The 55514-nt window shown below is 73.9% G+C and carries 54 protein-coding genes and 1 pseudogene (2 of these 55 cut by a window edge); 26 read left to right on the forward strand and 29 right to left on the reverse strand.

Annotated elements, in window-relative coordinates; translation table 11 throughout:
• A protein-coding gene (locus Ae717Ps2_RS26640) for an amino acid ABC transporter ATP-binding protein (protein ID WP_043282125.1) crosses the window boundary here: on the forward strand, nt 1-563 show its 3' portion. 190 nt of this gene lie to the left of the window's left edge; the window shows 563 of its 753 coding nt (coding positions 191-753); the start codon falls outside the window, past its left edge; its stop codon occupies nt 561-563.
• Here the strand turns inward: Ae717Ps2_RS26640 and Ae717Ps2_RS26645 are convergent.
• The 4 genes from Ae717Ps2_RS26645 to Ae717Ps2_RS26660 are packed head-to-tail and all read right to left on the reverse strand — an operon-like array spanning nt 560 to nt 5142.
• On the reverse strand, nt 560-1141 hold the full coding sequence (locus tag Ae717Ps2_RS26645) for a peroxidase-related enzyme (protein WP_075334019.1): 582 nt from the start codon (nt 1139-1141) through the stop codon (nt 560-562). The two genes, Ae717Ps2_RS26640 and Ae717Ps2_RS26645, sit on opposite strands and share 4 nt — an antisense overlap.
• A 10-nt stretch (nt 1142-1151) precedes the next feature.
• Complete coding sequence (locus tag Ae717Ps2_RS26650; protein ID WP_075309347.1) at nt 1152-1817, reverse strand: response regulator transcription factor; 666 nt, start codon at nt 1815-1817, stop codon at nt 1152-1154.
• Nucleotides 1814-3127 carry a sensor histidine kinase gene (locus Ae717Ps2_RS26655; RefSeq protein ID WP_075309345.1) on the reverse strand — a complete coding sequence of 438 codons (1314 nt, stop codon included), beginning with the start codon at nt 3125-3127 and terminating at the stop codon, nt 1814-1816. Before Ae717Ps2_RS26655 ends, Ae717Ps2_RS26650 begins: the two co-directional genes overlap by 4 nt.
• 35 nt (nt 3128-3162) lie before the next feature.
• Nucleotides 3163-5142: a serine hydrolase domain-containing protein gene (locus Ae717Ps2_RS26660; protein ID WP_075334020.1), complete on the reverse strand. Its 1980-nt coding sequence runs from the start codon at nt 5140-5142 to the stop codon at nt 3163-3165.
• A 122-nt stretch (nt 5143-5264) separates the two neighbouring features.
• Here Ae717Ps2_RS26660 and Ae717Ps2_RS26665 point away from each other — a divergent pair, with 122 nt between their 5' ends.
• Nucleotides 5265-5603, forward strand: coding sequence for a hypothetical protein (locus tag Ae717Ps2_RS26665; RefSeq protein WP_075309341.1), 339 nt, complete (start codon nt 5265-5267; stop codon nt 5601-5603).
• A 3-nt stretch (nt 5604-5606) separates the two neighbouring features.
• Here Ae717Ps2_RS26665 and Ae717Ps2_RS26670 read toward each other — a convergent pair whose 3' ends face one another.
• The gene (locus Ae717Ps2_RS26670) at nt 5607-7700 is read right to left on the reverse strand and encodes a hypothetical protein (protein WP_075309340.1); all 2094 of its coding nucleotides are present in this window, start codon (nt 7698-7700) and stop codon (nt 5607-5609) included.
• A gap of 455 nt (nt 7701-8155) precedes the next feature.
• Here Ae717Ps2_RS26670 and Ae717Ps2_RS26675 point away from each other — a divergent pair, with 455 nt between their 5' ends.
• On the forward strand, nt 8156-8998 hold the full coding sequence (locus tag Ae717Ps2_RS26675) for an IS5 family transposase (protein ID WP_075329730.1): 843 nt from the start codon (nt 8156-8158) through the stop codon (nt 8996-8998).
• A 32-nt stretch (nt 8999-9030) separates the two neighbouring features.
• Here Ae717Ps2_RS26675 and Ae717Ps2_RS26680 read toward each other — a convergent pair whose 3' ends face one another.
• The 5 genes from Ae717Ps2_RS26680 to Ae717Ps2_RS26700 form a co-directional block, all read right to left on the reverse strand.
• The gene (locus Ae717Ps2_RS26680) at nt 9031-9210 is read right to left on the reverse strand and encodes a YbdD/YjiX family protein (RefSeq protein ID WP_060714194.1); all 180 of its coding nucleotides are present in this window, start codon (nt 9208-9210) and stop codon (nt 9031-9033) included.
• Complete coding sequence (locus Ae717Ps2_RS26685; RefSeq protein ID WP_083695407.1) at nt 9207-11390, reverse strand: carbon starvation CstA family protein; 2184 nt, start codon at nt 11388-11390, stop codon at nt 9207-9209. Before Ae717Ps2_RS26685 ends, Ae717Ps2_RS26680 begins: the two co-directional genes overlap by 4 nt.
• A 245-nt stretch (nt 11391-11635) precedes the next feature.
• Nucleotides 11636-13456 (reverse strand): phosphoenolpyruvate carboxykinase (GTP), encoded by a 1821-nt coding sequence (locus Ae717Ps2_RS26690; protein WP_075334021.1) that lies wholly within the window; start codon nt 13454-13456, stop codon nt 11636-11638.
• Nucleotides 13457-13796: 340 nt separating this feature from the next.
• Nucleotides 13797-14189, reverse strand: a complete 393-nt coding sequence (locus Ae717Ps2_RS26695; protein WP_075312614.1) for a hypothetical protein — start codon at nt 14187-14189, stop codon at nt 13797-13799.
• A 217-nt stretch (nt 14190-14406) separates the two neighbouring features.
• Complete coding sequence (locus Ae717Ps2_RS26700; RefSeq protein ID WP_075309338.1) at nt 14407-16026, reverse strand: MFS transporter; 1620 nt, start codon at nt 16024-16026, stop codon at nt 14407-14409.
• Nucleotides 16027-16174: 148 nt separating this feature from the next.
• On the opposite strand from Ae717Ps2_RS26700, the gene Ae717Ps2_RS26705 reads away from it, so the two are divergent.
• Both Ae717Ps2_RS26705 and Ae717Ps2_RS26710 read left to right on the forward strand, forming a co-directional pair.
• Nucleotides 16175-16768 carry a TetR/AcrR family transcriptional regulator gene (locus tag Ae717Ps2_RS26705; RefSeq protein ID WP_020622343.1) on the forward strand — a complete coding sequence of 198 codons (594 nt, stop codon included), beginning with the start codon at nt 16175-16177 and terminating at the stop codon, nt 16766-16768.
• Between the two features lie 79 nt (nt 16769-16847).
• On the forward strand, nt 16848-17300 hold the full coding sequence (locus Ae717Ps2_RS26710; RefSeq protein WP_075309337.1) for a hypothetical protein: 453 nt from the start codon (nt 16848-16850) through the stop codon (nt 17298-17300).
• 17 nt (nt 17301-17317) lie between these two features.
• Here the strand turns inward: Ae717Ps2_RS26710 and Ae717Ps2_RS26715 are convergent, their stop codons facing one another.
• Nucleotides 17318-17668 (reverse strand): DUF6802 family protein, encoded by a 351-nt coding sequence (locus Ae717Ps2_RS26715; protein ID WP_075334022.1) that lies wholly within the window; start codon nt 17666-17668, stop codon nt 17318-17320.
• Nucleotides 17658-18359, reverse strand: coding sequence for a hypothetical protein (locus Ae717Ps2_RS36420; RefSeq protein WP_075309335.1), 702 nt, complete (start codon nt 18357-18359; stop codon nt 17658-17660). Before Ae717Ps2_RS36420 ends, Ae717Ps2_RS26715 begins: the two co-directional genes overlap by 11 nt.
• Before the next feature lie 252 nt (nt 18360-18611).
• On the opposite strand from Ae717Ps2_RS36420, the gene Ae717Ps2_RS26725 reads away from it, so the two are divergent.
• Genes Ae717Ps2_RS26725 through Ae717Ps2_RS26740 form a run of 4 tightly spaced genes read left to right on the forward strand, consistent with a single transcriptional unit; the run spans nt 18612 to nt 23133 of the window.
• Entirely contained in the window at nt 18612-19577 is a 966-nt protein-coding gene (locus Ae717Ps2_RS26725) for a glycosyltransferase family 2 protein (RefSeq protein WP_226361483.1), read from the forward strand.
• A gap of 56 nt (nt 19578-19633) precedes the next feature.
• Nucleotides 19634-20632 (forward strand): glycosyltransferase family 2 protein, encoded by a 999-nt coding sequence (locus Ae717Ps2_RS26730; RefSeq protein ID WP_020622862.1) that lies wholly within the window; start codon nt 19634-19636, stop codon nt 20630-20632.
• A complete protein-coding gene (trmB, locus tag Ae717Ps2_RS26735) occupies nt 20625-21437 on the forward strand; it encodes a tRNA (guanosine(46)-N7)-methyltransferase TrmB (protein WP_075309334.1) in 813 nt (270 codons plus the stop codon). Before Ae717Ps2_RS26730 ends, trmB begins: the two co-directional genes overlap by 8 nt.
• Before the next feature lie 16 nt (nt 21438-21453).
• Nucleotides 21454-23133 carry a nitric oxide synthase oxygenase gene (locus Ae717Ps2_RS26740; protein ID WP_369804858.1) on the forward strand — a complete coding sequence of 560 codons (1680 nt, stop codon included), beginning with the start codon at nt 21454-21456 and terminating at the stop codon, nt 23131-23133.
• Between the two features lie 10 nt (nt 23134-23143).
• Here Ae717Ps2_RS26740 and paaI read toward each other — a convergent pair whose 3' ends face one another.
• Nucleotides 23144-23602, reverse strand: coding sequence for a hydroxyphenylacetyl-CoA thioesterase PaaI (paaI, locus tag Ae717Ps2_RS26745; RefSeq protein ID WP_020622865.1), 459 nt, complete (start codon nt 23600-23602; stop codon nt 23144-23146).
• 67 nt (nt 23603-23669) lie between these two features.
• Between paaI and Ae717Ps2_RS26750 the strand changes: the two genes are divergently transcribed.
• Nucleotides 23670-24314, forward strand: a complete 645-nt coding sequence (locus tag Ae717Ps2_RS26750) for an NYN domain-containing protein (RefSeq protein ID WP_075334023.1) — start codon at nt 23670-23672, stop codon at nt 24312-24314.
• Nucleotides 24315-24328: 14 nt separating this feature from the next.
• A complete protein-coding gene (locus Ae717Ps2_RS26755; RefSeq protein ID WP_075309333.1) occupies nt 24329-25654 on the forward strand; it encodes an amidohydrolase family protein in 1326 nt (441 codons plus the stop codon).
• Nucleotides 25655-25669: 15 nt separating this feature from the next.
• On the opposite strand, the gene Ae717Ps2_RS26760 is transcribed toward Ae717Ps2_RS26755, so the two are convergent.
• Together Ae717Ps2_RS26760 and Ae717Ps2_RS26765 are read right to left on the reverse strand one after the other, a co-directional pair.
• A complete protein-coding gene (locus Ae717Ps2_RS26760) occupies nt 25670-26905 on the reverse strand; it encodes a D-arabinono-1,4-lactone oxidase (protein ID WP_075334024.1) in 1236 nt (411 codons plus the stop codon).
• A gap of 669 nt (nt 26906-27574) precedes the next feature.
• The gene (locus Ae717Ps2_RS26765; RefSeq protein WP_075309331.1) at nt 27575-28051 is read right to left on the reverse strand and encodes a hypothetical protein; all 477 of its coding nucleotides are present in this window, start codon (nt 28049-28051) and stop codon (nt 27575-27577) included.
• Nucleotides 28052-28595: 544 nt separating this feature from the next.
• Here Ae717Ps2_RS26765 and Ae717Ps2_RS26770 point away from each other — a divergent pair.
• Together Ae717Ps2_RS26770 and Ae717Ps2_RS26775 are read left to right on the forward strand one after the other, a co-directional pair.
• A complete protein-coding gene (locus Ae717Ps2_RS26770; RefSeq protein ID WP_175581818.1) occupies nt 28596-29972 on the forward strand; it encodes an AI-2E family transporter in 1377 nt (458 codons plus the stop codon).
• A 45-nt stretch (nt 29973-30017) separates the two neighbouring features.
• Nucleotides 30018-31637, forward strand: a complete 1620-nt coding sequence (locus Ae717Ps2_RS26775; RefSeq protein WP_075309329.1) for an SDR family oxidoreductase — start codon at nt 30018-30020, stop codon at nt 31635-31637.
• Between the two features lie 131 nt (nt 31638-31768).
• Here Ae717Ps2_RS26775 and Ae717Ps2_RS26780 read toward each other — a convergent pair whose 3' ends face one another.
• The gene (locus Ae717Ps2_RS26780) at nt 31769-32131 is read right to left on the reverse strand and encodes a BlaI/MecI/CopY family transcriptional regulator (protein WP_020625059.1); all 363 of its coding nucleotides are present in this window, start codon (nt 32129-32131) and stop codon (nt 31769-31771) included.
• A gap of 384 nt (nt 32132-32515) precedes the next feature.
• Between Ae717Ps2_RS26780 and Ae717Ps2_RS37470 the strand changes: the two genes are divergently transcribed.
• Complete coding sequence (locus Ae717Ps2_RS37470) at nt 32516-33034, forward strand: dTDP-4-dehydrorhamnose 3,5-epimerase family protein (protein ID WP_075309327.1); 519 nt, start codon at nt 32516-32518, stop codon at nt 33032-33034.
• Nucleotides 33035-33205: 171 nt separating this feature from the next.
• Nucleotides 33206-33544, forward strand: coding sequence for a DUF3040 domain-containing protein (locus Ae717Ps2_RS26790; RefSeq protein WP_075309325.1), 339 nt, complete (start codon nt 33206-33208; stop codon nt 33542-33544).
• A 76-nt stretch (nt 33545-33620) separates the two neighbouring features.
• On the opposite strand, the gene dnaB is transcribed toward Ae717Ps2_RS26790, so the two are convergent.
• From dnaB to rpsF, 5 genes are all read right to left on the reverse strand, one after another.
• Nucleotides 33621-35030 (reverse strand): replicative DNA helicase, encoded by a 1410-nt coding sequence (dnaB, locus tag Ae717Ps2_RS26795; RefSeq protein WP_020623473.1) that lies wholly within the window; start codon nt 35028-35030, stop codon nt 33621-33623.
• A gap of 642 nt (nt 35031-35672) precedes the next feature.
• Nucleotides 35673-36119 (reverse strand): 50S ribosomal protein L9, encoded by a 447-nt coding sequence (rplI, locus tag Ae717Ps2_RS26800; RefSeq protein WP_020623472.1) that lies wholly within the window; start codon nt 36117-36119, stop codon nt 35673-35675.
• Nucleotides 36120-36133: 14 nt separating this feature from the next.
• Nucleotides 36134-36370, reverse strand: coding sequence for a 30S ribosomal protein S18 (rpsR, locus tag Ae717Ps2_RS26805; protein ID WP_020623471.1), 237 nt, complete (start codon nt 36368-36370; stop codon nt 36134-36136).
• Nucleotides 36371-36424: 54 nt separating this feature from the next.
• Complete coding sequence (locus Ae717Ps2_RS26810; RefSeq protein WP_020623470.1) at nt 36425-36964, reverse strand: single-stranded DNA-binding protein; 540 nt, start codon at nt 36962-36964, stop codon at nt 36425-36427.
• An 11-nt stretch (nt 36965-36975) separates the two neighbouring features.
• On the reverse strand, nt 36976-37290 hold the full coding sequence (gene rpsF / locus Ae717Ps2_RS26815; protein ID WP_075334025.1) for a 30S ribosomal protein S6: 315 nt from the start codon (nt 37288-37290) through the stop codon (nt 36976-36978).
• Between the two features lie 306 nt (nt 37291-37596).
• On the opposite strand from rpsF, the gene Ae717Ps2_RS26820 reads away from it, so the two are divergent.
• The gene (locus Ae717Ps2_RS26820) at nt 37597-38364 is read left to right on the forward strand and encodes a deoxyribonuclease IV (protein WP_075309323.1); all 768 of its coding nucleotides are present in this window, start codon (nt 37597-37599) and stop codon (nt 38362-38364) included.
• A gap of 47 nt (nt 38365-38411) precedes the next feature.
• Here the strand turns inward: Ae717Ps2_RS26820 and Ae717Ps2_RS26825 are convergent, their stop codons facing one another.
• The 5 genes and pseudogenes from Ae717Ps2_RS26825 to Ae717Ps2_RS26840 all read right to left on the reverse strand — a co-directional run bounded on the left by Ae717Ps2_RS26825 (nt 38412) and on the right by Ae717Ps2_RS26840 (nt 43589).
• Nucleotides 38412-38735 carry a hypothetical protein gene (locus Ae717Ps2_RS26825; protein WP_369804859.1) on the reverse strand — a complete coding sequence of 108 codons (324 nt, stop codon included), beginning with the start codon at nt 38733-38735 and terminating at the stop codon, nt 38412-38414.
• Nucleotides 38736-39342: 607 nt separating this feature from the next.
• A pseudogene (locus Ae717Ps2_RS35485) lies at nt 39343-40347 on the reverse strand (glycosyltransferase family 87 protein); the annotation flags it as partial.
• A gap of 131 nt (nt 40348-40478) precedes the next feature.
• A complete protein-coding gene (locus Ae717Ps2_RS26835) occupies nt 40479-42932 on the reverse strand; it encodes a transglycosylase domain-containing protein (RefSeq protein WP_084786219.1) in 2454 nt (817 codons plus the stop codon).
• Between the two features lie 116 nt (nt 42933-43048).
• On the reverse strand, nt 43049-43201 hold the full coding sequence (locus Ae717Ps2_RS37475; protein ID WP_158071549.1) for a hypothetical protein: 153 nt from the start codon (nt 43199-43201) through the stop codon (nt 43049-43051).
• Nucleotides 43194-43589: a DUF5318 family protein gene (locus tag Ae717Ps2_RS26840; RefSeq protein ID WP_075312604.1), complete on the reverse strand. Its 396-nt coding sequence runs from the start codon at nt 43587-43589 to the stop codon at nt 43194-43196. Before Ae717Ps2_RS26840 ends, Ae717Ps2_RS37475 begins: the two co-directional genes overlap by 8 nt.
• 194 nt (nt 43590-43783) lie before the next feature.
• On the opposite strand from Ae717Ps2_RS26840, the gene Ae717Ps2_RS26845 reads away from it, so the two are divergent.
• From Ae717Ps2_RS26845 to Ae717Ps2_RS26860, 4 genes are all read left to right on the forward strand, one after another.
• Entirely contained in the window at nt 43784-44428 is a 645-nt protein-coding gene (locus Ae717Ps2_RS26845; RefSeq protein WP_060714214.1) for a PadR family transcriptional regulator, read from the forward strand.
• Between the two features lies 1 nt (nt 44429).
• Nucleotides 44430-45509, forward strand: coding sequence for an inositol-3-phosphate synthase (locus Ae717Ps2_RS26850; RefSeq protein WP_043276188.1), 1080 nt, complete (start codon nt 44430-44432; stop codon nt 45507-45509).
• A 366-nt stretch (nt 45510-45875) separates the two neighbouring features.
• Entirely contained in the window at nt 45876-46478 is a 603-nt protein-coding gene (locus Ae717Ps2_RS40550; RefSeq protein WP_020621922.1) for a C40 family peptidase, read from the forward strand.
• 134 nt (nt 46479-46612) lie between these two features.
• Nucleotides 46613-47353, forward strand: coding sequence for an SDR family oxidoreductase (locus Ae717Ps2_RS26860; protein ID WP_075309319.1), 741 nt, complete (start codon nt 46613-46615; stop codon nt 47351-47353).
• Here Ae717Ps2_RS26860 and Ae717Ps2_RS26865 read toward each other — a convergent pair.
• Entirely contained in the window at nt 47331-48236 is a 906-nt protein-coding gene (locus tag Ae717Ps2_RS26865; protein WP_075334389.1) for a LysR family transcriptional regulator, read from the reverse strand. The two genes, Ae717Ps2_RS26860 and Ae717Ps2_RS26865, sit on opposite strands and share 23 nt — an antisense overlap.
• Before the next feature lie 81 nt (nt 48237-48317).
• Between Ae717Ps2_RS26865 and Ae717Ps2_RS39910 the strand changes: the two genes are divergently transcribed.
• The 5 genes from Ae717Ps2_RS39910 (at nt 48318) to Ae717Ps2_RS26885 (ending at nt 51175) form a co-directional block, all read left to right on the forward strand.
• Nucleotides 48318-48452: a hypothetical protein gene (locus tag Ae717Ps2_RS39910; protein ID WP_255407963.1), complete on the forward strand. Its 135-nt coding sequence runs from the start codon at nt 48318-48320 to the stop codon at nt 48450-48452.
• Nucleotides 48449-49471: a DMT family transporter gene (locus tag Ae717Ps2_RS26870; RefSeq protein WP_083695419.1), complete on the forward strand. Its 1023-nt coding sequence runs from the start codon at nt 48449-48451 to the stop codon at nt 49469-49471. The genes Ae717Ps2_RS39910 and Ae717Ps2_RS26870 overlap by 4 nt, the downstream gene beginning before the upstream one ends.
• Entirely contained in the window at nt 49410-49892 is a 483-nt protein-coding gene (locus tag Ae717Ps2_RS26875) for a DUF1707 domain-containing protein (RefSeq protein WP_075309317.1), read from the forward strand. The genes Ae717Ps2_RS26870 and Ae717Ps2_RS26875 overlap by 62 nt, the downstream gene beginning before the upstream one ends.
• A 75-nt stretch (nt 49893-49967) precedes the next feature.
• On the forward strand, nt 49968-50723 hold the full coding sequence (locus Ae717Ps2_RS26880) for a UPF0158 family protein (RefSeq protein ID WP_020621928.1): 756 nt from the start codon (nt 49968-49970) through the stop codon (nt 50721-50723).
• Nucleotides 50720-51175: a HEPN domain-containing protein gene (locus Ae717Ps2_RS26885; protein ID WP_075309313.1), complete on the forward strand. Its 456-nt coding sequence runs from the start codon at nt 50720-50722 to the stop codon at nt 51173-51175. Before Ae717Ps2_RS26880 ends, Ae717Ps2_RS26885 begins: the two co-directional genes overlap by 4 nt.
• Nucleotides 51176-51206: 31 nt before the next feature.
• Here the strand turns inward: Ae717Ps2_RS26885 and Ae717Ps2_RS26890 are convergent, their stop codons facing one another.
• Together Ae717Ps2_RS26890 and leuS are read right to left on the reverse strand one after the other, a co-directional pair.
• Nucleotides 51207-51971 (reverse strand): hypothetical protein, encoded by a 765-nt coding sequence (locus Ae717Ps2_RS26890; RefSeq protein ID WP_075309311.1) that lies wholly within the window; start codon nt 51969-51971, stop codon nt 51207-51209.
• A gap of 47 nt (nt 51972-52018) precedes the next feature.
• Nucleotides 52019-54877: a leucine--tRNA ligase gene (leuS, locus tag Ae717Ps2_RS26895; RefSeq protein ID WP_075334026.1), complete on the reverse strand. Its 2859-nt coding sequence runs from the start codon at nt 54875-54877 to the stop codon at nt 52019-52021.
• A gap of 207 nt (nt 54878-55084) precedes the next feature.
• Here leuS and Ae717Ps2_RS36435 point away from each other — a divergent pair, with 207 nt between their 5' ends.
• A protein-coding gene (locus tag Ae717Ps2_RS36435; protein WP_020621930.1) for an SdpI family protein crosses the window boundary here: on the forward strand, nt 55085-55514 show its 5' portion. 56 nt of this gene lie beyond the right edge of the window; 430 of the gene's 486 nt are visible here — the first part of the coding sequence; the start codon lies at nt 55085-55087; the stop codon falls past the right edge of the window.

The raw sequence follows: 55514 nt of genomic DNA on the forward strand, positions 1-55514 counted from the left end.
TGATGGGGCTGCGCGAGGAGAACGGGAAGCTCTACCGGCTCCGCGACTCCGCGCTCGGCCGCCAGCGCCGCGAGGTCGGCATGGTGTTCCAGCGGTTCAACCTGTTCCCGCACCGCACCGCGGCGGAGAACGTGATGGAGGCGCCGGTCGTCGTGCGCCGCGAGTCCCGGGCGGCCGCGCGCGAGCGGGCGGTCGAGCTGCTCACCCGGGTCGGGCTCGGCGACCGCGCCGACGCCTACCCCGCGCAGCTGTCCGGCGGGCAGCAACAGCGGGTGGCGATCGCCAGGGCGCTGGCGATGCGGCCGAAGCTGATGCTGTTCGACGAGCCGACCTCGGCACTGGACCCGGAGCTGGTCGGTGAGGTGCTCGACGTGATGCGCGAGCTGGCCCGGGAGGGCATGACGATGGTCGTCGTGACCCACGAGATGGGCTTCGCCCGCGAGGTCGGCGACGCGCTGGTCTTCATGGACGACGGCCGGATCGTCGAGTCCGGTGACCCGCGCGCGGTGCTGTCGGACCCGAAGGAGGAGCGCACCCGCGCGTTCCTGTCGAAGGTGCTCTAACCGCGGGGGATGCGTCCCATCAGGAAGAACTCCGGGTTGGGGCGCAGCGCGGTCAGGTGCGCGAGCCGGTTCGACATCGCGAACAGGGCGGTGATCGCGCCGACGTCCCAGATCTCGTCGGAGGTCAGGCCGGCGGCGCGGGCGTCGTCGAGATCGGCCTCGGTCAGCGACTCCGAGCTCCGTGCGACCAGCAGGGCCAGGTCGACGATCGCGCGCTCGCGCTCCGACAGCTCGACCGCGTAGGGGTTGGTCGCGACGCGGTCGGCGATCTCCGGGTCCTTGTACCGGATCCGGAGGATCGCCCCGTGCGCGACGACGCAGTAGGTGCAGTTGTTGGCCCCCGAGGTGGCGACGACGACCAGCTCGCGTTCGGCCTTGGACAGTCCGTCGTCGGAGTCCATCAACGCGTCGTGGTAGTCCAGGAACGCCCGCAGCTCCCGCGGGCGCCGGCCCAGAGCGCGGAACACGTTGGGGACGAACCCGGAGCGCTCGGCGATCGCGCCGATCCGCTCCGCCAGGTCCGGCGGGAGCCCGTCGAGGTCGACGTGCCCGAACCTGCTCACCTCGTGCTGTGCCATGTCCCGGACGCTAGTCGGGATCGGGCGCCGCGACCCCCGTCCGATAGGCCCACACGACGGTCTGCAGCCGGTCCCGGGTGCCGATCTTCGCCATCGCCCGGCCCAGGTGCGACTTCACCGTCGACGTCTCGACGACCAGCTCCTCGGCGATCTCGGCGTTGGAGAGCCCGCGGGCCAGCATCCGCACGATCTCGGTCTCCCGCGGCGTCAGCGGGGCGACCCCGCCGTCGGGCGCGGTGTCCGGGGCGGGGCGGCGCCGCGCGAACTCGGCGATCACCCGGCGGGTGACGGCCCGGTCGATCAGCCCGTCGCCGCGGGCGAGACGGCGGACGGAGTCGACGAGGTCGTCGGGGTGGGTGTCCTTGAGGACGAACCCGCTCGCGCCCGCCTCCAGCGCGCCGAACACGTAGTCGTCGAGGTCGAAGGTGGTGACGACGAGGACCGCGGGGACCGGGTCGTCGAGGCCGGTGATCTCCCGGGTCGCGACGAGCCCGTTCCCGCCGGGCATCCGGACGTCCATGCAGACCACGTCGGGCCGGTGCGCGCGCGCCAGCGCGACCGCCTCCGGCCCGCTCGCCGCCTCGCCGACGACCTCGACGTCGCCGGCCAGCTCCAGGAACATCCGGAACCCGGCCCGGACGACGGCCTGGTCGTCGGCCAGCAGCACCCTGATCACGCGCGTCCTCCTCCGGTCTCCGGGCCGGGGTCGTGCGGGACGACCAGGCGGACCTGCCAGCCGCCGTCGTCGGTCCGGACCGCGGAGAACGTCCCGCCGACCAGCTGCGCGCGCTCGCGCATCCCGGCCAGCCCGAACCCGCGGGTGCCCGGGGCGTCGGCGGAGGGCGCCGGGGTGCCGCGCGCCGGCCCGTTCACGACCTCGACCGCGACCCGGTCGTCGGCGTGGGTCACCGTCACCCGGACCGGGGCGCCGGGGGCGTGCTCACGGGCGTTTGCCAGCGCCTCCTGCACCACCCGGTAGCAGGTGACGTCGGCGACCGGGGACGGCTCGCCCGGGTCCCCGCGCCGGACCAGCTCCACCGGACCGCCCAGCTCACGGGCCTGCTCCACGAGCCCGTCGAGCTCGGCGAGGCCGGGCACCGGGGTGTCGGCCTCGGCACCGCCCGCCCCCGGCTCCCGCAGCGCCCCGACGACCAGACGCAGGTCGTGCAGGGTGCGGCGACCCTGCTCCCGCAGCCGGGACGCCGTCCGCCGCGCCTCGTCCGGGTCCCGGTCCACCAGCCGCTCGACCACCGCGGCCTGCACCACCATCGCCGACAGGTGGTGCGCGGCGACGTCGTGCAGCTCGCGTGCCATCCGGGCCCGCTCCCGGGCGACGGCGGCGTCCGCCCGTTCCCGGTACGCCGCGACGACACCGGCGGTGTGCACCCGGTCCAGCTCGGCGTAGCGCCGCCGGGTCCGCAGGTACACACCGAGCAGCAGCGGGCCGCCGTAGACCAGGACCGCCGACAGCACCTGCGAGGCGGCCAGTCCGCCCGCGCCGAGCAGCGCGTCGCCGGACGGGCGTACCGCGATCCCGGTGAGCACCACGGCCGTCTCGACGACCGCCGCTGCGCCGACCAGGGCCCCGGCCCGGCGCGCCGGGAGCCGCGACCCGCAGGTGCCGGCCGCGATCGCCGTCGCCGGGCCGCGCAGCGCAGCACCCACCGGCATCAGGACGACGTTCACCAGCCCCAGCCCGACCGTCAGCGCCAGACAGAGCGCGGGGGCGGTGCGGCGCAGCGTCAGCAGCAGGTTCTGCACGGTCACCACCCCGAGTGCCAGCGCCACCGTGCCCGGCGCGAGACCCAGCTCCGCGGCCGGGCCCGGTGCCAGCACCACCGGGGTGACCACCGCGAGCGTCCCGGCCGCGACGAGCACCGCCAGCGCGGCGTCGCGGCGTCGCGGTCCGGCCAGGCCGAGCGCGGTGAGCCGGGCGTCGAGCCGTTCCGCGACCGTGCGGGGTGGCGGTTCGGGGTGCGGGTGCATGGGGTCTCCGGCCTCGGGTGGGGTGATCGTAGGGCTCAGTAGGTGAGGCTCGGCAGCAGCAGGCCCGCCACGACCGCCACCACCGCGATGCCGGCCAGGGCGAGCAGCAGCACCACCCGGCCGGTCACCGACCATGCGCCGGCCCTGGCGCGCAGTGCGGTGACCACCCCGGCCGCCGCGACGGGCACGCCCAGCACCCCGATCCACTGGAGCACCTGGAGCCCGCGCAGCACAGGGAGCGGCACCTCGCCCAGCGACGCGATCGTGAGCACCGAGACCACCCAGCCCGTGAGCGCGACGAGCGCCGCGAGCGCCGCGGCCCGGGTGAGACCGTGGGCGACCCGGTCGGCCCGCGGCCGGGTCGCGACGACCACGCCGTACCGGCGGCGCCACAGGGCCCCCGCCGGCCGGGCGACGAGCGCACCGAGGAGCACCGCGACCGAGCCGGCCAGCACCGTGCCGAGCAGCGTCGCGTCACGCAGCGGGCCGACCGGCAGCTCGGTGAACGCCGCATCGTGGCCCAGCGCGGTGACCCGGCCGTCGGCGTCAGTGCGCACGGTCAGCAGCCGCTGCCCGCCCACCTCCCGCCACAGCCCGGGCCGGACCTCGGCGTAGGCGGCGGGGCGGACGTCGTTCGGGGCGGGCGAGACCAGCAGCGTGCCGTCCGGCCGAGCCGCCACGCGCATCTGGGCCAGCAGGTTCATCGCCCCCATGAAGGTGCTCTCCGACCGCCGGGCCGACTCGTAGGTCCCCGCGATCGCGGCGGCCCTGGCCGGGGTGCCCGCGTCCGGAGCCGGTGCCGGGCCCGCCGGACCGGGGAGGTAGCGGTCGGTGAACCCCTCGGTCACCGCCCGCCGCAGATCCAGGGTGTCCGCGCCGCCGCGACCGCTGCTGTTCGTCGTGACGAACACGCCGATCCGCTCGGCCGGGTACAGCTGCAGGTGCGAGTGGAACCACTGGGTGTCGCCGCCGTGGCCGAGGACGAGGTGGCCGTTGCGGCTCTCGTCGAACAGCCCGAGTGCCATCCGCGGGCCGTCGGCGAGCGCGCCGAGGGTGTCCGGGCCCAGCGCCGGGCGCTGCATGAGTGCCCACGCGGCGGGGGAGAGCAGCGGGGTCGAACCGGGTGCGCCGAGCAGGGCCGAGGCGAACCGGCCCATGTCGGCGGCCGACGCGCTCAGCGACCCCGCCGGGGCCGGGCTGACGAACTCGAACGGCATCGGCGGGGCGTCGACGCTGGTGTGGCCGTCCGACATCGTCGCGGCGGCGGCCGCGGGCAGCGGCTGGTCGAAGGTCGCGGTCGTCATCCCGGCGCGGTCGAGCACCTCGCGCTGCACGTACCGTTCGAAGGGCTCGCCGGTGACCCGCTCGACGACGTGCCCGGCCAGGCCGTAGCCGTAGTTGGAGTACGACGGCACGGTGCCGGGGGTGCTGACCTGCTCGGGCGGGTCGGTGGCGAGGAACTCCCGCAGCGACGGGCCACCCGGCCCGGTGCGGATGAGCCCGCGGATCTGCTCCTCGAAGCCCGCGGTGTGGCTCAGTAGGTTCCGCAGGGTCACCGGGCCGCGGGGCATCGGCACGTCGATGTCGAGATGGCGGCGGACGTCGGCGTCGAGGTCGACGAGGCCGCGGTCGGCGAGCTGCAGCACGGCGACCGCGGTGGCCACCTTCGACACCGACCCGACCCGGAACAGCGTCCGGCCGGGATCGACCGGCGTGCCCGGTCCGGCCGAGCCGTAGCCGCGGGCGGCGAGCACATGCCCGTCCCGTACGACGGTGACCGCGGCCCCGGCGATCCCGCTCCGGTCGAGCGCGGCGGGGACGAGGCCGTCCAGCCAGGCGCCGACGTCGGCGGCGGTGAGCGGGGCGGTCGGGACGGCCGTCCGCGGAGCCGGGTCGGGGGCCGGTGCGGCCGGGGCCGCACAGCCACCGACCAGGGCCGCGACCAGGAGGACGAGCAGGGCGACGGTGGCGGCGCTGCGGCGGGGCGGGCCGCCGGTCCGGCGTGCGGTGATCATGTCGTCGAGCCTCGCCGGAACGGGCCCCCGGCACATCGGGCGCAGGTCGGCACTGCGGCCTACGACCTCCGACGGAGACGGCTCTTCCGCACCCGCGGCCCGATCCGGGACCATGTCGCGCCATGGGAGTCCCGGAGCAGGTCCGCACGCAGCTCGCGACCTGGTGCACCGAGCAGGTACCCGACGGCGAGAGCGACCGGCGCCGGATCGCCTACACCACCGCCGGCAACACCGTCACGATCCTCGACCGGCGGCCGCCCGCGTTCCCGGAGCTGGGTGCGGCATGGTCGTCGACGGCACTGGCGCAGCTGCGGGTCGACGACCCCGGGCCGGGCAGCTGGACGCTGTACCGCGTCGCCGACCCCGGCTCGGGGCAGCGCTGGCAGCCGGCGGGGCCGCCGGACACCGACCCGTTCGTGCTGCTCGCGCGGGTCGCCGAGACGCTCCGCGCGAGCAGCTGACGCTCAGTCGTCCCGGCCGCCCGTGACCGCCGGGCGCGGGCCCGGTGCCATGGCCGACGGCGTCGACGGGCGGGACGGCTCGTCGTCGTGCGGGGTCGTGTCCGACCCGCGCGGGGCCGGGCGCGGCGCGGGCACCGACGGGTCGACGGTCTCGTGGGCGCCTGCCTGTCCGGCCTGCACCGGGACGGTGACCGGGACCTCCGGTGCCTCCGCGGCCGTCCGGGCGGCGGGGACCGACGGCAGCGGCGGCACGACCGGGGCCCCGGGGCCCGGCCGCGCGGCGGCGGTGCGGTCCCCGGTGCCGCGCAGGAACCGCGCCGAGGCCTGGTTCAGCACCTCGAGCAGGGTCGTCCCGGACGAGGCGGCCCGCGGCTCGTCCCCGACGACGGCGAGCATCCGCGGCGCCGCCGCGGTCAGCAGCAGCCCGTCGGCCTGCATCGCGCCCGCACCCAGCACGACCACCAGGTCGGCGGTGTCCGCCGGGGGCAGCGCGCCGAGGACGTCGTCGAGGGGCTCGCAGACGACCAGGCCGAAGCCGGGGACGCCACGGCCGGCGTCGGCCGCCCAGGTCTCGGCGAGCTGCGGGTGGGTCCGGGCGAGCTCGCCGAGCAGCCGGTCCAGCTCGTCGCGGTCGGCGACCTCGCGCCGGGCACGGTCGAGCTCTTCGAGCGCGTCGGCGTAGGCCTGCGGGTCGTGTGCCCGCAGCGCGTCCACGACGGCGTCGTGCTCCGGCGCCCGTGCCCCGTAGGGCACCCGGTCGGCGCAGGTGGCGGCCAGGCGTTCCAGCTCGTCGGCGGCCTCGGCGGGGTCGCCGTGCTCGTCGTAGTCGACGATCGCGCGGGCGACCCGCTCGGCGGCGGCCAGGTCCGGCACCGAGACCGGGGAGTCCTGCTGCAGGAACAGCACGTCGTGGCGCAGCGCGCCGACCGACCGGGCGGTCGCCGCCACCCGGTCCAGGGTGTCGGTGAGCGCGGGCAGCTCGGAGGGGTCCCGCGGGATCGGCAGGCCCAGCACCGCGCACAGCCGCGCGATCTCGTCGTCGCGGCGCGCCAGGTCGAGGTGCCGGACGATCGCGACCACGTGGTCGTAGGTCTGCGGGGCCTCCCCGCCGACACGGAAGCGGCGCAGGTGCGGCTCGGCGTCCTTCTGCTCCTGCGGGCGGAAGTAGGACCGGGTCCGGCCGCCGGAGTCGAGGAAGTCCAGGTAGCGGCGGACGACGTCGGCGCCGCCCTGGGGCAGCGGCTCCACGATCTCGACCGTGGGACCGGCGGCGTGCCGGGCGCGGTCGTCGCGCTGGCGGGCCGCGTGCCCCTGCAGCGCCTCGAACTCGGCGCGCAGTCCCTGGTGGACCAGCCGACCGACGACCTCGCGCAGCCGGTCGGCGTCCGGGGCCGCGGCGATGGCCTCCAGCGAGCCCAGGACGCACCGGGAGACCTGGGTGACGGCCCCGCGCCGGGCGGCGTCGAGGTCGCGCAGCAGACCGGGAACGATCCGGGCCTCGCCGGTCTCGGCGCCGGCCACGACCCGTGCGGCCCGCTCGCAGCAGCCCGCTACGTCGGCCGGGTCGGGCATGCCGTCGGAGTCGGGGAGGCGCTGGCCGCGCCGGGCGGTGCGGTCCGCGCCGACCCGGGCCAGCAGGCGGCGCAGCCGCTGCAGCTCGCGGACCGGCAGCTCCGGGAACGAGGTGGCGACCCGGCCCTCCACGCTCACCGGCAGCGAGTCGTGCACCGCGGCGACCCGCTCGGCGGACGCACCGGTCAGCAGGACGCGCATGCCGTAGCCGGTCAGCTCGGCCAGCGCCCTGGCGAGCTCGCCGGGGCTGCTGTCGGAGAGCACGACGAGCGGCTCCTCGGCCACCACGCCGAGCAGTGTCGACGGGTGGGCGGGGTCCTCCTCGGAGCGCGGCGGGGCCGCGGCCCCCAGCGCGGTCGACAGGGTCCGCAGACCGGCCGGCACCCGGCCGGCGCGCAGTTCGGCGGTGATCCGCGCCGCCGCCGCCCGCGGTGCCCCTCCGCCGCGGCCGGCCGACGCCAGCCCTTCGACGAACGCGACGAGCGCGTCGATGTCCGTGTCCTCGGACACCCGGACGTCCAGCATCTCGTCTCACACCTCCGCCGTACCCGTGTCGTCGCCCCGGGGACGACGTTCACGGTGTGTATCGCCGTGGACGGCCCGGTGTTCCGCCTCCGCCGTGATCGTCCGGCCGGGACCGGCCGGCCGCCGTCACGAGGAGCGACGGAGCCGTGTCCCGTTCGGGGTACACGGCGGGTGCGGGATCGCCGTTCGGACGTCCCCGATTTCCCGCGAAAGGCTACCGGTCAGGGCTCTACGCTGGGCCGATCTCGTCGAGACCGGGCAACGTCGCCCCTTTCGGCGTCCTTCGCTGTCCACACTGAGCGACCGAGGCAGTTCAAACACTGCCCCATCGGAGTGAATTTAGAGGTCGCGCGGATTGATCACAGCTGGGTCGCGGCCGGGTGTCGATGGTGAGGGGCGGGCACGGGCCTGTCGATCATGAAGTTGTTGACTCTTCGTGATCGTCTGGAGGCCGCGTGCCCGCCCTGCCATCATGGTTGACCGAGCCGTTGTGGGACCAGTTCGCCGCGCTGCTGCCGCCCCGGGTCGAGTTCGATCCCACTCATCCGTGGGGCTGTCACCGCCGCCGGATCGCGGATCGGGTCGTGTTCGACAAGCTCCTGCAGGTGCTGCGGTTCGGCTGCCCGTATCAGGGCGTCTCCGACAGCACCTGCTCGGCGACCACCATCCGCGATCGCCGTGACGAGTGGATCCGGCTCGGGGTCTTCGCCCAGCTACGCCGGATCGCCCTGGACGCCTACGACCGCATCGTCGGCCTGTTGCTTGACGACGTTGCCGTCGACGGCGCCATCACCAAGGCCCCCGGCGGCGGTGAGGTCGCCGGACCGTCACCGGTTGACCGGCGTAAACAGGGCATGAAGCGATCGGTGCTCGTCGAGGGCCATGGCATCCCACTGGGCCGGGTCCTGGCCGGGGCACACCGCCACGACTCCCCGCTACTGGGCCCCACTCTCGACCACCTCGACGCTCTCGGCCCGCTGCCCGACGACATCACCGTGCACCTCGACGCCGGCTATGACTCCGGTAAGACCCGCGACACACTCACCGAACGGGGCCTGCACAGCGAGATCGCGCGCAAGGGCGAGAAAGCACCGATCCAGGCCACCCAACGCTGGCACATCGAGCGCACCAACGCCTGGCACAACAGCTTCAACCGGCTGCAGCGCTGCTACGAACGCCGCGAAACCGTCGTCGACGCGTTCTTCGACCTCGCCGACACCATCATCACACTCCGTAGCCTGATCCGGCAGGCCTGGACCACGCACCGCTGGGACAGCCGACCACACCGCCGCCCATGATCATCCATCAATCCGCGCGACCTCTTACCCGATCAGCAACAGCGGGCGGAGGGAACACGGTCCTGGCGGTCGGTCCGCTCCCGCCAGAACTCGCGCTCGCCCAGCACCGGCGCACCGGGGTGGTGGGCCGCCCGATGGGCCAGGTACCGCTCGTAGTCGCGCTCCCCGGCGAGCTCGCGCACGAACGTCCAGAACGCCCGGAGCCGGCTCATCCGGAGTCCCCGGCCCTGGCGAGCGCGCGTTCGGAGCGGGTGGGGATCAGCCCGGCAGGGGCCTGGATCCGGGACTCGACGTACGGGTCCTCGGAGCCGCCGGGCAGCGGGCGTCCGCGCAGCGCGGCGACCCACACCCGGACCGAGTCGGCCAGGACGATCACGATGAGCAGCGCGAACAGGGCGGTGAGCACGGTGTCGACGGTCGTGTTCACCACCACCTTCTGCATGGCCTCGACGGTCCTGGCGGTGCCCAGGCTCGTCTTCCCGGCGTCGAGCGCGGCCTGGTACTGGTCGCGCTGGGCCCAGAACCCGAGCTTGGGGTTGTCGGAGAAGATCTTCTGGTAGCTCGCGGTCAGGGTGACGACGGCGTCGAACACCAGCGGGACCAGCGTGATCGGTGCGTAGCGGGCACGGCCGGAGCGGATCAGCAGCGTGGTGCAGACGGCCAGTGCGACGGCGGCGAGCAGCTGGTTGGCGATGCCGAACAGCGGGAAGAGCTGGTAGATGCCGCCCAGCGGGTCGTTGACGCCGGCGTAGAGCAGGTAGCCCCAGGCCCCGACGATGACGGCGCTGCAGATCCAGGCGCCCGGCCGCCAGCTGGTGTCGCGGAAGCGCGGCACCACGTTGCCGATCGTGTCCTGCAGGATGAAACGTCCGACGCGGGTGCCTGCGTCCACCGTGGTGAGGATGAACAGCGCCTCGAACATGATCGCGAAGTGGTACCAGAAGGCGCGCATCGCGTCGCCGCCGAGCACCTGGGAGAACACCGTCGACAGCCCGACGGCCAGGGTCGGCGCCCCGCCGGAGCGGCCGACCAGTGTGTGCTCCTCCACGGCCTGCGCGGCCGCGGTGAGGTCGGCCGGGGAGATGGTGAACCCGATCTGCGCCACCGCGGCGGAGGCGGTCTCGACGGTCGGCCCGAGCACCGTCGCGGGCATGTTCATCGCGAAGTAGAGGCCGGGGTCGAGGATGCAGGCCGCGGCCAGCGCCATGATCGCGACGAAGGACTCGGTGAGCATCGCGCCGTAGCCGATGACCCGGATCTGGGACTCCTTCTGGATCAGCTTCGGCGTCGTGCCCGAGGCCACCAGGGCGTGGAACCCGGACAGGGCACCACAGGCGATGGTGATGAAGACGAACGGGAACAGCGAGCCCGCCGCGACCGGGCCCTGCCCGTCGGAGGCGAACCGGGTCAGCGCGTCCATCTGCAGCGACGGCCAGGCCAGCAGGATCGAGGCGGCGAGCAGCACGACCACGCCGACCTTCATGAACGACGACAGGTAGTCGCGCGGCGCGAGCAGCATCCAGACCGGCAGCACCGAGGCGGCGAAGCCGTAGACCACCAGCGCGAGGGTCAGCTGGTTCGCGGTCAGGTGGAAGACCTCGCCCCAGGACGAGTTCTGCACCCAGCCGCCGCCGACGATGGCCAGCAGCATCAGCGCGACGCCGAGCACCGAGACCTCGATGATCTTCCCCGGGCGCAGGTAGCGCAGGTAGAAGCCCATGAACAGGGCGATCGGGATCGTCATCGCGAGCGAGAACGTGCCCCACGGCGAGTCGGCCAGGGCCTGGACGACGACCAGCGCCAGCACCGCCAGCAGGATCACCATGATGGCGAGGACGGCGACGATGGCCGCCGTCCCGCCGACCGGCCCGATCTCCTCGCGGGCCATCTGGCCGAGGCTGCGCCCGCTGCGGCGGGTGGAGAAGAACAGCGTGACCATGTCCTGGACCGCGCCCGCGAACACGACCCCGACGATGATCCAGATCGTGCCGGGCAGGTAGCCCATCTGTGCCGCGAGCACCGGGCCGACCAGCGGGCCCGCGCCGGCGATGGCCGCGAAGTGGTGACCGAACAGCACCCGCCGGTCGGTGGGCTGGAAGTCCTGCCCGTCGTCGAGTCGTTCGGCCGGTGTGGCGCGGGTGTCGTCCACGCGCAACGCGCGGTGGGCGATGAAGCGGGAGTAGAAGCGGTAGGCGATCGCGTAGGACGCGACGGCGGCGAACACCAGCCAGGCCGCGGAGATCTCCTCGCCGCGGGCGAACGCGACGATCGACCAGGCGATCGCGCCCACCACCGCCACCGCGACCCAGATCGCGATCTGCCTCGGGTCGCGACGACGGGTCGTGCCCGTCCCCCCGGTCCCCGGTTCTCCCGGTCGCTCCGTCGTGACCATGCCGTCCCCCGCTCGTGCACCGTGCGCGACCGACGCCGTCGTGGGGCCGGCCCGATCGGGAACGTTACGTCGGGCAACGTTGCCTGTCACCGGTCCGGGGACACCGTTACCGAGTCTCGACCGGCCGCGTCCTCCCCGATCCGGGGACACCCACCTCACGTACCCGCGCAGGGACAGCACGGAGCCCCCGCACACGACGGTGTGCGGGGGCTCCGTGGGTCTCGCGCGGCCGGGGCCGCGGTGGGTCAGGCGCCGAGGCGCTGCTTCAGGGCCTCGAACTCGTCGCGGATCGAGGTCGGGAGGTTGTCGTCGCCGATCTTGGCGAACCACTCCTCGATCAGCGGGATCTCGGCCTTCCACTCCTCGACGTCGACCGCCAGGGCCTCCTCGACGTCGGCGCGCTCGGCGTCGACACCCTCGATGTCGATCTGGTCCACGGTGGGCACGAAGCCGATGGGGGTGTCGACGGCGGCCGCCGTGCCCTCCATGCGCTGGATGCACCACTTGAGGACGCGGCTGTTCTCACCGAAGCCGGGCCACAGGAAGCGACCGTCCTCGCCGCGGCGGAACCAGTTGACGTAGAAGATCTTCGGGAGCTTCTCGGCGTCGGCGCTCTTGCCGAGGTTCACCCAGTGCGCGAAGTAGTCGCCGACGTTGTAGCCGAGGAACGGCAGCATCGCCATCGGGTCGCGGCGGACCTGGCCGAGGCCGCCGGCCGCGGCCGCGGTCTTCTCCGAGGACATGGTGGCGCCCATGAAGGTGCCGTGCTGCCAGCTGCGGGCCTCGGTGACCAGCGGGATCGTGGTCTTGCGGCGGCCGCCGAACAGGATGGCCGAGATCGGCACGCCGTTCGGGTCCTGCCACTCCGGCGCGACGACCGGGCACTGTGCGATCGGCACGGTGTAGCGCGAGTTCGGGTGCGCGGCGTCGGTGCCGGACTCGGGGGTCCAGTCGTTGCCCTTCCAGTCGGTGAGGTGCTGGGGGTCGCCCTCCAGGCCCTCCCACCAGACGTCGCCGTCGTCGGTCAGCGCGACGTTGGTGAAGAGCGCGTTGCCCTCCTCGATGGTGCGCATCGCGTTGGGGTTGGTCTTCCAGTTGGTGCCCGGCGCGACACCGAAGAAGCCGAACTCCGGGTTGATGGCGTAGAGCCGGCCGTCCTCACCGAAGCGCATCCAGGCGATGTCGTCACCGACGGTCTCGGCGCGCCAGCCGGGGATGGTCGGCTGCAGCATCGCCAGGTTGGTCTTGCCGCAGGCGCTCGGGAAGGCCGCCGCGACGTAGTAGGCCTTCTCCTCCGGGCTGATGAGCTTGAGGATCAGCATGTGCTCGGCGAGCCAGCCCTCGTCGTGGGCCATCGCCGAGGCGATGCGCAGCGCGTAGCACTTCTTGCCGAGCAGGGCGTTGCCGCCGTAGCCGGAGCCGTAGCTCCAGATCTCCCAGGTCTCGGGGAAGTGGCTGATGTACTTGGTCTCGTTGCACGGCCACGGCACGTCGGCCTGTCCATCGGCGAGCGGGGCGCCGATCGAGTGCAGCGCCTTGACCCACCGGTCACCCGCGACGTCGAGCAGCGGGACGACCTGCGCACCCATCCGGGTCATGATCTTCATGGAGATCACGACGTACTCGGAGTCGGTGATCTCGATGCCGATCTTCGGGTCGTCCGAGTCGGTCGGCCCCATGCAGAACGGGACGACGTACATCGTCCGGCCCTTCATCGAGCCGCGGTACAGCTCGGTCATGGTCCGCTTCATCTCGGCCGGGTCGGCCCAGTTGTTGGTCGGGCCCGCGCCGCGCTCGGTCTCGGTACAGATGAAGGTCCGCTCCTCGACCCGCGCGACGTCGTCGGGGTCGGAGGCGGCGTAGAAGGAGTTGGGTTTCTTCTCCAGGCGCGTGAGGGTCCCCGCCTCGACCAGCTGGTCGGTGAGCCGGGTCCACTCCTCGTCCGAACCGTCGCACCACACGACGCGATCCGGGGTGGCCAGCTCGGCGATCTCCTGGACCCAGGCCGCGACGCCCTGGTTGGTGGTCGGTGCCTTGTCGGTGCCCGGAACGGTCGCTGCAGTCATGTCGTCCTGTTCTCCTCGCCGGCCCCGGCCCGCCACCGGGGGAACTACGACGAGCCCGCGACCGGAGTCGGTGACGGGCCCAGACGGGAAAAGGTGGTTTCCGAGGCTACCTGCGAAATAGTGCGCCACCCACGGGTGGAGTTGAGAGGTCAGGCACAGCACCGATCATGTAAATCGATCCAGTACGCGCTGGACGACGGCGATGTCCGCCCAGGTGACAGCCATGTCACACGAACGCAACCTGTTCCCGGTGACAGATTCGCCGACGGTCCGTGACATCGGCACGCACATTCTCGGAGAAACGTCGCCGAAATTCACCCGCAGACCGGAAGCGACCGCTTCAACGCGTTCTCGGAACGCACTTAGGGCTTTCGAGAACGGAAGGGGTCAGCGCACGGTTGCGACGGAGCGCGAGCTCCGGGACCATGATCGGCAGCCGGTGGGCGGTCACCTGCCAGTACCGGGCGCCGGGGTCACCGGCCCGCCAGGCGTCGGCGAGCCGCACGACGGCGTCCGGGTCGATCACCCGGCGCGGCCGGGGCCGCATCCCGCAGCGCTCGCGGACGCCGGCGTCGAGCGCGCGCCAGGCGTCCTCGGCGGTGGTGTGGATCGAGACCTCCGGACGACCCGCGACGGCACCCCCGGCATCCGGGTCCCCGGGGTCGGGTTCCACGACGTCGCCGGGGTGTTCCCCGAGCACCAGGGTGTAGGCGCTGACCACCTCGTACGGCACGGCTGTCTCCCGTGTGGAGTCGGCACCGACGACCGGCACCGATCGTCGGTGCCGGTCGTCGCGGACGAGCCGTAGTGAACCAGCCGGTGCACACCGGATCCGCCGAACGAGCGTCCGACGGGGCCGCGCGTCGCCGGAACCACCCGTCCGGGCGGCCGGACGGTCACCCGTGACCGTCACGGGTGGTCACTCGTCGCTCACACCCCGCGACGAGCGGTCAGTGGCGGGCGCCCGCGGGCTCGGCGTCGGCGTCCACCGCGGAGGCACCGGCCGCCAGGACGTCCCGGTGCGCGCGGCGCAGGCCGAGCCCGGCCGTCACCAGCACCACGGCGACGACGACCGCCGCCGTCCCGGACGCGACGTCCACCCCGTGCACGAACGCCTCCCGTGCGGAGGCCAGCAGGGCCGCGGCGGCGTCGGCGGGCATCGTCGTGGCGACGTCCGCCGCCCCGCCGAGGGTCTCCCCGGCCGAGGACGGAGTCCCGTCGGGGAGCACGACGCCCGCCCGGTACACCGCGGACAGCACCCCGCCGATCAGTGCGGTGCCGAGCACCGCACCGACCTCGTAGGCGGTCTCGGAGACCGCGGCCGCGGCACCGGCCTTCTCCGGCGGGGCGGCCGCCAGGATCGCGTCGTTGGTGACGGTCTCGGACAGCCCGATCCCCGCGCCGATCAGCACCGCGGCCGACATCAGCAGCACGACGGCCGAGTCCACCTGCAGGAACAGGCAGGCCACGTAGCCGGTCAGGACGAGCGCGAGCCCGGTCGCGACGAGCTGGTGCAGCGCGAACCGGCGGGCCAGCCGCGCGGCGGCGAGCCCGGCCACGACCGTCACCACGAAGCCCGGCAGCAGGAGCAGGCCCGCCTGCAGCGGCGAGTACCCGACGACCAGCTGGAGGTACTGGGCGGAGAAGAACAGCAGCCCGGTGAGGCCGAACATGGTGGTGGCGTTGGCCAGCGCGCTGTGCCGCAGCACCGGGCGGGCGAACAGCTCCAGGTCGATCAGCGGGTCCAGGCCGCGCCGCACGCGCCGCCGGTAGTGGGCGAGGAACGCGGTGCCCGCGCCGACACCCACCAGCACCGACGCGACGACGGCGGGGGTCACCCCGCCCGCGGACCCGGCCAGCTTCAGCGCCAGGACCAGCGGTCCCATCGTCAGCAGCGACAGCACCACGCCGACCAGGTCCAGCCGGCCCGGCTCGGTCTCCCGCGACTCCGGCACCACCAGCGGCGCGACGACGAGCAGCAGCGCCATCGGCGGCACGCTCATCACGAAGATCGAGCCCCACCAGAAGTGCTCGAGCAGCAGCCCGCCGACGATCGGGCCGAGCGCCGCGCCCGCGGCGAACCCGGTCGCCCAGATCGCCAGCGCGAGCCTGCGGTGGGTCCGGTCGAGGAACACCGACCGCAGTAGCGCCAGCGTGGAGGGCATCAGCATCGCGCCGAACACGCCGAGCAGGGCGCGCGCCGCGACGAGCTGGGCGGCCGAGGTCGCGAACGCGGCGAGCAGCGAGACCACGCCGAAGCCGGCGACGCCGATCATCAGCAGCCGGCGGCGGCCGATCCGGTCACCGAGGGTTCCCATCGTGACCAGCAGCCCGGCCAGCACCAGCGGGTAGACGTCGACGACCCACAGCAGCGTCGCCGCGTCCGGGCGGAGCGCGGCGGAGAGCTCCGGCAGTGCCACGCCGAGCACCGTGTTGTCGATCGACACCAGCAGCGTGGGGATGGCGAGCACCGCGAGTGCGAGCCAGGCGCGCAGCCCGGGCAGCGGCACCACGTCCGGCCCGCCCCTGTCCCTCGCCGCGCCCCGTGCGCCGACCTCCGGCCGTGACATCGCCGTTCTCCCTTGCACTCGTCGTTCCGTCGGGCCCTGATCCGGACGCGTCTTTACCGTCCAGACGGTACATCTTTATACCGTCCAGACGGTACAGTCCATTCCCGGCCGGGACTGTGAGGCGGGGCACTGGCACTAGGCTTCGCCCATGGCGTCCCAGTCCGAACGACGGAACGCGGGGACACGGGGACCGGGCTCGACCCGCGACCGGGTCCTCGACGCGTACGAGACGCTGCTGATCGAGCAGGGCCCCGGCGGCGCGACCCTCGACGCGGTGGCGGCGGCGGCCGAGGTGTCCAAGGGCGGGCTGCTCTACCACTTCAGCTCCAAGGAGGCGCTGGTCAGCGGCCTGCTGGCGCGACTGCGCGAACGCAGCGCCCGCGACGCGGAGCTCATGCGGTCCGACGCCGCCGGCACCGTGGCCTACTACCTGCGCACCTCGGTGCCGGGCCACGAGTCGCCGGTCGGACTGACCCGCACCTACCTCGCGACCCTGCGCGTCGCCGACGGCAGCACCTCAGGGGAGGCCGCCCGGACCGCACTGGCCGACGTCGACGCCGACGGGCTCGCCGCGCTGTCCGAGGAGATCGACGACCCGGTCCTGGCCTGGCTGGTACAGCTCGTCGGGGACGGCCTCTACCTGCGCACCCTGACCGGCGCGCCGCTCACCGGCGGGGTCTCGACCGAGGAGCTCCTCGACACCCTGCGGACGCTGCTGGCAGCCCGTTCCCGGCCCGGGTGATCCCGTCGTGCACAGAACGCGTGGAACCGGTCGCGCGGGGTAGTCTCCTGTCCTGTACTCGCACGGGGAGGGGCCCACTGTGGAGGGAACCGGCGGCTATCTCGCGCTGGTCGTGGTCGGTGTCGCGATCACGGTCGGGGTCGGTCAGATCCTGCTGCGCACCGGGCAGCCGTTCCTGGAGGACGTCTTCCAGAGCAAGGAGACGTCGCACTCCATCAACCGGCTGCTCGTGGTGCTGTTCCATCTGCTGACTCTCGGCGTGCTGGGGATGATCTCGGTCATCGACATCGACAGCATCACCGGCGTCCAGCAGATCGTGTTCAAGATCGGCGTCGTGCTGCTGGTCGTCGGGATCGCCTACGGCATCTCGATGCTCGTCCTGCTCCGCATCCGCGAGCGGCGGCGCCAGCAGAAGGTGTCGGCCGACATCGACCGCTCGATCGCCGAGCAGCGCCGCGGCGTCGGCCGGTTCCGGCGCGACGCGAACACCGACAGCGAGGGCCGCACCCCGGCCGAGCAGCCCGAGGACTGACCCCGGGCCCCCGGGACTCAACCGGGGGAGCCGGGCAGACCGGTCACCACGTCGGCGAGACCGTCGCCGTCGAGGTCGGTCCAGAACTCCGGGCCCCGCTCCGTCTCGACGACGAGGGTCTCCGCGACGCCGTCGCCGTCGCCGTCCCGGGCGGCCGGCCCGGACACCGGGACCGACCCCGCGACACCGGACCGGGCCCGGGGCACCCGCACCCACCAGGGGACGGGCAGCGATGCCGCGACAACCGCGCCCGCCAGCACCGTGCTCCCGACCGGCGTCCTGCTCCCGACCGGCGCCGTACTCCCGACCCGCGCCGTACTCCCGACCCGCGCCGTGTTCCCGACCGGCACCGGCAGCTCAGTGCGCACGGGCCGGCTCCCCGGGGCGGCACGACGCCCGCCGCGACACGGCCGGGCCCGTCGACGCCCACTCCGCGGCCGCGATCCACGCCGCCAGCTCGCGGTCCGCGGCGGTCAGCACCGCGTCGCGCACCCGCCGGGCCAGCGCGCGGTCGCGGGCCGAGCGCACCGCCCGCACCCGGGCCGCGACGAGTGCTCCCGCCAGCAGGACGAACCCGGCCAGGGCGAGCGGCGCGCCGGGGCCCGCGACCGGGAGCAGGCGCCCGACCGCCAGGAGGATCGAGAGCACCGACACCGCCGACCCGGACAGGACCGCCCCGGACCATGCCCCGCGCTCCCGGCCCGGTGCGACGGCGAGCGCCCGGGCCGCCGCGGCGGTGAGAGCCCGACCACCCGACAGTGACGCACCGTGAGTGATGTGAATCACTCCAACGCCCTGATGTCGTAGCGCGGTTGCGACTGCACGGCGGCGCAGGACCGGTCCGCTGCGGCGCGCCCAGGCGTCGTCGAGGGTGCGGGCAGGACCGTCGAGCGCGACCGTCCACCACCGGAGGTCGCCGGCCCGGCCCGCGCGCCGGACCGCGTGCGCCGCCAGGCCGTCGACCTGCACCGACAGTGTCGCGAGAAGATCGACACGGGCCTGGTCGAGCGCGGTGCGCAGCGGCGGCCCGATGCTGCCCGAGGGTGGTTCCCGGTCCATGCCCGCCAGTGTCGGGTGGACCGCTCCGGGGCGGATCCGTAGGACTGCGCAGCGGACCCGGGTGATCGCCGTCCCCTTTCATGGGCAAGGGTGAACCGCAGCGTGGACACGGACGAATCAGCCGACCGGGGCAACCCCACGGGCCCGAGGGACGTCCACTGATCGGGCAATACCCAAGACGCCCGACACCAGAACCGCAACCGGACCGTGATCGCGTCGTTGGACGAGTAAGCGGACCTGTATGGAGGAAGTGTGAGCGCCGTTACGCCCGCCCGCCAGACCGTCACGCCCGATGCGAGCGCCCCCGCGCGCCCCGGGCGTCAGAACGGTGCCGGTGCCGGACAGTCGCCGTTCCCGGCGAGCCCTGCCCGACCCGGCGGGCGCGCTCCGCTGGCGTCGCAGCCGGAGGGACCCGAGGGCTTCCGTCGCCCGCGGCCCCGCCCGGCTCCGCGCCGCAGCGCGAACCCGGCGGTGTCGGTGATCGTGCCGACCCGCAACGAGGCCCGGAACCTGGAGATCGTGCTGCCGGCCATCGCCGCGGTGCGGCCGGCCGTGCACGAGGTCATCGTCGTCGACGGCAACTCGACCGACAACACGGTCGCCGTCGCGCGGCGCACGCTGCCCTGGGCGCGCGTCATCACCCAGACCCGCAAGGGCAAGGGCAACGCGATGGCCTGCGGTTTCACCGCCGCGACCGGTGACGTCATCGTCATGTTCGACGCCGACGGCTCGGCCGACCCGAACGAGATCCCGGCCTTCGTGAACGCGCTGGTCAAGGGCGCCGACTTCGCCAAGGGCAGCCGGTTCTGCAAGGGCGGCGGCTCGGACGACATCACGCTGCTGCGCAAGTCCGGCAACGCCGGGCTGAACACCGTCGCGAACCGGCTGTTCGGCACCAAGTACTCCGACCTCTGCTACGGCTACAACGCCTTCTGGGCCGACCTGCTGCCGCAGCTCGAGCTCCCGGACCCGGCGGCGCCGCAGCCCGAGGACGGCTCGATGCTCTGGGGCGACGGTTTCGAGATCGAGACCGTGCTGAACTGCCGCGTCGCCGCGGCCGACCTGACGATCACCGAGGTGCCGTCGGTCGAGCGGGAGCGCATGTTCGGCGAGACCAACCTGCGGACCTTCGCCGACGGCACCCGGGTGCTGCGTACCCTGATGGCCGAGCACCGTCGCATGGAGCAGCGCCGCAAGGCGTCCGGCTACGCCCGCTGACGCTGCTCGTACCGGCCGCCCCCGCCGGTCCGCAGCACCATGAGGAGCGATTGCACGTGAGCGCCCTGCCGACCGCCACCGTGGTCGTCTGCGTCTACACCGAGAAGCGCTGGTTCGACATCAAGGCCGCCGTCGACTCGGTTCTCGACCAGGACGTGACCCCGCTGGAGACGATCGTCGTCGTCGACCACAACGAGCGCCTGCGGGAGCGGGCCGAGCGCGAGTTCGGGCCGCTCGGGGTGGTGGTCGTCGCGAACGAGAAGAAGCAGGGCCTGTCCGGCGCCCGCAACACCGCGGTCGAGCTGGCCTCCGGCGAGGTCGTCGTCTTCCTCGACGACGACGCCGCGGCCCGCCCCGGCTGGCTGCGCGCGCTCCTCGCCCCGTACGAGGACCCGGACGTCATCGGCGTCGGCGGGATCGCCCACCCGAAGTGGCCCGACGGGCGACCGCGGACCCTGCCCGGTGCCGCCCCCGGGGACCCGAACGCCACCGGCGAGCTCGACTGGGTCGTCGGCTGCACCTACACCGGCCAGCCCACCGAGCGCGCGGAGATGCGCAACCTCATGGGCTGCAACATGTCCCTGCGCGCCGAGGTGTTCACCCGCGTCGGCGGGTTCGCCGAGGACATGGGCCGGATCGGCAAGAACCCGCTGGGCTGCGAGGAGACCGAGCTCTGCATCCGGGCCCGGCAGGCCTACGTCGCCGACGGCCGGAACCCGCGCATCCTGTTCGAGCCGCGCGCCGCCGTCGACCACCGGGTGTCCGACGACCGGGTCTCCTGGCGCTACCTGCTGCGCCGCGGCTGGGCCGAGGGCATCTCCAAGGCCGCCGTCTCCAAGGTCGTCGGGACCGGGGACTCGCTGTCCGCCGAGAGCAGCTACACGATGAAGGTGCTGCCCGCGGGCGTGATCCGCGAGGCGAAGGAGCGCAACGCCGCCTCCGCCGTCGCGATCGTCGCCTGCCTCGGCGTCACCACCGCGGGCTACGTCCGCGGCCGGCTGCCCGGCGCCACCGCCCACGTGCGGCTGCCCGCGGGCCGGAACACCGGTGCCTGACCGGGCCACCGCCCCGGAGGCCCCGCACCCGCACGACACCCGGATCCGCTCCTACGTCCACCAGCGCGTCCGGCTCTCCGAGGGTCAGCAGTCCGCCTGGGACCGGCTGTGGTCGACGTGGGGCGCCGAGGTCGACGACGTCGTGGCCGCCGGGGTCTGGGACCCGGCCGCGATGTTCGGCCGGACCGCTCCGGTCGTGCTGGAGATCGGGTCCGGCATGGGCGAGACGACCGCGGCGCTCGCGACGGCCGAGCCGGAGATCGACCACGTCGCCGTCGAGGTCTTCGAGCCGGGCCTGGCCCAGCTGCTCATGCGGATCGAGCAGGGCGGCCTGACCAACCAGCGGCTGCTGCGCGGCGACGCCGTGGAGCTGCTCACCCGGGTCGTGCCGCCGGCCTCGCTGGACGGACTGCGCATCTTCTTCCCCGACCCGTGGCCCAAGCGGCGACACCACAAGCGCCGGTTGATCCAGCCGGACTTCGCCGCGCTGGCCGCGTCGCGGCTGCGCCCCGGCGGCCTGCTGCACCTGGCGACCGACTGGCCGCACTACGCCGAGCAGATGCGCCGGGTGGTCTCCGCGGAGCCGTCGCTGCGCCCGGACGACCGCTTCCCGCTCCGGTCGGACGGCTGGCAGGACCGCCCGTCGTGGCGTCCGGTCACGAAGTTCGAGGACCGGGCCCGGCTGGACGGACGACCGGTTCGTGACCTGCTGTACATCGCCGACCACACCCATGGTGCCGGTGACACACGGAGAGTGACCGACTACGGTCAGGAGCACCCCCGACCCGGATCCCCACCCGAGTGACCCCCGAAGGACGCCCGTGACGACGGTGGAGCACGGCAAGAACTCGCACCCCGCTCCCGCGGCACCGAAGCGGCCGGTCGACCGACCGGCCGGGTTCCGGCCGAGCCCGACGCCCCGCCCGATGACGGGCCCGCCGTCGGGCGCTCCGTCGGGTCCGGGTCAGGGCCCCGGCCAGGCGCCGGAGGAGTCCGCCGTGGAGCGGTCCGGACGGTCGGTGTCGATGGTCCCGCTGGTCGGGCCGGTCGAGGGTCCCGTGCAGGCGACCACCGCGCTGGCGCGGACGGGGGTGGAGGCGACGACGGTCGTCGACCGGCCCTGGATGCCCCCGACGGCGCCGTGGGAACGGGGTCCGGCCCGTGAGCAGGGGCCGCCCGAGTCCGCGCAGCGCCCGACCGCGGGAGGCCGCGAGCACCTCCTCACCCGGGTCGACGGCCCGGGCGCCGCGACCACGGTCGTCCGTGTCACGCCGCCGGCGGAGAACCGGGTCGCATCCCCGGCGGAGGCCACCGGCGGCTGCCCGGTCACCGGGCACGGCCGCTCCGGCGGCCATCCGCCGCCCCCCGGCGTCGCCGACGAGCGGGATCCCGCCCCGGTCGACCCGGCCGCGGCCGAGGAGTTCCTGCGCCAGGTGTACGCGGAGACCGAGCCGGGTGTCCCGCTGGCGGACCGGCTGCGCCAGGTCCGTGCCGAGATCGACCGGTCCGGCACCTACACCCACACCATGCACGAGCTGGTGTTCGGCGCCCGGGTGGCGTGGCGGAACTCCGCGCGCTGCATCGGGCGCCTGTACTGGCAGTCGCTGCAGGTCCGCGACCTGCGCCACCTGCACGACCCGGCCGACGTCGCGCAGGAGAGCGTCGGGCACCTGCGCGCCGCCACCCGCGGCGGGAAGATCCGCTCGACGATGACGGTGTTCGCGCCGGACGCCCCGGGGCGTCCCGGCCCGCGGATCCGCAACGACCAGCTCGTCCGCTACGCCGGGCACCGCAACCCCGACGGCACCGTCACCGGGGACCCCGGCCAGGCCGACTTCACCGACCACGTCGTCGGGATGGGGTGGCCGCAGCCGCAGCCGGCGGGCCGGTTCGACGTGCTGCCGCTGCTGATCACCGGCCCGGACGGGCGGTCCCGGCTGTTCGACGTGCCGCCGGACGCCGTGCACGAGGTCCCGCTGCGCCACCCGGAGCACCCGTGGTTCGCCCGGCTCGGGCTGCGCTGGCACTCGGTGCCCGCCATCAGCAACATGCCGCTGGAGATCGGCGGGGTCGTGTACCCGGCCGCCCCGTTCAACGGCTGGTACCTCGACACCGAGGTCGGCGCCCGCAACCTCGCCGACACCGACCGGTACGACCTGCTGCCCGAGATCGCGAAGCGGCTCGGGCTCGACACCCGGTCGGTGCGCACGATGTGGCGGGACCGGGCGATGGTCGAGCTGGTCCGCGCGGTCACCCACTCCTTCGACGCCGACGGCGTCACCATGGCCGACCACCACAGCGAGGCCGAGCGCTTCATGACCTTTCTGGCGAAGGAGGAGGCCGCGGGACGGCGCTGCCCGGCCGACTGGAGCTGGATCGTGCCGCCGATGTCGGGCTCGCAGACCCCGGTCTTCCACCGCTACTACGACGAGCCCGACCCGGAGCTGCGGCCGGCGTTCCTGGAGCCGCACGGCCTGCGGCCCCGCGACGACCAGGGCTGATCCAGGCTGGTCAGGGCTGATCGGGCCGGGCGGTGACCGGGCTCAGACCCGGTACCTGCCGGGTGCGGCCCCGGAACTCGGCGACGACCGTCCCGTCGGCGGTGCGGACGGTGACGTCGTAGAGCCCGGACCGGCCGCTCGCGGCGCGCTCGACGGCCTCGGCGGTGAGGGCGTCACCCTCGCGCGCCGGGCGCAGGAACGCGATGTCGGCGCCGCTGGCCAGCGCGGAAACGCCGTGGGAGTTGCTGGCGTAGGCCATCGCGGTGTCGGCGAGCAGGAACAGGTAGCCGCCGTGGCAGACGCCGTGCCCGTTGACCTGGTCGGGGCGGACGGTCATTCGCGCCGTCGCCCGCCCGGGAGCGACCGCGACGACGTCGACGCCCGCCGAACGGCTCGCCCGGTCGCCGTCGCGCATGATCGCGGCGGTCCGGGCGGCGACCTGCTCCGGCTCGGCCGGTGGGTTCTCCATGGGGACAGTCTCACCCGCGTGGGCGCCGGGCCGGGCCGGCGGGGCGGCGACGGCTAGGCTCCCCGGCATGAGCAGCGGGACGGGGCAACACGGACGCGGCGTTCCGACGGGTCCGCAGGAGCGCGTGCTGCTGGTGTGGGACGCGCCGAACATGGACATGAGCCTCGGTTCGCTGCTCGGTGCCCGCCCCACCTCGGCCTACCGCCCCCGTTTCGACGCCGTCGGACGCTGGCTCCTGGACCTCGCCGGCCCCGAGGCCGAGGCCGAGGCGTGCGTGTTCACCAACGTCGCCCCGGGCAGCATCGACATCGTCCGGCCCTGGGTCGAGGCCCTGCGCAACGTGGGTTTCGCCGTCTTCGCCAAGCCGAAGACCAGCGACGACTCCGACGTCGACGACGACATGCTCGCCCACATCGGCATGCGCTCGGCCGAGGGCAGGCTGCGCCACGTCGTCGTCGCCTCGGGGGACGGGCGGGCGTTCCGGGAGCCGCTGGAGAAGCTCATCGAGGGCGGCACCGACGTCACGGTGATCGGCTTCCGCGAGTACGCCGGGTTCGCGCTGGCCTCGGAGACGCTGTCGTTCCTCGACATCGAGGACATCGACGGCGTGTTCCGCGAGCCGCTGCCGCGCGTCTCGCTGGAGACCCTGCCCGACGAGGGCGCCTGGCTGCCGCCGTTCCGGTCGCTGCGCTCGCTGCTCGACCGCCGCTGACCCGGCACGACGACATGACGGTCCTCCAGCGGCTCACCGCGCCGGTCGCGCTGCCCTGCACGCCCGGCTTCCCGGTCGTCCGGGACGCCGTCCTCGACGTCGACGACACCGGCCGGATCGCGTTCTTCGGCGCGGCCGCGGACGCGCCGGCGACCGACGCCGTCGTTCGGCCGCTGCCCGGGCTGCTGCTGCCCGGCCTGGTCAACACGCACTGCCACACCCCGATGTCGCTGCTGCGCGGGATGGGCGGCGACCTACCGCTGATGCGGTGGCTGACCGAGGTCATGTGGCCCGCGGAGGGCCTGCTGACCGAGGACGACGTGCACGCCGGGATGCTCGCGGGCTGCCTGGACCTGCTGCGGACCGGCTGCACCACCAGCGTCGAGATGTACTTCTTCACCGACGCGCTGGCCGACGCCGTCCGCACCGCGGGGTCGCGGGCGGTGCTCACCCCGGGGATCATCGCCGCGCCCGGCTGGGACCGGCTCGGGACCTGGGAGCAGATGCGCGACGACGTCTCCGCCCGGATCGACGCGCACGGCCTCGTCCCCGACGACGACGGCCGGATCGAGCTCGGCTACGGCCCGCACTCGGCGTACACGCTGCCGCCCGGCGCCCTGGAGTCGGTCGCCGCGGCCGCCCGCGAGCGCGGGGCGCTGCTGCACACCCACGTCGCGGAGTCCCGCGGCGAGGACGCCCACGTCCGCGAGGCCCACGGCTCGGTGCCGGCGATGCTCGACGCCGGCGGCGCGCTCGGCGGGCGGGTGCTGGCCGCGCACTCGGTGCACCTGTCCGACGACGACATCGCCGTCTACGCCCGGCACGGCGTCGCCGTCGCGCACTGTCCCGGCTCGAACGCGAAGCTCGCGGCGGGCACCGCCCGGCTGCTGGACCTGCGCCGGGCCGGGGTCCGGGTGGGGCTGGGCACCGACGGCCCCGCCTCCTGCGACGACCTGGACCTCTGGCACCAGGCGCGGCTGGCCGGGCTGCTGGCGCGGGTCGGGGCCGACGACGCCGCCGCCCTCACCGCCGCCGACGTGCTGCTCATGGGCACCGCGGACGCCGCGCACGCGATCGGCCGCGACGACCTCGGCGCGCTGGAGGCCGGGCGGTGGGCGGACGTGGTCCACATCGACACCGACGACTCCGCGTTCGTCGCGCCCACCGACGACGCCCAGCTCGTGTCGAACCTGGTGTGGGCGGGCGGCTCCCGCCTCGTCCGCGACGTGTGGGTGGGCGGCGAGCAGGTCGTCGACGCGGGCGAGCCGACCCTGGCCGACCGCCGCGCGTCGCTCGCCGCGGTGCGGTCGATCTCGGCGCGGCTGCGCGAGCAACTCTGAGCGGTACCGCCGCCGTCAGCGGCCGAGTACCGCCGCGAGGTGCGGGTCGGTGAACCGGCGGTCGGGGTCGAACCGGTCGCGGACGGCCCGGAACGCCTCCCACCCCGGGTAGGCGACGGCGAGCTCGTCCGGTCCCCAGGCGTGCCGGGTGGTCCAGCACGGCCGCCCGTCGGCGTCCTCGCAGACCGCACCGGCGAGCCGGCGGACCGGCTCCTCCGCGGGTCCGCGGGTCCGCAGCCGCAGGTAGGCGGTGTCCCGGCCGGACGCCGGGTGCAGCAGGCCGGTCTCGGCCCGGCCGGTGCGCACCCGCACCGGCCGCAGCTCCCGCCCCCGCGCGGCGACGGCGGCCCCCAGCTCGCGCAGGACGGTCCCGAGGGCGGCACGCGGCACGGCCCACTCGGACAGGTCCGGGTCCCACGGCTGCGGGTCCGGCAGGACCTCGTGCGGCGGCCCCGCCGTACCGGGCGCCCAGCGCTGCGGCGGCGGCCACCCGGACCGCAGCCCCACCCCGGAGGACCACCACGACGACGCCAGCCGCGACACCGCCTGTCCCCAGCCGGCGCGCTCGACCGGACCGGTCGCCTCGGGCTCCGGCTCGGCCCAGCGCAGCACCGTGGACCCGGCGTGCGCCGACGGGCCGATCGCGATGTCGCACTCGGTCCAGGCGTGCTCGACGAGCAGGTCCTCGCCGAGCACCTCGTCGATGCCGACGGCGCGCTCGTGCACCTGCAGCCGGGTGAGCGGGACGGTGCGGAGCTCCACCGCGGTCGCGATGCCGAGCGCACCGAGCCCGCAGCGGGCGGCGTCGAGGTCGGGCCCGGTGACGTCGCGGACGATGCCGCGGCCGTCGACCAGGCGGACGGCGCGGACCTGGTCGGACAGCGAGCCCTCGGCGTGGGCGCCGCCGTACATGCCCAGCCCGGTGGCGCCGCCGATGGTGGCGCGGGGCGCGTCGGGCACGGTGGCCAGTGCCCGGCCGGCGGCGGCGAGGGCGACGCAGAGGTCCGCGACGGTCTCCCCGGCCCGCACCCGCACGGTGTCCTCGCCGATCTCGACGACGCCGGTCAGCGCGGACACGTCGAGCAGCACGTCCTCGGTGCGGACGAGGGGGCCCGGGGCGCGCCCACCGGCCCCGGTGGGCCGGACGGTGGCGCCTCGTTCCGCGGCCCGTCGCACGGCCGTCACGACGCTGGCCTCGTCGAGCGGGCGGTCGGTGCGCCGGGGGCCGGTCGCGGCGGGATCGGTGCTCATCCTTCGCAGGGTAGAACGCCGGGGGGTCACCGTGCGGAACGATTCGTGCACGCGTCGCGGTGCGTCGTACGACCGTCCGGTGGGGCGATGGTGAACGTGGTGACGGGTGTGCCGGATGGGACGATGGAAGCTGCGGCGAATGCCCTCTTGTGACCCGGACGGCCGCCCGATACGGTCACACTCCGTGGTGATCATTTCGCCACGCGAGTCCGGGACGAGGGTGTCCTGCGCTCGGCCCCGTCGTCCTGCCCGGAACCGCGCTCCCCACGGCTCCGGTCGGCTCGACGGCGTCACCGGTGTCGCGCGCGCCGCGCCGGTGGCCTCCGCACGCGCGAGGGCCGGGTCGGTGGTCGGCTCCCTCCGACCATCGCCCCGGCCCTCGCCTTGCGTGCTGACGACCCAGCTCCCCAGCCGGTCGTCACCTCATCCCGCGGTCCCAAGGTGCGTCCGCGGAATGTTCTGGTGCGTCCTCGGCGCTCCCGGTCCCCACCGGTCCTGCCGTGCGGCCGCACGCCCGTGGCGTGCGACTACTCCCCGGGACGCGCCGGGGGTGTCGTGGTTGCCTCGCGTGCCGATCCGACCCCGATCCGGTGCCGAACGGCCGTACCGCGCTGCCCGTACCGGCGGAACGGCCGGGCCGGACGGCCCGCGGTCCGCCGCTCGGGCTGCTCAGGCCGAGCGGGTCAGCCGGTGCCGCCCGGCACCGCCCAGCAGGTCGGCGATCGCCGCCCGGTCCGCGGCACGCTCGATGTCGCGACGGCGGCGCAGCATCGCCATGGCGGCGTCACCCGGTGCGTTCCAGGCGCCGTCGCCCTGCTCCCGGGCCGCGTGGCCGGCCGGCTGCGCCGGGACCGGTGCGGGCTCGGAGTGGAACGCGGCGACCGTGTCGCCGGTCGGCCGGACCGCGCCACCGCGGCGGGTCGTGCGGACGGTGTCGCGGTGCACGCGACGCACGGCGTTGCCGGCGTCCCCGCTCCGCCGGCCGTCCCGCCAGCCCCCGACCGTGAGGGCGTGGAAGATCGGGGTCTCCTCCTGGATCTCCTCGTGCGACTCGTGCCGGCCGGGGAACGGCCAGCTCTCCTGCGCGGCGCGTCGCGCCCGGATCGACGACTCGAGGCCACCCGCAGCGTTGTCGAACTCGTACACCCGCCGTACCTCCTGCTCGCCTGAGATGTGAGGACCCACGGCCTGGTCCGTATCGCGTACATCTCGTACCGCCGTTCAGCCCACTCACCCGGTCAACGGGTGACACCTGAGTGGGGAAACAGGGGTGACAGTTCTCGTGGCGATGTCCCCTCGTACGAGTGGCGCGACCCGTCGGAGACTCTCCGTGTTGTCTACGGAGAGTGTTCATCCGGACTCCTCCTGGAGCAGTCGGTAGCCACGGTCCAGGTTTCGGGGCGTCGGCGGATGTCGGCGACGGACTCTCGCAATAGGCCCGGTGGCCACGATTCGGCACGTCGCGGCCACCACGCGGCGGTGAGTGACCATCTCACCACTCCGTCGTGCCGAGTCCGGTCCGCGGTGTGTCGACTACACGGGTGTAGTTCGACGGAGAGTGACAGAGCGGCGAGCGCGCTGCTCCGTCCGATCCGATGCTGGACCGACCGGGGTGGGGTGCGCGGAGGGCCGGGCCGTCACCGGTGCGTGCACCGAGCCGCACCGGCCGGTCCGCCGTACCGTCCGTGCCATGACGGAGCGGACCGGGCGGCCCGCCGCTCCTGCCGGGGGCGGCATCCCGCGCCCACGGCACGACGACGACCCTGCCCATCGCACACCTCACGACGACACCGTGGACCTCCAGGGTCCCGGTGCGTCCCGGACCCACGACGCCACGGCCCACTCCGACGACACGCACCCCGACGACACCGCCGAGCACCACCGCGCCGCCCTCCCCGACTCCGGGGCCGGGTCGCACCTCGCGGACCCGGTGGCGCGGGCCGCCGGACCACGCCACCGCCCCACGCCGCCGGCGGAGATCCCGCGCCCGCTGCGGATCGCCTCCGAGGCCGTCGCCCGGATGCTCGTCATCGCCGCCGGGCTCGCGCTGCTGGTGTTCCTGGTGATCGAGCTGCGGGTGATCGTCGTCCCGATGGCGATAGCGGTGCTGCTGACCGCGCTGCTCGCCCCGCTGGTCCGGTGGCTGCACGAACGGCGGGTGCCCCGCGGCATCGCGACGGCGCTGGTCATGGTCGGCGGCCTGGCCGCGCTCGGCGGGCTGCTGACCGCCGTCGTCAGCACCCTGGTCGACGGCACCGCGCAGGTCGTCGCGGAGGTCACCGACAACGTCGGCTCCCTACAGGGGCTCGCCGACGCGACGCCGTTCCGGATCGACGTCGGCGTGCTCGGCGACCAGGTGCTGCAGGCGGTGCGCGACAACCAGCAGACGCTGACCTCCGGCGCGGTGACGACCGCCGCGACCGTCGGGGAGATCCTCGCCGGGTTCGCGCTCTGCCTGTTCGCGCTGATCTTCATGCTCTACGACGGCCGCCGCATCTGGGGCTTCGTCCGGCTGCTCGCCCCGCGGGCCCGCCGGTCGCGGGTCGACGTCGCGGCCCGGCGGGGGTTCGCCTCGCTCGTCGGCTACGTGCGGGCGACGGTGCTGGTCGCCGTCGTCGACGCCCTCGGGATCGGCCTGGGCCTGTGGGCGACGGGGGTGCCGTTCGTGCTGCCGCTGGCCGCGCTGGTGTTCCTCGGCGCGTTCGTGCCGGTCATCGGGGCGGTGCTGACCGGCGCCGTCGCCGTGCTGGTCGCGCTGGCGACCGAGGGGCCGGTGACCGCACTGATCGTGCTCGGTGTCGTGCTGGCCGTGCAGCAGCTGGAGAGCCATGTGCTGCAGCCGCTGCTGATGGGCCGGGCGGTCCGTCTGCACCCGCTGGCGGTGGCGCTCGGCGTCGCGGTCGGGGTGGTCGTCGCCGGGATCGCCGGCGCGCTGCTCGCCGTCCCGCTGCTGGCCGTGCTCACCGCCGCGGTGCGGTCCCTGGTCGCGTCGCGCGAGGTCGCGCCGCGGGCGGTGGACCCGTTGCGCCCCCGCGAGGCGAACCCACCGCCCGCCCTGCCCGGCTGAGCGGCACGCCCTGCCGCACAGGGCCTGCGGTGGGATGATCGCGACGTGCGCTATCTCGTGCCGGGTGCGACCGGCTACATCGGTGGGCGGCTCGCGCCCCGGCTGCTGGGCCGCGGTCCCGAGCCCGACCTCGTCCCGGACCCGTCCGCGGGCCCGGTCCACGTGCGCTGCCTGGTCCGCAACCCGGACAAGCTCGCCGACGTGCCGTGGGCCGCCGACGCGGAGATCGTGCAGGGCGACCTGCTCGACCCGGACAGCGTCCGCGCGGCCTGCGAGGACGTCGACGTCGTCTACTTCCTCGTGCACTCGCTGTCGGACTCCGACTTCGCGGCGACCGACCGGCGCGCCGCGCTCATCCTCGGTGAGGCGGCGCGGGCGGCCGGCGTGCGACGGATCGTCTACCTGGGCGGACTGCACCCGGACACGCCGCCCGGCGGGCTGTCGGCGCACCTGGCGTCGCGGGTGGAGGTCGGCGAGACGCTGCTGCGCTCCGGGGTGCCGACGGTCGTGCTGCAGGCCGCGGTGATCCTCGGCTCCGGGTCGGCCAGCTTCGAGATGCTGCGCTACCTCACCGAACGACTGCCGCTGATGATCACGCCGCGCTGGGTGCGGAACCGGGTCCAGCCGATCGCGGTGCGCGACGTGTTGCGGTACCTCATCCGGGTCGCCGAGATCGACGCCCCGGACGCCGAGCTGAACCGCACGTTCGACATCGGCGGCCCGGAGATCCTCACCTACTACGACATGATGCAGCGCTACGCCCGCGTCGCCGGGTTGCCGCGACGCCGGGTGGTCCCGGTGCCGGTGCTGACGCCGTCGCTGTCGGCGCACTGGATCAACGTCGTCACCCCCGTGCCGAAGTCGATCGCCACGCCGCTCATCGAGTCGCTGGTGCACGAGGTCGTCTGCACCGAGGACGACCTCAAGCGCTGGGTGCCGGACCCGCCGGAGGGCCTGATCGGCTACGACCGGGCCGTCGAGCTGGCTCTGTCCCGCATCACCGACGGCGAGGTGGAGACCCGCTGGTCCGGCGCGACCGTGGAGAACGTGCCGTCCGACCCGCTGCCGAGCGATCCGGACTGGGCCGGCGGCGACGTCTACCTCGACGAGCGCGAGCAACCCTGCAACGCGACCCCGGAACGGCTGTGGACGGTCATCGAGGGCATCGGCGGCGAGCGCGGCTGGTACTCGTTCCCGCTGGCCTGGTCGGTGCGCGGCTGGATGGACCGCGCGGTCGGCGGTGTCGGGCTGTCCCGCGGCCGTCGCGACCCACACGACCTGCGCACCGGCGACGCACTGGACTGGTGGCGGGTGGAACGGATGATCGAGCCCGGCGGGCCCCGCCCGGCCGGCAGCGACTGCGGCCCCGAGGAGGGGCTGCTGCGGCTGCGCGCGGAGATGAAGGTGCCCGGCCGGGCCTGGCTGGAGATGTCGGTGCGCCCGCGTCCGGGCGGGTCGGTCTACCACCAGCGCGCGGTGTTCATCCCGCACGGCCTGGCCGGTTACCTGTACTGGTGGTCGGTCGCGCCGTTCCACGGGATCGTGTTCGGCGGGATGGTCCGCAACATCACCCGCACCGCCGAGCGCGACGACGACGGCCCCGCCCCGGCGAGCCGCCGTCCGGCCTGGCTGCGGTCCCGCCCGCAGCGCGACCGGGCGGCCTGACCCGCTCCGGTCCGGGACCCCGACGCCGCCGGCCCCGGTCCGGACCGGACCGGTTCGGCCCCGGGAGGGCGGTGTCGGCCGCACTCGCTCCGCAGGGCGATGTCGGCCGCGATCGGGGGCCGGGGGCGGTGTCAGCCGCGGTCGGGGCTCTGGAGGGCGGCGCGCAGCACGGCGGACTCGCGCTCGGTCACCGAGCGCGCGAAGTGCAGGAGGACCGCCTCGGTGTCGCCCGGACCGTCGAGCAGGTCGCGCAGGGCACGCGCGGTCTCCTCCTCGCGGCTCGCGGCCGGCGTGTAGAGGTAGGCGCGACCCTCCAGCTCACGTCGCACCCAGCCCTTGCGGTGCAGGTTGTCGAGCACCGTCATGACGGTCGTGTACGCCAGCGGACGGGCCGGGGCCAGACGGGCGCGGACGTCGCGCACCCGGCACGGGCCCACACCGCTCCACAACACGTCCATCACGGCGGCCTCGAGCTCGCCGAGTCGACCACGCATGTCCCCTCCCCGGTCCGAGGGTAACCGCAACCCCCCATGCTCCCCCGATCGGTGACCGCGCCTCGGCGGTCGGACGCTGTGTACACGGGTCCACCAACGCGTACACGGCGCGGCCCCGGGCCGAGCACGACCGTGCCCACGCAGCGCAACGGTCTCGGCACCACGTACCCCGCGGCGGGTACTCGCCCGGCACATTCGCTCGTCGCGGGCGTACCGGTAGCGGTAACAGGTACGGCGCCCGACTGCCCGCTGTGCACTCGATCGGAGCAACGCGGACTCGCGCTGCGTCACCGGGACCGGGGCCGCTCGTTGTCACCTCCGGTACCGCAACCGCAGCCCACCGCGCGCCCGTCGCACGCGGTGACCGGACCCGAGGGAGGTCGAGTGGACGTCGTACGGACCGTGGTGCCCGGCGCGCTGCTGCTCGACCCGACCGCGACCGGCGCCTCCGGACCGGACCTCGCCCCCTTCACCGTGCGACGACGGCGCCGCCCCGCCCAGGACGCCGTGCTCGGCCTGTTCGGCCACCCCGGCGACGCGATGCTGCTCGGCGTCCCCCGTGGCAGCGGCTACGCCGTCGTCATCGACGCCCGGCCGGACGGCGGCACCTTCGGCAGGCTCGCCGTCGCCCTGCTCGAGGGCCCGCAGCGGCTGCTCGTCCCGCCGGGCTGCCTCTACGGCGTCCAGTCCGTCGCGAGCGGGACCGTCGTCGAGCTCCGCAGTGTCACCCGTCTCCCGCGGCGGGAGCGCTTCGACGTCGACCCGGACGACCCGGACCTCGCGGTCCGCTGGCTGCGCCCCCGACCGTCCCGGACACCGGGAACCGCACGCTCCTGGGCCGCCCTGATCGCCCGCCTCGGCGCCCCCGCAGGCCCCCGCCGGGACCGCGTCTCCCTCTGGTGACCCCGGGCGCCGCCCCCCGGTGTGAGGACGGGCGCATGTGAGCCGGTCGGCCCGGTCGCCGAGATCACGAATCGGTCACGTAACGTCGGTACCAGGCCGGATCGACGACGCCCCGTGCCGGACGGCGGCACGACCGTGTCTGCCGGGACACGGACGCGAGGGGTTGCCGCGGTGCTGAGCGAGCGTGAGAACCGTCGGCTGCACGAGATCGAGGTGCAGCTGCGCCGGACCGACCCGCAACTGGTCCGCCGGATCTCCGCGCTGAACACCGCGCTGCACGCCCCGGCCCGGCACGGCGGACGGCTGCTCGCCGGGTTCGCCCGCGACCGGCGCACCGTGCACGGCTCGGGGCCGTTCCCGACGATGCTGCTGGGGATCGCGCTGGTCGTGCTGCTGCTCGGCGCCGTGCTGGTGAGCGTGCCGGTCGTCGTCGCGGGGATCGTCGTGGCCGCCCTCGCGCTGGCCGTCGCGGCCACCACCGGTCCGCAGGCGCGGCCCGGCACCGCCTGACCGGCCATCCGTACACCGGCCCACCCGCACGCCGGCACGCACCGGGCCCGGGACGCACGGCGCGTCCGGCCCGGCCTCAGCCGTGGGCGAGGTCGGAGAACCGGCTGTAGTGCAGCTGGTGGGCGACGGTGATCGTCGTGGTGGGGCCGTTACGGTGCTTGGCCAGGATCAGGTCGGCCTCACCGGCACGCGGGTCGTCCTGTTCGAACGCGTCGGGACGGTGCAGCAGCACCACCATGTCCGCGTCCTGCTCGATCGAACCGGACTCACGCAGGTCCGACAGCATCGGCCGCTTGTCCGTGCGCTGCTCGGGACCACGGTTCAGCTGGCTCATCGCCACCACCGGCACCTCGAGCTCCTTGGCCAGCAGCTTGATCTGCCGGGAGAACTCCGAGACCTCCTGCTGACGTGACTCGACCTTGCGGCCCGAGGTCATCAGCTGCAGGTAGTCCAGGATGATCAGCTTCAGGTCGTAGCGCTGCTTCATCCGGCGCGCCTTGGCCCGGATCTCCATGAGCGTCAGGTTCGGCGAGTCGTCGATGTAGAGCGGCGCCTCGGAGATCTCCGACATCCGCCGCGCCATCCGCGTCCAGTCCTCGTCCGACATCCGGCCGGCGCGCATGTCGGCCAGCCGGATCCGGGCCTCCGCCGAGAGCAGACGCATGACGATCTCGGACTTGCTCATCTCCAGCGAGAAGAACGCGCTGGTCATGCCGTTCTTGATGGAGCAGGAGCGGGCGAAGTCCAGCCCCAGGGTCGACTTGCCCAGACCCGGACGGGCCGCGACGACGACCATCTGGCCCGGGTGCAGACCGTTGGTGACCTGGTCGAGGTCGGCGAAGCCGGTCGGCACGCCCGTGGACTGGCCGCCCCGGGAGGCGATCGCGTCGATCTCGTCCATGGTGGGCTGGAGCAGCTCCTCCAGCACCGTGTAGTCCTCGGTGGTGGTGCGCTCGGTGACCTCGTAGACCGCGGCCTGGGCCCGGTCCACCGCGTCGTCGACGTCGCCGCCGTCGGCGCCGTGGTAGCCGAGCTGCACGATCCGGGTGCCCGCCTCGACCAGCCGACGCAGGACCGCCTTCTCGCCGACGATCTCGGCGTAGTACGCCGCGTTCGCCGCGGTGGGCACGGTGGCGATGAGGGTGTGCAGGTAGGGCGCGCCGCCGAGGCGGACCAGCTCACCGCGCCGCTGCAGCTCCGCCGAGACGGTCACCGCGTCCGCGGGCTCGCCACGGCTGTAGAGGTCCAGGATCGTCTCGTAGACGGTCTGGTGGGCTGGCCGGTAGAAGTCCTCCGGCTGCAGCACCTCCACGACGTCGGCGATCGCGTCCTTGCTCAGCAGCATGCCGCCGAGCACCGACTGTTCGGCCGTGAGGTCCTGCGGCGGCTGACGGTCGAACGTCGCGCTCTCGCCGGATCCGGACGCCTTCTCGCCGTCACGGACCGCACGGGGCTTGTTGCCGGGACGATCGTCCGTCAGAGCCATACGCAGCGTCACCCCCGGTGGACACAGTACCGAACGCACGTTCGACGCGCGAGTGGTGCTTACCGCCCACTCGCGACCGTCGTCGGTGATCTGCCGGCCGGCGTGGTGCCCGACGGACCGCGGCGGGCGCGACCCGGGGAGCACGGCGCTCGCGTACCGGCACGACCGACAGTAGGTCGGCCGCAGGGCCCGTGGCGAACCGGCCTGGTGATCGAATTGGGGATGAACTGTGCACGGATGCCGCCCGTCCCGGGACCGTGCTGGGGACAACCTGGGGACAGCATCCCGGAACGGGCCGTATCCGCAGGTCAGAGGCATACTCACAGCTGTGGACAACTTTGCTCTGGCGTGTCGTCGCACGCCGCGTACGGGCGTGTCGGAGCGCCCGGCGGGCCGTTCACCGCCCGGCGCGTCCACAGGCCCGCCCGACGAGTGGATCGTCACCGGGCGGCGTGTCGGCTGCGTGACAAGGCATCCCGGTGCGGGGTCATTCGATCGGTGTCGATCGTCCACCCGGGACTGCGCACCGTGTCCGTGGCGCCCGTACGGCCGACTCCGGACACGCGAAAGGGCGGGGTCCGGAGCACATGGCTCCGAACCCCGCCCTGATCACGCTCGGTGGTCGTACGACCACCGAGCCGCTCAGCTCGCGACGACCGCGATCGGCAGCTCGGTGGTGACCTCCGGGTGCAGGCGGACCTGCACCTGGTGCTTGCCCAGGGTCTTGAGGTGACCCGGGACGTCGATGCTGCGCTTGTCCAGCAGCGGACCGCCGGCCGCCTTGACGGCGTCGACGACCTGGGCCGGGGTGATCGAGCCGAACAGGCGGCCCGTGTCGCCGGCCTTGGCCGCGACGGTCACGTTGATGTTGCGCAGCTGCGAGTCGACCTGCTGGGCGTGGCCCAGGTCGCGGATCTCGCGGGACTTCTGGGCCCGGCGGATCTGCTCGACCTGCTTCTCGGCGCCACGGGTGGCGACGACCGCGAGCTTGCGCGGCAGCAGGTAGTTGCGGCCGTAGCCGTCCTTGACCTCGACGATGTCACCCGGGGCACCCAGGTTCGGGACGTCGGCGTTGAGGATGAGCTTCATGTGTCTCCCCTTCCTCAGCGAGCGGTCGAGGTGTACGGCAGCAGGGCCACCTCGCGGGAGTTCTTGACCGCGACGGCGACGTCCCGCTGGTGCTGCCGGCAGTTGCCGGAGACCCGACGGGCACGGATCTTCCCGCGGTCGGAGATGAACTTCCGCAGCAGACCGGTGTCCTTGTAGTCGATCAGCTGGGCCTTGTCCTTGCAGAAAGCGCAGACCTTCTTCTTCGGCTTGCGCACGATGGCCTTGGCCATGGTGGTGCTCCTGGAGATCGTCCTCCGCCCGTCACGGGCGGAGAGGTACGTGGATCAGAAGGGGGGCTCGTCGTCGGACGCGGCGCCACTGCCCGCGGGCGGGGCCGAACCCCAGGGGTCGTCATAGCCGCCGCCGGAGTTGCCTCCGCCGCCGGAACCGCCACCCTGTCGGGCGCCACCGCCGTCGTAGCCACCGCCGCCGCCACCGAAGCCACCGGAGCCTCCGCCCCGGTTGACCTTGTTGACCTTGGCGGTCGCGTAGCGCAGGGACGGGCCGACCTCGTCGACCTCCATCTCCACGACGGTCCGCTTCTCGCCTTCCTTGGTCTCGAACGACCGCTGGCGCAGACGACCCTGGACCACGACGCGCGCGCCGCGGGTCAGGGACTCGGCGACGTTCTCCGCCGCCTGGCGCCAGATGTTGCAGCGCAGGAAGAGCGCCTCGCCGTCCTTCCACTCTCCGGACTGGCGGTCGAAGGTGCGCGGGGTGGACGCCACGGTGAAGTTGGCGACCGCGGCGCCGGACGGGGTGAACCGCAGCTCGGGATCCGCCGTCAGGTTGCCCACGACGGTGATAACGGTCTCGCCGGCCATGACGGCTCCAATCAGCCGGCGGCGGGCGCCGGCGTGCGGGTGACGTCCTTGCGCAGGACCTTGGTGCGCAGCACGGACTCGTTCAGACCCAGCTGGCGGTCCAGCTCGGCGACGGTGGCGGGCTCCGCGGTGATGTCGAGGACCGCGTAGATGGCCTCGCTCTGCTTCTTGATCTCGTAGGCCAGGCGGCGCTTGCCCCAGACCTCGATCTTCTCGACCGATCCGCCGTCGTTCTTCACGACGGTGAGGAACTGCTCCAGGGACGGCTGCACAGTGCGCTCGTCCAGGCCGCCGTCGAGGATGACCATGACCTCGTAGTGACGCATGAGAACCACTCACCTCCTATGGACTCGAAACGGTCACGGCCCGGACGGCCGTGACAGGAGGTTCTCAGTGCACCCCGACAGTTTCCGGCGGAATGCACGGGACCTGCGGGGATGCCGGTACAGGCTAGCAACGGCCGGTCCGGCCCCGACCTGCGGGTACGGGGATCGCCGTGGCGGGTCCGGGTCGTGCCCGCGGGGGCGCCGGTCGCCGTACGGGTGCCCGGTCCGCGGCCTCCCGCGGGGGAGCGCCGCGGCGGACCCCACCGGCGGCCGAGGACCGTCGGGGGTCCTCGCTACCGTGCCCGCATGCAGATCGGAGCACACGTCCGCGACGCCGAGGACCCCCTGGCCGCGGCCGCCGAGGTCGGGGCCGAGGTGATCCAGCTCTTCCTGTCCGACCCGCAGGGCTGGAAGAAGCCGCCGCCGCACCCGCGGGCCGCGGAGCTGGCCGCCTCGGACGTCGCGGTGGTGGTGCACGCGCCCTACACCGCGAACGTCGCGTCCACGAACAACCGGATCCGCATCCCCAGCCGCACGATCGTCCAGCACCACCTGGCCGGGGCCGCCGAGGTCGGCGCGTTCGGGCTGGTCGTGCACGGCGGCCACGTCACGAAGGACGACGACCCGGCGGTCGGCGTCGACAACTGGCGCAAGTTCGTCGAGCGCCAGGCCGGTGAGCACGGCTTCGACGTGCCCGTCCTGATCGAGAACACCGCGGGCGGGGACAACGCGATGGCCCGCCGGTTCGACGCGCTGGGCCGGCTGTGGGACGCCGTGGGCGAGTTCGGCGTCGGATTCTGCCTGGACACCTGCCACGCCTTCGCCGGCGGCGAGGAGCTGGCCGGGATCGTCGACCGGGTCCGGGGGATCACCGGGCGGATCGACCTGATCCACCTGAACAACTCGCGCGACGCGTTCGACTCGGCCCGCGACCGGCACGCCAACATCGACGACGGCACGATCCCGCCGGACGAGCTGGCCGCCGTCGTCGCGGCGGCGGGGGCGCCGGTCGTGGTGGAGACCCCGGCCGAGGGGCAGGCCCGCGACATCGCGTTCCTGCGGGAGCACACCTGAGGCGGGCTCGGGCGGTACCCGCGAGCCGGCGTGAGCCCCGGGGCGCCTCAGCGCCAGGCGAAGACCGGCTGCTCCAGGTGTGCGACCCGGGTGGGGCGCCCGTGCAGGACGACCTCGCGGAACTGGTGGAGCACCGCGCCGGTGGGGGCGTGGACGAAGCGGCCGAACAGCGGCACCTGGATCGCCGGGGCGTCGGACTCGGGGATCGTGAGGAACCGCGGCTCGTGGTCGATCTCGGCCAGCGGCGGGCGGTACAGCTCGGCCACCTCGTCCGGGTTCGGCGTCGGCTCGCCCGCACCGCCGGCCCACAGCACGACCGGGGTGATGACGTAGCCGGATCGGGTCGGGTAGTCGTCGAGCAGGCCGAGCACGCGGTCCGGACCGAGCTCGAGTCCGATCTCCTCCCACGGGATCGCGCCGGGGGCGGGCCGCCCGGGACGGCCACGGCTGGGGTGCGGCCGCGCGAGTTGCCCGGCCGGAGCCGGTGGACCGGGTCGCGCCGTCCGGACCGGTGGCGCCGGGTCCGCCGCCGTCCCCGCTCCGGCGCCGCCCGCTCCGTGCGGGCACGGCCCCGGCGGACGCGGCGGCGGGCACTGGGGGCGCTGCAGCCCGGGAGGAACGTGGGCCGACCGGCCACACTGGCTCCGGGTCCCGGCCCGGGTCGGTGCCGGGCCGCAGGATCTGCCGGACGACGAGCACGCACAGGGCGACGACCACGGCGTCGCGGACCAGCACCGTCACCAGGAAGGGCTCGGGGGGCAGCCCCTTGTTCGCGACGCCGAGGTACTGGTACATCCGCGGCACCCACACCAGCGCGTCGACGGTCATCCACGCCAGCAGCAGCCGCCAGCGCGGCAGGGCGAGCACCGCGAGCGGGACCAGCCAGAGCGAGTACTGCGGGCTCCACACCTTGTTCAGGAGCAGGAACGCCGCGACCGTCAGGAAGGCCAGCTCGGCGACCGCGGGCGGCCGCGGAGCGCGCAGCGCCAGAGCGGCGATCGCGACGAACGCCAGCGCCATGAGCACCGCGGTGACGGTGTTGAGCACGGTGGGGGACTGCCCGTCACCGAGCGGGCCGTCGAAGCCGGACCAGCCGGTGAACCAGTACAGCGAGTACCAGACCGAGTCCGGGTCGGCCGGGCGCGTGCGGTTGAGCAGGAAGAACTCGGCCCAGCCGCGGGGCCAGGCCAGCGCGACCGGGAGGTTCACCGCCACCCAGGCGAGGACCGCCGCCCCGATCGTCCAGGCGGCACGCGGGAGACCGCCGTCGTCGCGGCGTCGCCAGCCGACGAGCAGCACCGGCAGCAGGAGCAGCAGCGGGTAGAGCTTCGCCGCGCCGCCGATCCCGAGCAGCACCCCGGCCCAGACCGGCCGGTCCCGGCGCAGCGCGAGCAGCGCGCCGGTCGCGAGCGCGACGGTGAGCGTGTCGAAGTTGGTGAACGCGTGCACCACCACCAGCGGCGACAGCGCGACCAGCGCGGCGTCCCACGGGCGTTCCGGGCGGAGCATCAGCACCGCCCACACGACCACCAGCCAGGCCATGGCCAGCCAGATCGCGGTGACGTCGAAGTAGACGACGACGTCGAGCGCGGACGGCAGCGGCAGCCGCTCCGCCAGCCACTGCCAGCCGTCGGTCAGCTGCGCGTTGAGGTACTGGAACATCCCGGTGACGACCGGGTACTCCATGTACCGGGCGGTGCGGGAGCCGTCGGCGGCGGTCTCGAACCAGGCGTCGCGGTAGGGCACGGCGTCGTCGGCGAGACCCTCCAGCCCGTAGAGCGGGACGGTGTCGGAGTAGCACATCGCGACGTACTGGCGGTCGTTGCGCCAGTCCAGCGCGAGCGCACCGTCCGGGGTGCGGTACTCCTGCAGGCAGGCCGCCTTGCCCAGCCAGCCCAGCACCAGCACGACGACGGCGAACAGCAGCACCACCCGCAGCGGCGTCCACCACCGGGACCGTCCGACGAGTGCGTGCCGGCCCATCGGGCCGCCGACGACCCGACTGGCGGCGCGCGCCAACGGCTCGGTCCAGGTCGGGATGTCCCGGTCCCGGACGCCCGCCCCCGGCGCCTCGCGGGGGGCGGGCGGTGCGGCTCCGGGCCGGGCGCCTGCGGTCAGTTGTCGCCCCCGCGGCCCGGACGGTCCCGGCCCGCGTCGGAGCCCGGCTGACCGTCGCCGCCGCCCCCATCGCCCCCGTCGCCGTTGCCGCCGTCGCCGCTGTTGCCGTCGCCGGACGCGTCGCCCGAGCCGTCGCCCGAGGAGTCACCCCGGTCCGCGCGGTCACCCCGGTCGCCGTTGTCGCCGTTGTCACGGCCGTCGCCGGGCTCCTGGGTGGTGGTGGTCTGCTGCGCGTCGCCCTGCCCCGAGTCGTTCGAGACGGCACGCGCCGGGGCCTGACCGATCGGCTCGAAGTCGGAGAACTGCTCCACCGGGGTCCCCCGCAGCACGTCGGTCATGAACGACTGCCAGATCGAGCCGGGCAGCATCCGCCCGTAGACCGGACGTCCCGCGGAGTTCTTGATCGGGGAGTTGTCGTCGGTGCCGACCCACACCGCGGTGGACACCGACGGGGTGTAGCCGACGGTCCAGGCGTCGTTGTTCTGACCCTCGACGCTGCTCTGCACGGTGCCGGTCTTCGCGGCGACCGGACGCCCGTCCAGCCCGATCCGCGACGAGCTCGCGACGTCGGTCATGGACTCGGTGACGTTGCGGGCGACCTCGGCCGGCATGACCTGCTGACCGTTGTCGGTGCTGCCGCGGTCGTAGATGACCCGGCCGTCGCTGGCGGTGACCTTCGCGACCAGGAACGGGTCGCGCCGCATGCCGTCGGCCGCGAACGTGGCGTAGGCCGCGGCCATGTCCTCGGGGTGGACCTCGCGGTCACCCAGCGAGATGCCGCCGGTGGGGTTCGGCAGCAGGTCGGCGGGGATGCCCGCCTGGTGCGCGGCGTCGGCCACGCGCTGCGGGCCGACGTCGAGGCCCATCCGATAGAAGACCGTGTTGATCGACTTGGTCATGGCCTCCTTCACCGAGCACTGGCCGCAGCTCACGCCCTCGGAGTTGGTGACCGTGGTGCCGGCGAGCTCCTGGGGGGAGGAGCCGTCGTAGATCGTGCCGAGGCCGACCGGCGGGTTCGCCTGCAGCGCCGCCGCGAGCACGAACGGCTTGAACGACGAGCCGGGCTGCTTGAGCACCGAGGCGTAGTCGAGACCGACGCCGTTCTCCCCGCCGAAGTAGGCGATGACCGCGCCGGTCTTCGGGTTCACCGACACCAGCGAGGACCGCAGGTTGGCGGGCTGGCCCTCCATCACCTTCTGGACGGCCTTCGCCGCGTCCTCCTGGGCCTTCGGGTCGATCGTCGTGGTGACCGTCAGGCCCTGGGTGTTGATCTCGGTCTCGGAGATCCCGAGCTTCTCCAGCTCGGCGCGGGCCGCGTTGTAGATGTGGCCCTTGTCGTCACCGGGGATGCCCCCGCCCTCGGCCGCGGAGGCCTCGCGCCACTGCGGGAACCTCTGCTGCGCCCGGTCGGCCGGGCTCATCCAGCCCTGGGCGACCATGCCGTCGAGCACGAAGTTCCACCGCTGCTGGGACATCTCGAGGTTCTTCGCCGGGTCCCAGCGCGACGGCGACTGGATCAGCCCGGCGATCATCGCACCCTCGGAGGCGTTCAGGTCCTGGACGTTCTTCCCGAAGTACGCCTGGCTGGCGGCCTGGATGCCGTAGGCGCCGCGACCCAGGTAGATCGCGTTCAGGTAGTTGCCGAGGATCTGCTCCTTGGTCATCTCCTTGGACATCTTCGCGGCCAGCACGACCTCGCGGAACTTGCGGAACAGCGAGTACTGGTCGTTGCCGGTGGTCACCTTGATGTACTGCTGGGTGATCGTCGAGCCGCCGCCGATCCCGCCGGAGAGCTGGTTGATCACCGCCCGCGCGATGCCGGTGATGTCGAAACCGGGGTTGGAGAAGAACGTGCGGTCCTCGGCGGACAGCACGGCCTGCTGGACCGGCACCGGCACCTGGGACAGGTCGACGCTGGTCCGGTTGACGTTGTCCGGCCGCACGGTGGCCAGCGGGGCGCCGTCGGCGTAGGTGAAGGTCGCGACCTGGGTGACGGCGATGTCGTCGGCGGCGGGGACCGGGAAGACCAGCCAGCCGATCGCGAAGGCGACCAGCGGGCCGATCACCGCGACCGCGGCGAGCCCGATCAGCCAGCGCCGGAGCCGGCGACGACGGCCGGGCTTCTTCTTCCCGTCGCCGCCGTCGCCGGGACCGCGACCGTCGGAACGACCGGGCGGGCCGGGCGGCCGGCCGCCCCCGGCCCCACGACGGGGGGCCGTGGCCGGTGCCGCCGCGGCCGCCGCCGCACCGGCCGGCGGACGGCCGGTGCGCTGCGGGGCGGCCGTGCGCGGGCCGGCCTGGGCCGGCCGGACGACCGGGTCGAAGTGGCCGACCCCCGAGTCGTCATGGGTCAGCAGCGGCGGAGGGGGCTGGGGGACCGGGCGCGGCGGCGGTCCCGCGGGCGCGGGACGGCCACCCACCGGCGGACGGCCGGGGGGCGGCGGGGGCATCGGGGGACGGGCGCCCGCGCCCGGCCGGGGTGGCGGCGGGGGCATCGGGGGGCGGGACCGCGGGGGACCGGGGGGCGGGGGCGGCGGCGGGGTGCGCCGGGGGTCACGCTCGTCGTTCACCGGGCGGCTCCGTGGGATGCGGTGGACCGGATCCGCAGCAACCCGGGCCGGGGGTGCCCGGGGCCGAGGGGATCCGGCGTCGGACCGGCGCGGTGCACGCGGTCCGGGTGGTCGTGCTCGTCGGGCAGGGCGCCATCGGACTCAGCCACCCGCACTCCGCCGGCCACGGCGGGGGCGGCCGGTGCCGAGGACGAACGAGCGGACCAGGTGGTTCCAGCGGCACTCGGTGCACACCTCGACGACGTGCACCGAGAAGTCGGGCACCTGCGCCGCGAGCTGCTCGAGGTCCGCCGCGGAGCGGGCCGAGCCGGAGACGTGACGCAGACTCTCGCCGAACACCCAGGAGACCTGGGCGAGCTCGTCGTGCCGGCAGACCGGACAGGCCCGGTCGGCGGGGGCGCCGTGGAAGCGCGCGGCGCGGAGCAGGTAGGCACCCGCATCACACACCTCCTCACGGCCGACCCGACCGGCCCGGACGTCGGCCAGCAGAGCACGGCGCTGCAGGGCGTAGTCCACCACCTGTCGCGGGCTGAGCACCCGTCCAGGGTACGCGGGACGGACCCGCGGACCCATCGCCGTCCCGCACGGGGCCCTGCGGGCACGACCGTTCCGTACCTGGTCGGGGGACTCGTCCGGTCCGCGGTCGCCTGTGATCACGATCATCACACGGGCGGATCGATGTATCGGACCGATAGGGTGACCGGTCGGCGGTCCGCACGGAGGAGGTCGCGATGCTGGACTTCGCGGTCCTCGGCCTGCTCCAGGACGGTCCGCTGCACGGGTACGAGCTGCGCAAGCAGCTCGGTCGCCGGCTCGGCGGCTTCCGCGCGTTCTCCTACGGCTCGTTGTACCCGGCCCTGCGCCGGCTGCTCCGGGCCGGGTCGATCGCGGAGACCACCGACGAGGCGGGTGATCAGTACGGACGCACTCCGGGACGGCTGCGACGGGGCAGGCGGGTCTACCGCATCACCCCGGCGGGCCGGGACCGGTTCGCTGCCATGCTCGCCGAGGCCGGCCCCCAGGCCTGGGAGGACGGAAGCTTCGACGTGCACCTGGCGTTCTTCGCGCGGACACCGGCGGAGACCAGGATCCGGATCCTGGAGGGCCGCAGACGGGCCGTCGAGGAACGCCGGGACGGCCTGCGCACCGCGCTCGGCAGACCCTGCGAGGGCGTCGACCGCTACACCCGCGAGCTGCACCGGCTCGGGCTGGAGTGCTCCGAGCGCGAGGTGTGCTGGCTGAACGAGCTGATCGCGACCGAACGGGCCGAGCAGGATGCCACGGACGGCCGTGACGAGAGGACCTTCCCCGGCGGCGGGCCATCCCGGCCCGCGACCGGCGGGGTACGACAGGACGAGACAACAGGAGGAGCCTGACATGAGCCAGGTTCGGGTGGCGGTCGTCGGCGTGGGCAACTGCGCGGCATCGCTGGTCCAGGGGGTTCACTACTACGCGGACGCCGATCCGTCGACCCAGGTCCCCGGCCTGATGCACGTCGACTTCGGCGGGTACCACGTCCGGGACGTGACCTTCGTGGCCGCGTTCGACGTCGACGCGAAGAAGGTCGGTCAGGATCTCGCCGACGCGATCTCGGCCAGTGAGAACAACACGGTCAAGATCGCGGACGTGCCGCCGCTCGGGGTGACCGTGCAGCGCGGGCCGACCCTCGACGGTCTCGGCCGCTTCTACCGGGAGACCATCACCGAGGCCGACGGCGAGCCCGTCGACGTCGCGGCGGTGCTGCGCGACACCGAGGCCGACGTGCTGGTGTCCTACCTGCCGGTGGGCAGCGAGGACGCCGACCGGTTCTACGCACAGGCCGCGCTGGACGCGGGTGTCGCCTTCGTCAACGCGCTGCCGGTGTTCATCGCCTCGGACCCGGAGTGGGCGGAGAAGTTCCGCGCGGCCGGCGTCCCGATCGTCGGCGACGACATCAAGTCCCAGGTCGGGGCGACCATCACCCACCGGGTGCTGGCGAAGCTGTTCGAGGACCGCGGCGTGCAGCTGGACCGCACGATGCAGCTCAACGTGGGCGGGAACATGGACTTCCTGAACATGAAGGAGCTCGAGCGGCTGGAGTCCAAGAAGGTCTCCAAGACCCAGGCCGTCACCTCGCAGGTGGACCGGGACATGGGCAAGGGCAACGTGCACATCGGCCCGTCGGACTACGTGTCCTGGCTGGACGACCGCAAGTGGGCCTACGTCCGGCTCGAGGGCCGCGCGTTCGGTGACGTCCCGCTGAACCTGGAGTACAAGCTCGAGGTCTGGGACTCCCCGAACTCCGCGGGCATCATCATCGACGCGGTGCGGGCGGCCAAGATCGCCAAGGACCGCGGCATCGGCGGACCGATCCTGTCGGCGTCGAGCTACTTCATGAAGTCGCCGCCGGAGCAGTACCGCGACTCCGAGGCACGCGACAAGGTCGAGGCGTTCATCCGGGGCGAGATCGACAACTGATCGGTTTCTCGGTACAACGGCCCGGGGACGACCGCGCAGGTCATCCCCGGGCCGTTCCCGTACCGGAGACGTTCCGGAATCTGAAATTACCGATCCGGAATGTTCTCGTTATTCGTCGTGATCGCAGTCATGCAATGAATGTGTTCTGCGTCATTTAATCGAGCGATATCTGTTCGTAATGTGCGGTCCGGCCTTGCGCGACCACCGCCCATCCGGGGTGAGGGGTGCAGGGTCACCGCCGGGCGACGACGCGGGCGGGTCGTGAGCGCTGTCCGGTCTCCCCACCGGAACTCCCCCTTCGTACCGGCGTCCACGGGTCCCGCCCCGACCGCTCCTCCGGTGGTGCAACATCCCGAGGACCCCACCGTGCCCCAGCGTCATTCCGCTCCGGCGCTCCGCGTCGCCGTCGTGGCCACCACTGCCGCCGCGGCCGCAGTTCTGTCCGTGCTCCCCACCGCCACCGCGGCACCCACGGGCACCACCGCTTCCGCGGCACCCACCGCGGAGACCGTGACCCGTGCCGTCGCCCCGGCCGCGAACGTGCTGCCGACGCGCGGCGCGAACCCGGCCGCGCTCTCGGTCTCCTCCGCGGCGCAGGCCGCGGCCCCGGCCGCGCAGGCCGCCGCCGCACGCAGCGGCGCGATGTCGACCGCGCTGGCCCAGCTCGGCAAGCCCTACCGCTGGGGCGCCACCGGCCCGAGCGCGTTCGACTGCTCCGGCCTGGTCCGCTACGCCTTCGCCAAGGCGGGCAAGGACCTGCCCCGCACGAGCCGTGCCCAGGCCCAGGTGGGCACCCCGGTGTCGAAGTCGAACCTCAAGCCCGGTGACCTGGTCTTCTTCTACAGCCCGGTCAGCCACGTCGGCATCTACATCGGCGGCGGCCAGATCGTGCACGCCTCCACGAGCGGTCAGCCGGTGAAGATCTCCGACGTCGACCGGATGCCGTTCAACTCGGCCCGCCGGGTCTGAGAGAAGCGTGCGGCACGAAGCTCAGCGTCTGAGAGAAGCGTGCGGAACGAAGCTCAGCTCTGAACGCACCCGCTCCCCGGTACGACCGGCCCCGTCCGCGCGCAGGACGGGGCCGGTCGTCGTAGGTTCACCGGGTGACCGCTCCCCGCCGCCCGCTCGCCCTGATCACCGGTGCCTCCCAGGGCATCGGCGCCGCCACCGCCCGGCTGCTCGCGCCGCGCTACGACCTGGTCCTCGGCGGCCGGGACGAGAAGCGGCTGGAGGCCCTCGCCGATGAGCTGACCGAGGCGGGCCCGGTCGCGGTCCGCACCATGGCCGTCGAGCTCACCGACGACGACGCGCTGGCCACCGCCCTCGACGGCATCGACCGGCTCGACGCGCTGGTCCACTCGGCCGGGGTCGGGGAGCTGGGCACCGTCCAGGAGACCACCGCGCAGACCTGGCGCCACCAGTTCGACGTCAACGTCGTCGCGGTCGCCGAGACGACCCGGCTGCTGCTGCCCGCGCTGCGCGCGGCCGGGACGGACACCGGGGCCGACGTCGTGCTCGTCAACTCCGGCGCCGGGCTCACCGCCCGCCCGGGCTGGGGTTCCTACGCGGCCAGCAAGTTCGCGCTGCGCGCCTTCGGCGAGGCGCTGCGCGCCGAGGAGGCCGGCAACGGCATCCGGGTCACCTCCGTGCACCCGGGCCGGGTGGACACCGCGATGCAGGAGCGGGTCGTGGCCCAGGAGGCGGCCGCAGCCGGGACGGCGGACGGCGGGTACGACGGCTCGAAGTTCCTGCGCCCCGAGTCGGTCGGCGCCGCGATCCTGGCCGCGCTGACCGCGACCCGCGACGCCCACCTCACCGAGATCATGGTGCGCCCGCAGGGCTGAGGGCGGACTGCGCGCGCAGCTCGTCGAGCGCCGCCAGCAGCGGTGGCGCGGCAGCGGCGGCGTCCCGGACCACCGCGAGGATCGTCCGCACCGGCGTGGGGCGCACGACCGGCACCGCGCAGGTCCCGGCCGGCAGGTCGACGGCCCCGAGCCGGGGGAGCACGGTGACTCCGATGCCGGCGGCGACGAAGGCCAGCGCCGTGCGGTAGTCGTGGGCCTCGACGTGGAACGGCGGGCGGAACCCGGCGGCGGCGCAGGCCTCGACCAGGTTGCGCCGGCACCACCCGCGGGCGAAGTCGTTGTCCACCCATCGCTGCCCGGCCAGGTCTGTCAGGTCGACCTGCTCCGCCCCGGCCAGCGGGTGATCGTCGGGCAGCACCACGACGTAGGGGTCGTCGAGCAGGTGGTGTACCGAGAACCCGGGCCAGGCCTCGTAATCCGGTCGCTCGACGGCGATCTGCAGGTCCGAGCGGTCGGCCGGGTCGTCGGGCAGCCACTCGCGCAGGGCCAGGTCGAGTCGGACGCCCGGGAAGCCACCGGTCAGCCTGCGCACGACCCGCGGCATCCAGGCGGACCCGACGGAGGCGAAGTAGGCCACGGACAGCGACCCGGTGCGCCCGGTGCGCAGGTCCTCGACGAGCACCTGGGCCTCCCCGAGCCGGGCCAGCACCGCGTCGGCCTGTTCGGCCAGCAGCAGCCCGGCCGCGGTCGGCCGCAGCCCGCGGCCCACCCGCTCGAACAGCACCAGACCGGTCTCGCGGGCGAGCGCGGTGACGTGCTGGCTCACCGCCGACGGCGTGTACCCCAGGTTGGCGGCGGCGGACTGCACCGACCCACCGGCCACGACCGACCGGAAGATCATCAGGCGATGGGTGTCGAGCACCACCCGACCGTACAGCAGAACTGAATCCAAGAACAGAACATGTCGCTGGTGCTGAACCGTGGGCGGTCCGACGATGTCCTCATGACCACCGCGCACCTGGGGCTGCTCGCCCTCACCACGCCCGCCGTCCTCGCCGCGCTGTACCGGTCGTTCCGGGACCGACCGCGACGGTTGCCCGTCCGCACCGGCTACGACACCCGCCGGCCCACCCTGTGAGCCCCGCGACCCGGTCCCGCCTGCTGCCGCTCGCCGCCGCGGCCACCACCGTCGTGCTGTGGGCGTCGGCGTTCGTGGCCATCCGCGCCGTCGGTCACGACCTGTCCCCGGGTGCGCTGGCCCTGGGGCGGATGCTGCTCGGGGCCCTGACCCTGACCGCGATCCTGAGCGTCGTCCGCGCCCGGAGACGCACCTCCGGCCCACCGCTGCCCCGCGGACGCCTGCTGGCCGCGGTGGCAATCTGGGGTGCGGCCTGGTTCGGCGTCTACAACCTCGCGCTGAACGCGGCCGAGCGGCACCTCGACGCCGGCACCACCGCGCTGCTGGTGAACGTGGCGCCGGTGGTCGTCGCCGTCCTGGCCGGGCTGCTGCTCGGGGAGGGCTTCCCCGCGCGGCTGCTGGCCGGGATGGGCGTCGCGTTCGCCGGGGTGGTGCTGATCGCGGCCGCCTCCTCCGCCGGGGGCGTCGACCTGTCCGGGGTGCTGCTGGGGCTGCTCGCCGCGCTGGTCTACGCGGGTGCGGCCGTCGCGCAGAAGCGGCTGCTGCCCCGGGTGGACGCCCTGACGATGACCTGGACCGGCGCGGTCGCCGGTGCCGTCGCGCTGCTGCCGTTCCTGCCGTCGCTGGTCGCCGAGCTCGCCACCGCACCGGCGACGGCCGTCGCCGGCGTCGTCTACCTGGGGGTGTTCCCGACCGGCGTCGCGTTCCTGACCTGGGGGTACGCCCTCACCCGCACCACAGCGGGCAAGCTGGCCGCGACCACGTACGCGATCCCGCCGCTGGTGGTCGGACTGTCCTGGGCGCTGCTCGGGGAGGTGCCCGCACCGGCCGCGCTCGCCGGCGGCCTCCTCTGCCTGGTCGGCGTCGCCGTCGCCACCCGTCCGGCCGGGTCCCGGGGTCGGGGATCCTCCGAACGACCGACCCCGGTGACCGGCTCGGTCACTACGCTCGACGGGCATGGGGGAGTCCAGGGACGACGAGCGGTCCGTGCTGCGGGTGTCGGACGCCGAACGGAATGAGGTCGCGGAACGGCTGACGCTGGCGCACGACGAAGGCCGGCTGTCCCTGACCGAGTACGACGAGCGGTTGCAGCAGGCCTACGCGGCGACCGTCCGCGCGGATCTCGACCGGCTGGTCGCCGACCTGCCCGCGGTGGAGCGCACGGCCCTGCCGTCGGTGCGCGCCGAGACCGCGGAGGTGGAGAAGGCCGAGGCGAGGCGTGAGCACCTCACCGAGTGGCGGTCGTGGGCCGGCACCGCGGTCATCCTGACCGGCATCTGGGTGGTGACCGCGATCTCGTCGGTCTCCGACGGGGAAGGACCCCCGTTCTTCTGGCCGATGGTGCCGATGGGGATCTGGGCCGCGGTCCTCGTCGCACAGTTCTTCTTCGGCTCCGATGACGACGACGACGAGGACGACGACGAGGACGACAAGGACTGACGACGAGGACCGACGCGAGGACCGAGGCCCCGCGACGGCTGCCACGCGCCCCGGACCGGGCATAGAGTCGCCCCCGTGCTCGACCCCGCCCGCCTCGATCTGTCCGCGCTCGCGGACGCGCTCGAGGACCGCACGCCGGAGGTCACCTGGTACCTCGACCCGGCCGACGCCGAGGTGCACGGCGTGTCCGGCGGCACCCGGCCCGATCCGGACTGGGTGGAGATCCGGCCGGTGACCAGCCGGGAGTCCTATCGGGACATGTCCGACTTCACCGCGGGCGTGCAGCACCGCCGGGCCGCGGCGCTGCTGGACCGCGCGATCGACGGCCGGGGCGCGTTCCGCCGGTTCAAGAACACGCTGTTCGAGTTCCCCGAGGTCCGTGACCAGTGGTACCGCTTCCGCGACGCCCGTGCCCGGCGCCGGGCGGCGGACTGGCTGGTCGCAGCCGGCCTGATCGGTGCCGAGGACGGCGAGCGGATCAAGGCCCGCCACCCCGATCCGGACCCGTCCAACGACGACGTGCCCGCCGCCGTCGCCGACGACCTGGCCCTGCTCTACGGCCCCCGGCTGCGCCAGGTGCTGCTGTTCGGGTCCTGGGCCAGCGGGGAGGGCTCGGTCGAGTCCGCGATCGACCTGCTCGTGGTGCTCGACGACGACGGGGTCCCGATCCTGCCCTGGGAGGAGGTCCGCGCGATGGACGACGTGCTGTGGCAGCACACCCGGCGGACCGGGCTGACGATCAGCGTGCTGCCGGTCGGGCAGGGCGAGCTCGTCCGTGCCGCCGACCCGACGGTCGTGCGGGCCCGCGCCGAGGCGGTGCGGGTCCGGTGACCCGGCGGGTGCACGGCGGGCTCGCCCGGGCCCGGGTCGAGCTGGGCGGGGCCCGGGTGCTGGCGGAGAACGGCTTCGGCGACGCCGCGGTCTCCCGCGCGTTCCACGCCGCGTTCCGGGCCGCCGAGATCGCGCTGCTGGTGCTGGGGGAGACCCGCGCCGAGCACTCCGAGGTGGTCAGCGCGTTCGTGCGCCGGGTCGTGCGGGAACGGTCGCTGGACCCGCGCGCCGGTCGGCTGCTGCGGTCGCTCTACAACCGGCGGGCGCTGGCCGACCACTCCGACGCGACCGCCCCCGCCGCCGAGGCGCGCGCCGCTCTCGACGACGCCGCGTTCGTCCTCGACGCCGTGGAGGCCTGGCTCGCCGAGCCTGCCCTGTCCACGCCCCCGGCACCGGAGAACGGGGCGACCCGGCGGCCGGAGAAGCCGGTCAGGCGCGGGTCCCGGGCCTGACCGTCCGCAGCAGCGGCCGGCATCACGCGGGTCAGAAGAAGTCCCCGCCGAAGTCGGAGTCGTTGTCGAACAGGCCCCCGCCGTCGAAGCCACCGTCGGAGCCCGGGTCGGCTTCGTCGACCCCGCCGTCGAAGCCCGGGTCGTCGAGGGCGGCGCCGTCGGCGAACCCGTCGGCGTAGGCGGCCTGGTCGGCGCCGGCCATCCCGCTGAACAGCGAGGTGAACAGCAGCGCCGAGCCGACGCCCCAGGCCCCGGCGACGAGTGCGGGCTTCCACCAGGGCTCGGAGTACCAGCCGCGCGGCACCGGGCGCCCGGCGACGGTCCCGCCGGGGTAGTAGTGGCTGTTGCGGTCGGTCGGTCGCGGCGACGCGCCCAGGCTGCGTCCCTCCACCTCGACCTCGCGGTCCTCGGTGACCTCACCGGCGCGGGACTGGCCGGGCAACGGCGGCAGCTCGGGTCCGGGGTCCATGCCCATCGCTGTGCGTGCTGCACGGACGTAGTAGAGGCCCTCGTAGGCGGTCTCGGTGACCTGCCGGCACTGGGCGGGGGTCCGCGCCTGCTCCATCTGCGAGCCGGCCGCGGTGTAGCGCTCGGCCGCGTCGGCGAGCGCCTGACGGCTCGCCTCGTCGGTCCCGGTCAGGGCCAGGACCTGGCCGCCGAGCCGTTCCACCCAGCGCCGGGACTCGGCCTGGGCGTCGGCCAGGGCGGCGGCGGAGTCCGCGTTGTGCCGCCGCACCAGCCAGACGACGGCCGCGACGACGGCCAGCACCACGATCAGGGTCAGGACTGTGCTCATGACGGACCTCCTGCCCGCCTCAACGGGCAGGAGGTCGCCCGCGTTCCCTACCGGACGACGTTGACCAGGCGCCCCGGGACGACGATGACCTTCTTCGGCTCGGCCCCGTCCAGCGCGGCGACGACCTTCTCGTCGGCCAGCGCGGCCGCCCGGATGTCGTCCTGGCCGGCGTCGGCGGCGACGACGACCCGGGAACGGACCTTGCCGTTGACCTGGATCGGGTACTCGACGGTGTCCGCGACCAGGTAGCGCTCGTCGGCGACCGGGAACGGCGCGTAGGCCAGCGTGTCGTCGTGGCCCAGCTTCTGCCACAGCTCCTCGGCGATGTGCGGGGCCAGCGGTGCCAGCATCAGCACCAGCGCCTCCGCGACCTCGCGCTCGACCGGCGTGCCCCGCTTGGTCAGGGCGTTGTTCAGCTCGATCAGCTTCGCGGCGGCGGTGTTGTAGTGCAGCGCGGGGTAGTCGGCGCGGACGCCGGCGATCGCCTTGTGCACGGACCGCAGGATCTCCTCCGACGGCGCCGTGTCGACGACGGTGACCTCACCGGTCGTCTCGTCGACCAGGTTGCGCCACACCCGCTGCAGGAACCGCTGCGGGCCGACGACGTCGCGCGTCGACCACGGGCGGGAGGCGTCCATCGGACCGGTGTACATCTCGTACAGCCGGAAGGTGTCCGCGCCGTAGCGGTCGCACATGTCGTCGGGCGTCACGACGTTCTTCAGCGACTTGCCCATCTTCCCGTACTCCCGGGTGACGGGCTGCCCGTTCCACGTGAAACCGGCGGTGCCGTCCGCCCCCACGACCTCGACGACCTCCTCGGCCGGCACGTAGGTGCCGCGGGCGTCGGTGTAGGCCCAGGCCTGGATGTAGCCCTGGTTGAACAGCTTCCGGAACGGCTCCTCGCTGCTCACGTGGCCCAGGTCGAACAGGACCTTGTGCCAGAACCGCGAGTACAGCAGGTGCAGCACGGCGTGCTCGACCCCGCCGACGTACAGGTCGACGCCGCCCGGGTCGGCGACCGACCGCGCCGTGTCCTTGCCGATCCAGTACTTCTCGGCCTCGGCGGAGACGAACCGCTCGGTGTTCTCCGGGTCCAGGTAGCGCAGGTAGTACCAGCACGACCCGGCCCACTGCGGCATCGTGTTCGTCTCGCGGCGGTACTGCTTCGGGCCGTCGCCCAGGTCCAGCTCGACGGCCACCCACTCGTGCGCCCGGGACAGCGGCGGCTCCGGCTCGGAGTTCGCGTCGTCCGGGGCATAGGTCTTGGGCGAGTAGTCGTCGACGTCGGGCAGGACGACGGGCAGCTGGTCCTCGGGCAGCGCGATCGGACCGTGCTCGTCCCAGACGACCGGGAACGGCTCGCCCCAGTAGCGCTGCCGGGAGAACAGCCAGTCGCGCAGCTTGTACTGCACGACGCCCTCGCCCGCCCCCTTCGCGGCCAGCCAGTCGATGATCGTGCGCTTGGCCTCGTCGACGCCCAGCCCGTTCAGGCTGATCTCGTCGTTCGCGGAGTTGATGGTCGGGCCGTCGCCGGTGTAGGCGCCACCGTCCCAATCCGACGGCGGCGCCACCGTGCGCACGTGCGGCAGCCCGAACGCGGCGGCGAAGTCCCAGTCGCGGGTGTCCTCGGCGGGCACCGCCATGATCGCGCCGGTGCCGTAGCCCATCAGCACGTAGTCGGCGACGAACACCGGGACGGCCGCGCCGTTCACCGGGTTGGTGGCGTACGCGCCGGTGAACACACCGGTCTTGTCCTTGTTCTCCTGCCGGTCCAGCTCCGACTTGCGCGCGGCCTCGGCGCGGTACGCGGCGACGGCCTCGGCGGGCGTCGCGGCGCCACCGGTCCAGCGGGGATCGGTGCCGTCCGGCCACTGCGCCGGGACCAGCGAGGACACCAGCGGGTGCTCGGGCGCCAGCACCATGTAGGTGGCGCCGAACAGGGTGTCCGGGCGGGTCGTGAAGACCTCGACGGCGTCGTCGGAACCGACCACGGGGAACCGGACGCGGGCCCCCTCGGAGCGGCCGATCCAGTTGCGCTGCATCGCCTTGACCGACTCCGGCCAGTCGACCCGGTCGAGGTCGTCGGCCAGCCGGTCGGCGTAGGCGGTGATCCGCATCATCCACTGCTTCAGGTTGCGGCGGAAGACGGGGAAGTTGCCACGCTCGGAGCGGCCGTCGGGGGTGACCTCCTCGTTCGCCAGCACGGTGCCCAGGCCGGGGCACCAGTTGACCGGGGCCTCGGAGATGTAGGCCAGCCGGTGGCCGTCGATCGCCGCGCGCCGCTCGCCCTCGGACAGCTCGGCCCACGGACGGCCGTCCGGGGTCGGGCGGGTACCGGCCTCGAACTCGGCACGCAGCTCGGAGATCGGGCGGGCGCGGTCGGCGTCGGTGTCGTACCAGGACTCGAAGATCTCGCGGAAGATCCACTGGGTCCAGCGGTAGAACTCGACGTCGGTGGTGGACACCGAGCGGCGCGGGTCGTGGCCCAGGCCCAGCTGGCGCAGCTGCTGCCGGTAGCGGGCGATGTTGGTCTCGGTCGTCGTCCGCGGGTGCGTCCCGGTCTGCACGGCGTACTGCTCGGCGGGCAGCCCGAAGGCGTCGAAGCCCATCGGGTGCAGCACGTTGTGGCCGTTCATCCGCAGGTAGCGGCCCAGCACGTCGGTGCCGATGAAGCCCAGCGGGTGCCCGACGTGCAACCCCGCCCCGGAGGGGTAGGGGAACATGTCCATCAGGTAGACCTTCGGCTTCTCCGAGCCGGGCTGCCCCGGGTCGGGGGCGTGGAAGGTCTGCTCGGTCTCCCAGAAGTCCTGCCACTTCCGCTCGATGCGGGCGGCCATCTCGGCGTCGTAGCGGTACGCCGGTCGGTCCGCACGCTGCTCGGACGCGGTCGTGGTCTCGGTGCTCATGTCCGTCTCACCTCGGGGATGCCTGTCGTGACGGCCCGACTCGGGGCCCGGAACACGTCGCGGCCCCTCGTGCGCATCACGCAGGAGGGGCCGTCGCGGCGCCGTGTTGTGGCTACGACGCCGCGCCGGGAAGTCGGCGGGCCGTGCACATGTGACCAGGGTAGCCGGGGCGGGCGCCCCCGTTCCTCCGGGTTCTACCCTGGTCACGTGCCCACGACGCTCCGCCTGCTCCTCGCCGCCCTGCTCCTGCTGGCCGGGGTGGTCCTCGTCGTCCTCGCCGTGCTGGGAGCGACCGGCCGGCTGCCGCGCAACCGCTTCGTCGGTGTCCGCACCGCGGACAGCCTGCGGACCGCCGACGCGTTCGCGGTCGCCAACCGGGTGGCCGCGCCGCCGGTCGGGGCCGCCGGGGTGATCGCCCTGGTCGGCGGGACGGTGCTGCTGGCCCTGGACCGCCCCGGCGCCGCCCCGTGGGTGCTCGGCGCGATCGCGCTGGTCGGGACGGTCGTGCTCGCCGGACTCGGTGGCGCGGTCGGGGCGCGGGCCGCCGCCGCGGCGATCGCCGCGCAGGCCGCGGCCCCGAGCTGCGGCGGGGTCTGCGCCGGCTGCGACCTGGTGGCCGGCTGCCGCGACGCGACCG

This window comes from Pseudonocardia sp. Ae717_Ps2, from assembly GCF_001932475.1.
In the GTDB taxonomy this organism is placed as follows: Bacteria; Actinomycetota; Actinomycetes; order Mycobacteriales; family Pseudonocardiaceae; genus Pseudonocardia.

Coding starts and splice junctions, on each gene's coding strand:
- Ae717Ps2_RS26655 (WP_075309345.1), bottom strand. CDS start 3,127: ATGCACCCGCACCCCGAACCGCCACCCCGCACGGTCGCGGAACGGCTC.
- dnaB (WP_020623473.1), bottom strand. CDS start 35,030: ATGGCTCTGACGGACGATCGTCCCGGCAACAAGCCCCGTGCGGTCCGT.
- Ae717Ps2_RS26890 (WP_075309311.1), bottom strand. CDS start 51,971: ATGAGCACAGTCCTGACCCTGATCGTGGTGCTGGCCGTCGTCGCGGCC.
- Ae717Ps2_RS26680 (WP_060714194.1), bottom strand. CDS start 9,210: ATGAGCCGGCTCCGGGCGTTCTGGACGTTCGTGCGCGAGCTCGCCGGG.
- Ae717Ps2_RS26665 (WP_075309341.1), top strand. CDS start 5,265: ATGGGAGTCCCGGAGCAGGTCCGCACGCAGCTCGCGACCTGGTGCACC.
- rplI (WP_020623472.1), bottom strand. CDS start 36,119: ATGAAGCTCATCCTCAACGCCGACGTCCCGAACCTGGGTGCCCCGGGT.
- rpsR (WP_020623471.1), bottom strand. CDS start 36,370: ATGGCCAAGGCCATCGTGCGCAAGCCGAAGAAGAAGGTCTGCGCTTTC.
- Ae717Ps2_RS26760 (WP_075334024.1), bottom strand. CDS start 26,905: ATGAGCACCGATCCCGCCGCGACCGGCCCCCGGCGCACCGACCGCCCG.
- Ae717Ps2_RS26810 (WP_020623470.1), bottom strand. CDS start 36,964: ATGGCCGGCGAGACCGTTATCACCGTCGTGGGCAACCTGACGGCGGAT.
- Ae717Ps2_RS39910 (WP_255407963.1), top strand. CDS start 48,318: ATGACCACCGCGCACCTGGGGCTGCTCGCCCTCACCACGCCCGCCGTC.
- leuS (WP_075334026.1), bottom strand. CDS start 54,877: ATGAGCACCGAGACCACGACCGCGTCCGAGCAGCGTGCGGACCGACCG.
- Ae717Ps2_RS26700 (WP_075309338.1), bottom strand. CDS start 16,026: ATGTCACGGCCGGAGGTCGGCGCACGGGGCGCGGCGAGGGACAGGGGC.
- Ae717Ps2_RS26670 (WP_075309340.1), bottom strand. CDS start 7,700: ATGCTGGACGTCCGGGTGTCCGAGGACACGGACATCGACGCGCTCGTC.
- Ae717Ps2_RS26645 (WP_075334019.1), bottom strand. CDS start 1,141: ATGGCACAGCACGAGGTGAGCAGGTTCGGGCACGTCGACCTCGACGGG.
- Ae717Ps2_RS26850 (WP_043276188.1), top strand. CDS start 44,430: ATGAGCCAGGTTCGGGTGGCGGTCGTCGGCGTGGGCAACTGCGCGGCA.
- Ae717Ps2_RS26690 (WP_075334021.1), bottom strand. CDS start 13,456: ATGACTGCAGCGACCGTTCCGGGCACCGACAAGGCACCGACCACCAAC.
- Ae717Ps2_RS26685 (WP_083695407.1), bottom strand. CDS start 11,390: ATGGTCACGACGGAGCGACCGGGAGAACCGGGGACCGGGGGGACGGGC.
- Ae717Ps2_RS26770 (WP_175581818.1), top strand. CDS start 28,596: ATGACGGAGCGGACCGGGCGGCCCGCCGCTCCTGCCGGGGGCGGCATC.
- Ae717Ps2_RS26845 (WP_060714214.1), top strand. CDS start 43,784: ATGCTGGACTTCGCGGTCCTCGGCCTGCTCCAGGACGGTCCGCTGCAC.
- Ae717Ps2_RS26660 (WP_075334020.1), bottom strand. CDS start 5,142: ATGATCACCGCACGCCGGACCGGCGGCCCGCCCCGCCGCAGCGCCGCC.
- Ae717Ps2_RS26750 (WP_075334023.1), top strand. CDS start 23,670: ATGAGCAGCGGGACGGGGCAACACGGACGCGGCGTTCCGACGGGTCCG.
- rpsF (WP_075334025.1), bottom strand. CDS start 37,290: ATGCGTCACTACGAGGTCATGGTCATCCTCGACGGCGGCCTGGACGAG.
- Ae717Ps2_RS26780 (WP_020625059.1), bottom strand. CDS start 32,131: ATGCGTGGTCGACTCGGCGAGCTCGAGGCCGCCGTGATGGACGTGTTG.
- Ae717Ps2_RS26835 (WP_084786219.1), bottom strand. CDS start 42,932: ATGCCCCCGCCGCCCCCCGGCCGTCCGCCGGTGGGTGGCCGTCCCGCG.
- Ae717Ps2_RS26755 (WP_075309333.1), top strand. CDS start 24,329: ATGACGGTCCTCCAGCGGCTCACCGCGCCGGTCGCGCTGCCCTGCACG.
- Ae717Ps2_RS26875 (WP_075309317.1), top strand. CDS start 49,410: ATGGGGGAGTCCAGGGACGACGAGCGGTCCGTGCTGCGGGTGTCGGAC.
- Ae717Ps2_RS36420 (WP_075309335.1), bottom strand. CDS start 18,359: ATGGACCGGGAACCACCCTCGGGCAGCATCGGGCCGCCGCTGCGCACC.
- paaI (WP_020622865.1), bottom strand. CDS start 23,602: ATGGAGAACCCACCGGCCGAGCCGGAGCAGGTCGCCGCCCGGACCGCC.
- Ae717Ps2_RS26820 (WP_075309323.1), top strand. CDS start 37,597: ATGCAGATCGGAGCACACGTCCGCGACGCCGAGGACCCCCTGGCCGCG.
- Ae717Ps2_RS26705 (WP_020622343.1), top strand. CDS start 16,175: ATGGCGTCCCAGTCCGAACGACGGAACGCGGGGACACGGGGACCGGGC.